The organism is Nitratireductor thuwali (genome assembly GCF_036621415.1).
Classification (GTDB): Bacteria; Pseudomonadota; Alphaproteobacteria; order Rhizobiales; family Rhizobiaceae; genus Chelativorans; species Chelativorans thuwali.
The window spans coordinates 114,556-171,221 of record NZ_CP030943.1; the positions used below are offsets into that span (position 1 = coordinate 114,556).

Here is a 56,666-nt window from a genome sequence, read left to right on the forward strand (position 1 = left end):
ACCGCCCAATCGCTCCTCTCGTCGACCACAGGGCCGGCTTATCGGCTATGCGCGCGTCTCCACGGACGAGCAGGCGACGGAAGCGCAGGAGATGGAACTGCGGTCGGCCGGATGCGACACAATCATCCAGGAGTATGGTTCCGGCGCCTCGCGAACCCGCCCTGCCCTCGCCCGGCTTGTGCGCGAGATCGGCGCCGGCGACACCCTCGTTGTGGTTCGCCTCGACCGCCTGGCGCGCTCGGTGAGCCACCTGCTCAATGTCATCGAGGAGCTGACGTCTAAAGGCGCCTATTTCCGCTCGCTGAGCGATCCCATCGATACCACGACGCCGCAGGGCATGTTTTCGCTGCAGGTCCTTGGCGCCGTCGCCCAGCTGGAACGGGCTCTCAACTCGGAGCGGACGAGGGCCGGCGTCAAAGCTGCCAAGGCAAAAGGCCGGCTACCAGGCAATCCCGGGGTCAGGGAACGTCGGCCGGAGATGCTGGCCAAGATGACGGCTGCTCAGAAGGCGGCCTACGGCGCGCGCATCCAGTCCACTGCCAATCAATGGCTTCCGATCATCCGGCGACTGCGACCGGACCACACCTGGGACGACATCTCGCGCGTCCTCAAGCAACGCGGCTTCGATTGGACCCCGGAGCGCTTGCGGCGTGCGGTAAAATGGATGGTTAACGAAGGCATGGCCGACAAGTCGCTCCTGAGGAAGTCACCGCCTCGACCGCCCGAGGATCGCCTGATGACGCTTGTGGCGGGCATCCATTCCTCCAATCCGGAGCTCACCTTGCGAGAAATCGCAAACCAGCTCGAGCGCCTTCATGAGCGCACGCCGCAGGGTGGTACGAGATGGGCGCCCTCCTCCGTCAAGAATCTTCTCGACCGGGCAAAGCGCAGCGGCCTGCTCGAGGCAGCCTGAGCACGGAAGCCGGAATGACGTTGGGGCGCGAACGCGGTACAGATCGCGGGTGCCGACCGTCGCCAGCATACGCCAACAAACCCGGAGAGCGCTGCAATGGAAACGATGACCGTCAACAGCCGGGACGACTTCGCGCAATGGGCGATCGCGCGGTCCCGATCGATCCTGGAGGACCAAGGTTCGGAGCTCGCTACAGCGGTCCGGAACGAAGACGAACGACGGATCGGTGAAACCGCAAACGCTCTTGGCCAAGCGATAGTCGACGCACTGCTCGAGGCATTCGACGGGCTTGTTGACGGCGACTGAGCACAAAGTTTCTGCCAAAAGGTGGCCGGGGGAAACAAGGCAGTTCGGCTCATCGAGGTACCCTCACCTTCTCGGGCGTTCCAGCGACCGCAGCAGCGCGTCCGAGACTTCCAAACGCCCGCGTGCCTTGTTCCCGTCGCTTTGCGGTTCCGTAGGCTTTTCAGCTGAAGACCGGCTGGCGTCCAGCTTGGCGCGCAAAAGCGCCATGACCATCGGCCAGGTGGAGAATTTGCCCTCCCTCGCCTTGTCCGTCAGGCTGCGCAGGTAACCGCCAGCGCTGTTGATCTGGTCGGAGCGCTGCAGGATCGCCGCGAGCGTAATCGCGGCCTGAACCTCGCCCATGGCCTCGCAGGCTTCTCGCCAGGCGCTCGGGCTGACCCCAAGCAGTGGTCGGGCCACCTCTGCGGCCGCCAGAAAGTCCCGCCAGTGGCGTATCTCACCCCCTTGCACCAAATCCTTCACGTCCGGGCAGGCATCAAGCACGATTCCCAAAGGCAACTCCCGCTTCGGCAAGCTCTGCAGGTTGTCGTTTTCCGCGGCGTTGTCGCCCGCTTCATCTTCTTTTCGGGAGCCTTCTTCAGATTCAAATATGGAGTCTGGGTTTGAATTTTGTATGTGGCGACCAGAATGGGACTCATTGGCGTCCGGATTCTGTGTTTTTGCAAATGATTCCAACACCTCGAGGATCTCCGTGTAGAGACTGTGGAGATCGCAGCAGATGTCCTCGATGAGTTGCCTCGGGGCAGATCGCGGCAGGCGGCCGACAATAGCCTGGTAGGTCTGCTGTACCCTGCCCCAATTGCCCGGAACGTTCTCCTCGATGCCGGTCTCGATGAGCTTGACGACGTCGCGGCGCAGTAGCGTCAGGCGTTCCTTGGCAAGCCGAAAGGCATTCTTTTCGGCCCGAACCGCGTCCGCCAGTTCCTCGAACTCCTCCGCTCGGGCAACGATCGGGGCCAGATCGAACCCGTATGCCTGGTCGACCTGCCCGCCCCTGCCCTTGCGGGCGAAGCGTTTGCCGTTCGGACTATCGCGACGAATGATCAGCCCGCAGTCGACCAGGACGGCGAGGTGCCGCCGCAGCGTTGTCGCCGGCATGCCGTTTGCACGGGCCATGAGTTGCTCGTTCGACGGCCAGACAATCAGTTCACCGTCGCCCGAGAGCTCCGATTCTGGATGGAACGAGAGCAGGGCATTGAGAATGGCGAGTGCGCGGTCCGTGGCACCGATGAGATCGCGCGCTTCCCGGATCGTGTGGAACACCTTCCATTTCTGGACCTGCGCACCTTCCGGCGCGGTCTTGGCCACAGCCTGGCTTGCCATCATGCCAAGCGACATCGTTCGCCGCCCAAAGGGCGTCGTTGGGGTATGCGTCTGCATTTTTCTTCACCTATCGCTAGGCAAAAGAAACCTGCTCGCCGAATCGGCGCTCAAACCGACCTGAATGGTCTTGACTATGATTCGCGGAAGTGGGATTCTCTCAGTCGCCAAACTTAAAGAGAAGGTCTTCCGGAATGCCGTTTCGGGGCCTTTTTCTTTTGCGCTCAATCTCCGTGTGTGGTGGCTCGTTTTTCCCGACGGAAAGCCTCATACAACTCGTTGAGATTTTCCGAGAGGTAGTCACCGAACGCTGTTGCGTCGGTTCCCTTCGCCTTGAGGGCGATGGTGAATTTCTTGCCACTGGCCACCATCTCCGCGGCAACACGCCCATCAGACGGCGCCCAGGTGCGTTTGGATGGTGCCGGCGCGGCACGGCGCCGTGGCTTTGAGGCTTTCAGCTTCGCGACGATCGCATCGAACCGCGCTTCGCTTGGCATCCCTTGAAAATCGGAATTCGACGTCAGAGCCAGGGCAGCGTCGACATTGCCCGGCTTGTCGAGGAGGAGTTTGAGCTCGTACCAGCGATCACGACCGACGGCTTTGGCGCGGCCGATCGCTTCTAGCAGGTCCTTGGGTATCGACGCGACCGAGAGCATCTTCGAAAGTGTCGGCCGATCGACACCGATCGCGGCGAGGGCGGTCGCGTTGTCCTCGTCGAATTTCCGTTGAACGATGTCGGCGGCAAACAGCGCTTTCTCGATGAAGGACGTGTTCGCTCGTGCGTTGTTTTCCTGTCCCTGGGCGATCACATGGTCGCGCTCGGAGATCTCCTTGATGACAGCGCGAAGCTTGAGACCAAGCTCCTTAGCGGCGCGCCAGCGGAGGCGACCGAAGACCAGCATGTAGCGGCCGGACCGCTCGGGATGGGGGCGAAGGAGGGCCGGGGAGTTCTGACCGGAACTGCGGATCGACTCCAGCACCTGGGCGTAGTCGGCCTCGTAGTCTTCCTGATCAACGTTAAGCCGGTCGTTGGCGAAGGATTGGTCCACCAGGTCGGGGTCAACCTCGACTATCGTCTCGCCCTCGAGCAACTTGCCTGCCTGAGCCGCCATTTCGTCGATCGAGCTTATGAGCGAGCGTGACGCACCCTTGAAGGCGTAGTCTCGCGCGACCGGGCGCTCGGCGGGAGCGTTGCCGTTGTCCATAATGCTCGCAAAGGGATTTTTCCGCGCCATTTGACTAGCACCCCCTTATCTGACTTATGCGCTTGAAACCGCGTACTTTTTTGGCGGTTTTGACCGCAGTCAACATCACAGCCGCCCCCATGCCTGGTGAATCAGTCCCTGAATCTCAAAGTTCACGGCATCCATGCTGTCGATTGCACGATCGTAAGTATCCCGATTGAAGTTCGATCGCTCGACCTCATAGAGCGTCTGCTTGGTGAGGCCGGCGTCGGAAATCGCCGTGGATTTGAGCATCGGGTTCGTCAGGATTTCCTCGGCAAGCATCGACTGCATGAAGCCGACCATCTGTGCCTGGGGAATGTCCGTGGGTTCGTATCGAGTGATGAGATAGCGCAGCCAGTCCAGCTGGACCTGCGCGCCAGCATTCTTGATCGACTTCATGATGTTGCCCAGCATCAGCAGAAACTGACTCATGGACATCAGGTCCAGCATCTGCGGATGGACTGTAATTAGAACCGACGTGGCGGCCGAGAGTGCCGAGAGCGTCAGGTAGCCAAGCTGCGGAGGGCAATCGATGACCACGACGTCACAGCGGTCACTGACCGAATCCAACGCCTTGGCGACCCTCGTGAAGAACCGCTTTCCTTCTTGAGACGGAGACTGCATCGCAAGCGGCGTCTCGTACTCATATTCCTGCAGTTCAAGGTTCGCAGGGATGATGTCGAGCAACGGGAAATTCGTCTTGCGAATAACGTCTTCGACGGGCGCCGCATCCTCATATCGGATCGCATCGTAAAGCGAGGGGTTCTTGTCGAGCTCGGGCTGGAAGCCATGGAGGGCCGATAGCGAAGCCTGCGGATCGAGATCCACCGTCAGGACCCTGTGACCCGTGAGCGCAAGGTGCTGCGCCAAATGTGCCGTGGTAGTGGTCTTTCCCGACCCGCCCTTGAAATTGACGACCGCAATGACCTGCAGCTTTTCGCCCGGTTTGCGGTAAGGCACATACTTCTTGGAATCCGATCGCCCGTGCTTATCGAGATAGTCCCGCAGCTCAGTCATCTGTTCGGCCGAGTAAAAGCGCCGTCCGCCGGCAACGACGAACGGCTCGGGGCCTTTCTTTTCGAGATGGAGGCGTTTCAGATTGTTTGGACTGATCCCGAGATAATGGGCGACCTCGGCCATCGAGAACCGCCGAAGTGTCTTCTGCCCTTCGGTCGGAAACTTCTCGACCCTCAGTTGGTCGAGCTTGCGCGAGATCTCGGCCCCTTGGGCGAGGATCTTGTCGTCAAACTCAAAACTTGGGAGAAATGCCATCTCCGCTTTGTCCTCCGAACGAGAAAATAGCGCCATATTCAGCCATTCGGCCAATCTGGCGCCAGTATGAGCGATTCCCGTTCTCTGGCAAGCGATTTTAGGTTAACAGAAGGTTGCCAGAAGGGCGACCAAGAACGGCGGAAGCCGTGACCTTGGCGGCCTTTTTCCTTTTCTATCCGTCACTTAACAACTTTGCCCGATGATACCTGGAGCAAATCCTGGCCCGGCAGAATTGCCGGGGCCGAACCCGGCCGTTGGGCCCGGGCAAAGCAAATATCCTCCAATCCGCCGTCCGGAACCCGACTCACCCCGTCCGAACCCGGCAATTCTGCCGGGCTGACGGAACGCAGTTATCCATGATCGATAGACCCGTCGATCGCATTTGTAGGACGGAAACATGCCATGGAGACGAGAGCGGTGCAGAGCCGCTCGATACGAAACATCTGCGTCTAGCGAGGACCAGTTTGTGGAAGTTGCCGGATGAGCCGGGCGCGATCGCACGACCGGCTCGTGCGCAAACTCCATGACGCGCTCGGTGAATCGATCTGCGGGGCACTCGAGGATCCGCTGGTCGTCGAGATCATGCTCAATCCGGACGGCCGCCTGTTCGTTGAACGGCTGGGGCAGGGGGTCGAGCCCATTGGTGAGTTCGCGCCCCGCGCCGCCGAGATCATCATAGGCAGCGTGGGCCATGCGCTGCAGACTGAAGTGGATGCAAGCCAGCCGATCATCTCGGGCGAACTCCCGATCGACGGGCACCGCTTCGAGGGTCTGCTTCCACCGATCGTCGCTGCGCCCACGTTCACCATTCGAAGGCGGGCATCCCGGCTCATCCCGCTGGAGGAATATGCGCGCGCCGGGATCATGACCCACCGTCAAGCTACGGTGCTAAGGAGCGCCGTAGCTTCGCGCATGAACATCGTGATCAGCGGCGGCACCGGATCGGGCAAAACGACGTTGGCCAACGCCGTGATTGCGGAGATAGTCTCGCTGTCGCCGGACGATCGTCTGGTCATCCTGGAGGACACTGCGGAAATCCAGTGCGCCGCCGAGAACGCGGTTGCCCTGCACACCAGCGACACGGTGGACATGGCCCGGCTGCTGAAGAGCACGATGCGGCTGAGGCCGGACCGTATCATTGTCGGCGAGGTTCGCGATGGTGCCGCGCTCACCCTGCTCAAGGCATGGAATACCGGCCACCCGGGCGGCGTGACGACCATTCACGCCGACAGCGCCGTCTCCGCGCTCCGCCGCCTCGAGCAATTGACCGCGGAGGTCAGCCAGCAGCCCATGCGTGAGGTGATTGGCGAAGCCGTCGACCTCGTCGTTTCGATCGAACGGGCCGGCCACGGGCGGCGGGTGCGTGATGTCATGCATGTCACGGGCTTCGACGGCGCGCGCTACGCGACCGATCACCATCCCCAGATCGACGAGGAAAGTCATGCCGCATAACAGCCGCGCTCTCGCCGCCATCCCGGTTGCGGCAACGCTCCTACTTGTCGCTCTTGCAACGCCGGCGCTCGCCTCAAGTGGCGGCGGTCTGCCCTGGGAAGGCCCGCTTCAGCAGATACAGCAGTCCATCACCGGTCCGGTCGCGGGCTTCATCGCACTGGCCGCCGTTGCGGTCGCAGGCGGCATGCTGATCTTTGGCGGCGAGCTCAACGATTTCGCGCGCAGGCTGATGTATGTCGTGCTGGTCGCCGGCATCCTCCTCGGCGCCACGCAAATCGTCGGCCTATTCGGCGCGAGCGGCGCCTCGATCGGCTATCCGGCCGACGAGGCGCCGCAGGCCAGGGCAGGGGAGGGGAGCGATGGCTGAGCCTGGCGTTGCTCTCGCACGATCCCGCATCCACAGGGCGCTTTCGCGCCCGAATCATTTGATGGGGGCCGATCGGGAGCTGGTGCTGCTGACCGGTCTTGCCGCGGTGATCCTGATCTTCGTGGTTTTGACGTGGTTTTCCGTGCTGCTCGGGATCGCCATCTGGGCTGCCGTGTTGGCTGCGCTTCGTATGATGGCCAAAGCCGATCCGATGATGCGGCAGGTCTATCTGCGCCATATCGGCTATCGCGCGGGCTACCGTCCGACCGCCTCACCGTGGCGGAGGCCCTGACTGGAATGGTCGCGCTTCGTCAGTTCCGTAACACCCGACCATCCTTCTCCGACCTGCTGCCCTATGCGGGCCTGGTCGACGACGGCGTGATCCTGCTCAAGGACGGGTCGGTCATGGCCGGCTGGTATTTTGCCGGCCCGGACTCGGAGAGCTCGACCAACCTCGAGCGCAATGAGGTGTCGCGGCAGATCAACACGATCCTGTCCCGGCTCGGATCGGGCTGGATGATCCAGGTCGAGGCAGTGCGCATCCCCACGGTCGCCTATCCCGCCCGCGAGGACTGCCATTTCCCCGATCCCGTGACGCGCGCGATCGACAACGAACGCCGGGCGCATTTCGAGGCCGAGAGCGGCCATTACGAGAGCCAGCACGCCATCATTCTCACCTACCGGCCGCCCGAACGACGGCGGTCGAGCCTCGCACGCTATGTCTATTCCGATGGTGAGAGCCGCGCGGAGACCTATGCCGATGTGGTCCTGGACACCTTCCGCACGTCGATCCGCGAGTTCGAACAGTATCTGGCCAATGTGCTCTCGATCCGGCGGATGGTCACGCGCACTGTCGCCGATCCCGAATCTGGCCGCGAGATCCGGTACGACGAACTCTTCCAGTTCATCCGGTTTTGCATCGTGGGCGAAAGCCATCCGGTGCGCTTGCCGGCGATCCCCATGTATTTGGATTGGCTGGCCACGGCCGAGTTCCACCACGGCCTGTCGCCGGTAGTGGACGGACGGTATCTGGCGGTCGTCGCGATCGACGGGTTTCCGGCCGAGAGCTGGCCGGGGATCCTCAATTCGCTCGACCTGATGCCACTCACCTACCGGTGGTCAAGCCGCTTCATCTTCCTCGACGACCAGGAAGCGCGCGCAAAGCTCGAACGCACACGGAAGAAGTGGCAGCAGAAGGTGCGGCCGTTCTTCGACCAGCTTTTTCAGACCCAGAGCCGGGCAGTCGACCAGGACGCCGTGACGATGGTCGCCGAAGCCGAGGACGCCATTGCCGAGGCCTCGTCCCAGCTCGTCGCCTTTGGCTACTACACACCGGTGATCGTCCTTTTCGATACCGACGATGTCCGGTTGCGCGACCACGCCGAGGCGGTGCGCAGGCTTGTCCAGGCCGAAGGTTTCGGCGCGCGCATCGAGACGCTCAATGCGACTGAAGCGTATCTCGGCAGCCTGCCGGGCATCACCTATGCCAATGTTCGCGAACCACTCGTCAACACGGGCAATCTGGCGGACCTCATTCCGCTCAACTCGGTCTGGTCGGGCAGCACGAGCGCGCCGTGCCCGTTCTATCCGACCGGCTCGCCACCCTTGATGCAGGTCGCTTCGGGCTCGACACCCTTCCGGCTGAACCTGCATGTCGACGATGTGGGGCATACGCTCGTGTTCGGGCCGACCGGTTCGGGCAAGTCGACATTGCTCGCGCTGATCGCGGCACAGTTTCGGCGCTACGAGAACGCGCAGATCTTCGCCTTCGACAAGGGCCGATCGCTGCGCCCACTCACGATCGCCGCGGAGGGCGATCATTATGAGGTTGGGGCAGGGGAGGGATCTTCCCTGTCGTTCTGCCCGCTGGCCGAGCTGGCGACCGATGGAGACCGGGCCTGGGCAAGCGAATGGATCGACACGCTGATCGCCATGCAAGGGGTGGCGATCACACCCGATCATCGCAACGCGATCTCACGCCAGGTCGATCTCATGGCGTCGGCGCGCGGCCGCTCGCTCTCGGATTTCGTGAGCGGGGTGCAGATGCGCGAAATCAAGAACGCGCTCCACCACTACACGGTCGACGGTCCGATGGGGCAACTCCTCGACGCTGAGGAGGACGGGCTGGCGCTCGGCGCATTCCAGACCTTCGAAATCGAGGAGCTGATGAACATGGGCGAGCGCAATCTCGTGCCTGTGCTCCTCTACCTTTTCCGCAGGATCGAAAAACGCCTGACGGGAGCGCCCAGTCTCATCGTTCTCGACGAGGCCTGGCTGATGCTCGGCCATCCCACCTTCAGGGACAAGATCAGGGAGTGGCTGAAGGTCCTGCGGAAGGCGAACTGCGCCGTGCTGCTCGCCACACAGTCGATCTCTGACGCCGAACGCTCGGGCATCATCGACGTGCTCAAGGAAAGCTGTCCGACCAAGATCTGCCTGCCGAACGGTGCCGCGCGCGAACCGGGCACGCGCGACTTCTATGAGCGCATCGGCTTCAACGAGCGGCAGATCGAGATCGTCGCCACCGCGACGCCGAAGCGTGAATACTACGTCGCAAGTCCCGAGGGCAGGCGGCTATTCGACATGGCGCTTGGCCCGGTCGCGCTCGCCTTCGCAGGTGCCTCGGGCAAGGAAGACCTCAAACGCATCGATCAGCTGCACAAGGATCATGGTCCGGACTGGCCGGCTGCGTGGCTCATGGAAAGGGGTATTGGCAATGCCGAAGCCATTCTCACACGCGATTAGGATCACGGCCGCCGCGATGATGAGCGCGTGCCTGGCCTTCACGGGGCCGGCTTATGCTGGCGCGGTCACCGGGAACGCGACCGAATGGACCCAGCTCCTCAACAACGCCGAGCTGGTGGGGCTCACGGGCCAGTCGGCCGAGCAGATCCAGAACCAGATCACGCAAATCGCGCAATTATCCGAGCAAATCCAGAATCAGCTCCGCATCTACGAGAACATGCTGCAGAACACGCTGCAGCTGCCCGATCACGTCTGGGGTCAGGTCGAAAGCGACCTCATGGCGCTCCAGAACCTCGTCAACCAGGGCGCAGGCATCGCCTTTGCGATGGGCAATATCGACGACGTTCTCAAGCAACGCTTCGAGAGCTTCGCCGAGTTCGAGACGGGGCTCGCGAACGGCGAGGATTTCTCCTCGAGCTATCAGTCATGGTCGGACACCAACCGGGGGACGATTTCGGCGACGCTCCGGGCGGCCGGGCTGACGGCCGATCAGTTCGCCAGTGAAGAGGCGACGATGAGCCAACTTCGCTCGATGTCGCAGAGCTCCGTCGGACAGATGCAGGCGCTTCAGGTCGGCCATCAGATTGCCGCGCAACAGGTGGCGCAGACGCAGAAACTGCGCGGCCTCGTCTCCCAGCAGATCACGATGATGGCGACCTGGCATCAATCCGAGCAGGCCACAAAGGATCTCGCGCAGACACGTCGAGAGGACTTTTTCAACTCGAATGCGCCGTCGACATCGGGCGGCCAGGTCATGGAGCCGCGCTGGTGACAAGAACACTCATTGTCGTGGCGGCAGCCACTGTCATTGTCGGGATCGCTGTTGCGATCTGGTTCGTACCGGGCCTTCGCGAGGCGCCCGATCGGGCACGCAGAGTCCTCGACACACCGACTGAGTATGACACCACCGGCGGGCAGGAGATGCGGCCACGCTGGGGCAATGGAGAGGGGCAGGGCGATGAGGCCCCCGACAACTAAGCTCGCCTTTGCCGCCAGCCTCGGCGTCCTGCTTCTTCTCCAGCCCGCCCTTGCACAGGATGGCTCGCTTCTCACGACGCTGGAAAACGAAGTCGCAGACGCCGCGCAGGGATGGGAGACGACCGTCATGCAGGCGGCGCGCTCGCTGTTCTGGATCCTTGCCGGCATCGAGGTCGGCATTGCGGCGGCCTGGCTGGTGCTCGGTGCGGCATCGCTCGACACGTGGTTCGCCGAGCTGGTGCGGCGCATCATGTTCATCGGTCTGTTCGTCTTCATCCTCGAGCAGGGGCCGGACTTCGCACGGGCAATGGTCGACAGCCTGTTCCAGATCGGCGCCGGCGGAGGATCGGCTTCGCCGGCGAACATCTTCAACGCTGGCCTGCAGGTCGCCAGCCAGATGTCGGAGAAGGCGCAGTTCGGGCTGTTCGAGGACAATGCGCTGGCGATCGCGGCCGTGTTCGCCATGGTGATCGTCGTCATTGCCTTCAGCCTCGTGGCCGCGATCTTCGTGGCCGTGATGGCCGAGATGTATGTCGGGCTGCTCGCCGGGATGATCATGCTGGGCCTCGGCGGCTCGAGCTTCACCAAGGACTTCGCCGTCCGGTATCTCGTCTATGCGTTCTCCGTGGGCATGAAGCTGATGGCGCTTGTGATGATCGCGCGCATCGGGTCGGAAGTCCTCATCGATCTCGCCAACTCCCCTTCGGGCGCCGACGAGTTTCTCTCCACCCTTGCCATCGGCGGTATTTCCGTCGTGGTGTTCGTCATTGCCATGTATGTGCCCAACATCGTCCAGGGCGTCGTACAGGGTGTGTCGGTGACAGGTGGCATGGAGACGATCCGCCACGGCGGCCAGGCCGCGACCATGGCCGCCGGCGGCGCCGCGCTGGCCTGGGGAGGGGCGAGGGCAGGGGCCTCGGCCTATTCCGATGCACGGGCGGCCGGCAGCTCGTTCGGCGCGGCCGCGCTCAAAGGCATGACCAGCGGCGCGAGTGCTGCCGGCTCCGCGCTCGCCTCGGCCGGGCGGGACAAGGCGATTGGCGTTCCCGGCACCTGGGGGGCATCGACGCTCGGCCTTGCCAATTCCAAGCTCGACCAGAGCCAGGGCCGTCCCACCACCAGAAAATCAGCAGACGACAAGGCGTGACGTAGACCATGGCCGCAAAGAGCCCACCGGAGAATCCCTACCTTGCCGCACGCCAGGAATGGAACGAGCGCTACGGCTCGTATGTGAAAGCGGCCGCCTCCTGGCGCATCGTCGGGGTGACGGGGATGCTGATGGCGGTGATTGGCTTCTCCTATGCGCTTTATCAGAGCACTCAGGTGCAGCTGGTGCCCTACATCGTGGAAGTCGATCGGCTCGGCACGGCGGTGAGCGCCGGCTTCCCGCAACAGATCGAATACGCCGACCCGCGCGTCGTGCGTGCCACGCTCGGCAGCTTTGTCAGCAATTTCCGGTCGGTCACGCCCGATGCCGTGGTGCAGAAGCAATATATCGACCGCACATATGCGCATTTGCGCACCTCCGATCCGGCGACGGAGAAGGTCAATGCCTGGTTCCGGGGCAACTCTCCCTTCGACCGCGCCCGCACGATGACGGTGGCCATCGAAGTCACCAACATCGTGCCGCTCTCCAACCAGAGCTACCAGGTCGACTGGACGGAGTATGAGCGCGATCGGCAGGGCAGGGAACAGGACGTAAAGCGGTTTCGGGGCGTGGCCACGGTTACCCTCACCCCACCCCAGGACGAGGCGGTCATCCACCTCAACCCGATCGGCCTTTACCTCAGAGATTTCGACTGGACGGCGCAGCTGTGAGTGCCCGGAGGATCCCTTTCATGAACTTACTCAGACTCCGGAGCGCAGCATTTTGCACCGGACTTGTTTTCTCGACGATTGCGGTGCCGGCCACGGCGCAGCCCCTGAGTGTCAACGAACAGCGCGGCACGAGCATTTCCGGCCAGTGGCAGCAAGGGCAGGGGGTCGTGACGCGCGGCCCCGACGGGAAGGTCATCTTCCTCTTCGGCCAGGTTCAGCCGTCGGTGGTCTGCTCGCCGCTTCAGGTGTGCGATATCGAGCTCCAGCCGGGCGAGATCGTGCGCGACGTGCTGCTTGGCGACACTGTGCGCTGGAAGGTCGAGCCGGCGACGTCCGGAGCGCCAGGCAGCCAGGCGGTGCATCTGATCGTCAAGCCGTCGGAAACCGGCCTCGTCACCTCGATGGTGGTGACAACCTCGCGGCGAACATACCACATCCAGCTCAAGTCCCATCATTCCAATTACATGGCGCGGGTCGGGTTCGACTATCCCGAAGACGTCAATGCGCGCTTCGCCGAGATTGCCGCGCGCATGGAGGCGAGCATCGTGCCCGGCGCCGGCGTGCGGGCGGAGCAGCTAAACTTCTCGTTTCGTGTGAGCGGAAGGGCGAGATGGCGGCCGACCCGCATCTACAGCGACGGCCAGAAAACCTATATCCAGTTCCCCTCGTCGCTGTCGGGCCAGGATGCGCCGGTGCTGTTCGTGGTTTCGGGCGGCGAGAACCGGATCGTCAACTACCGCATGAACGGCACCATGATGGTGGTCGACTATTACATCGACAGCGCGATCCTCGTCTCGGGCGTTGGGCGCGACCAGGAAAAAATCACGATCAGGCGGGGAGGGTAGGTGATGCACCTTTCAATTCTCCTACCTCGCTTGTTGGCTTTCGTGCTGTCCGCGGCACTGCTGGCCGGGTGCCAGACACTGGGCGGTGCGGGTCTGGTCACGAGTTCGGCAACCGCGCAGCTCACCCCGGAGGCGGCGTCCTCGATCGCAGGGGACATGGTCGGGCGGTTTGCCGAGCAGGTCGGTCCGAGCACGACGACGATCCAGCTTGAGCCGGACGGCTCCATATTCGGCGAGGCGCTCGAAGTTTCGCTTAGGGAATGGGGCTATGCCGTGGCCACGGACCAGGCGACGGAGGGGACGAATACCATTGCCCTCGCCTATGTCGTCGACGCGTTCGAAGGCAGCATCCTGGTCCGATTGTCGACCCACGCGCTCGACCTCACGCGCATGTACCAGCTGAGCGGGGCGGGGGCGACGCCGGTCTCTCCGCTCTCGATCATGCAGCGCCAGGCGAGGGAGCCGTCATGACCGAGAGTCTCAAGCTCGGTGGCTCCGATCTCGCTGGCGGGCCCAGAATCCGGCGCCTCAATCGCCTGCCGATTGTCGTCGCGATCGTGCTGGTGGTCCTCTTCCTTGCCGCGATCTTCTATGGCCTGTCCTCGCGCGGTCTCCGCCTGGGCGATGACGACGCGGCTTTTACACCTGGCTCCCGCCCGGCCTCGACCCATGCCGACCAGCTCAAGGAGGGTGTGCCGGACGGCATTATCGGCGAGCCGGCCCGTCCGCAGCCGCTACCGATTCCCGTCGAGCCGACCGAGCCTAAGGAAAACCCGTTCATGCCAGAGCCACCGGATGCGTCCACGGCCGAACAGCAACAGACGGCGCTGGAGATATGGCGCGCGCGCCTCGAGCGAGAGCAAGAAGAACAGCTCATGCGCGAGCTCCACCGCCAGCGCATGGCGCGCTATCAAGCCAATGACGCGGCGTTTGATTCCCCGATTGCTGTATCGCTAGGCGACCTTTCGGCTGACACCAACGACGGCACGACCGCGGCGCCTGGCGAACCGCAATCGTCGACGACGCGGCCGCAGGGCGCGCTTGACCTCTACGCCGCGGCCATGGAGGCGGGCGGTGGTGGCGCCACGGACGCGAACGGGCAGGCGGCCAAGGAGCGCTTCTTCAATCAGGACATTCGCGATCTGGGTTACCTTCCCAATCCGGTCGTCGGTCAGATCTCGCCCTATGAACTCAAGCGTGGCTCGGTCATCCCGGCAACGCTCGTCACGGGCATCAACTCGGACCTTCCCGGGCGGATCACGGCTCAGGTCTCGCAGAATGTCTATGACAGCGCGACGGGCCGGCATCTCCTCATCCCGCAGGGTTCCAAACTCTTCGGCCGGTATGATTCCGAGGTCACATTCGGGCAGGACGGCGTGCTTGTGATCTGGACCGATCTCATCTTTCCGAATGGATCGACGCTGCAGATCGGCGGCATGGCGGGGACCGATGCGGCTGGTTATGGCGGGTTCCGGGACCAGGTGGACAACCACTATCTGCGCACATTCGGGTCGGCGATCCTGGTCGCTCTGATCGGAGCCGGCACGGAAATGATGCTACCGCAGGACCGCAACAGCTTCGGCACGGCCAACAGCGCCGAGGACGCCGCCAGGCGCTCTTTCGCCGAAACCTTCGGGCAGATCTCCGAGCAGACGGTCTCGCGCAACCTAAAAGTCCAGCCAACGCTGGAGATCCGTCCGGGCTACCGGTTCAACGTTCTGGTCGACCAGGACATCGTTTTCCCTGGGTCGTATCGGTAGCGATGACCCTTTCCGTTCTCAGCGCTCCGTGTGGAAGGTCAACCTTCTGTCGCGCGGCATGCCATTGGACCCGCCCGCCATTGAACGCCAACCTGCTCAATCTCATCGACAGGCTTTCGCTGCCGCTTGACGAGCGTGCGGCCCGCCGCTCCTTGCGGGATTTCGCAAACGATACCGGGTTCGACTTCTTCGCCTACCTCTATCTTCGCGGTCCCGAGTCCTTCGCCGTCTCGAACTATCCACGCGCGTGGCAGGAACTCTATGTGCAGCGGGAGTTCATTCGGGTCGATCCGGTCGTGACCAAGGCAAAGCATGGACCGCCGCTGTTTTCGTGGTCGGCCGACGAGGCGAGGCGCAACGGGCGGCGGGACGTGATCAAGTTCTTCATCGAGGCCGACCGGTTCTGCATCAGGTCGGGAATCTCGATCTCGATTCCCGTCGGCTTTAGGGACCGCATGGTGTTCACGCTCGCGAGCGGCAGGCCTGTATCGACGATGAGCGAAGACATCGATCCGGTGACAGCTGCGGTCGCGGTCGCCTTCGTACACTCCCGACTGGGAGGTGAACGCGGCGACGCCTCACTGGCGTCCGGCATTCGGCTATCGCCGCGCGAGGCTGAATGCCTGCGCTGGTTCGCCGAAGGCATGTCGATGGCCGATATCGCTCTCATGCTCAACATCTCGTATCGCTCGGTACGGTCCTATATCGACGCGGCTACAAATAAGCTTGGCGCCGCCAACAACCGGCAGGCGGGCACAATCGCTACACGAATCGGACTGATATGACCGTGGCCGAGCCGGCTAATTGATCACCGGTCGTTGCCCGTCGACCTCGGGCACAAAGCCCAGACGCTCGACCACCAGGCTCACGATTTGATGCTGAGCATGGAGGTTAAGCATGGCGATCCGGTAGTCATGCCTCAACTGCTCTAGCCGCTCATCCATCGGACCGGCGGCTTCAATCCGGCCGATCTCCTCGAACAGCTCCTGGGCTGCCTGCAGCCGGCTCCTGTTATCCCGGATGACGTCATTGGCCACATGTTCCAACTCGTCTTGCGTCAGGCCGGCCAGAAGGGTCTGTATGACACTGGATGCCGCCGCCCGGCCGGGTCCGACGTCGACGTCTGGTTTTGTTCGCATGCAATCCCTGCGGCTTGGTTTGCGGTGCGCCCCCGCAAACAATAAAGACCATGACCCCAAGCCGGGGGTTAGAAAACCGCCACAGACGGTCCCTGCGACCTTTAGCACGAGTGCCTGGACATGCGTCACAGGCCCCCGGCCGTGGCCAGAGGATCCTTGGTGTCGCGTCAGCCGACACCAGCTCTGTGGTGGGGTTTCTAAGCCCCGAGGCGGCGCGTACCGCCTCGGGGCGTTTATAGGACATGGTTGTCACGTCGACCAGAGAACCATGTGACAAAAGCGATGGTCAATCAGGCGTGGCGGGCGGCCGGGATCCCCTGCCTCTCCGCGGCCGCCAGCACCGACCCAGGAAGCCTGCCGGCTTCCCCCAATCGCTCTCGCATGGCGTCTGACATGTCGAAGACGCCGGCGTAGGTCATCGTCCTCCCGATGCGGGTCGGCGTTCCTATGACCTCGAATGCGCAGTCGATGCTGCGAAAGATCCGCGCCATTCGCGCGTCGAAGACTGACACGACGTGCTCGATGCCGGCGCGCTGGCAGACTTCGACGATGCCGCACAGAAGCTCGATCGTCATGCGATTGACAACATGATTGGCTTCCGCGCGATCGCACGCGTTAAACGCTGCAGGGTTCACCGCGAACCGGGAGCTCTCCCAGATAAGGGGACTAGCCGGGGCGCCGCCGGGGACAAGAACCGGGAAAACGTCACGCAACATGTTTGGCCCAGTGGTCGGCAGCAGCCTTGCGGCGCCCTGAAGCGCTGCGGTCCGATCGTCCAGCGAAAGCACGTAGAGGGGATCTTCGGCGTCGAATCGGTCGATCTCCCTGCCATCTGTGACGGTGACATCCCATTCGAGCCGGTCGACGAACACCGCTGCCCGCATCCGAAACATTTCATCGAACAGGGTGGGGTGACGCTCGCGCTCCGCGCCTTCGACGATGGTGATCATGGTGTTGCTCCTTGCGTTTGTTGAAAACGCTGAAGCTACTAGACCCCGGGAGAAGGGCCCTAAATCCGGTGTATCTGCCGGATTTACGGCAATTGGCTGAGCAGACTAGCCTTGCCGGCTTTGTTCACCGCATGGGTATTGTTGGCAGCACCGAGCTTATGTCTGGCGCTCTCGAGGTAGCAGCGTACCGTGTGCTCCGACAAACCCAGGATGACGGCGGTTTCCCACGCCGTCTTCCCCTCGGCGACCCACAACAAACATTCCCGCTCGCGCGGAGACAGGCTGGCGGTATCGATTCTCTGGCCCTCCAGCCGCAGGATGGCCTGATGCATATGGAGGGCTAGCAGTTGGAAGTCGCGCATGTAGTGGAGGCGCACGTGTCTCCAGTCCCGATCGCTGGCGTCGCTCGTGATCGAGACCAAGGCCCTGTCACCATGCTGGCCGTGGACGGGAAGGGATATGCCGCGGCGGCCGAGCCCGAACTCAGCGGCCTCTCCGAAGAGACGCCGCACGTTCTTGTCTCTCCGATCGAAGGTATCCCAGTCGATCGGCAGCATGCGTCGCATGCCGATCTGCACAGCAGGATCAACATCGACGAAGCGCTGGGCCTTGTAGTGATCGACCCAATCGTCCGAATAGGTCACCGCGAGGTATGGACCTTGCCCAGGCTGCGCCGTGAGCCCAGAGCCCAGATAGGCGACGGACTTCAGTCCATAAATCTCGAGCAGCCTGCACAAGAGCGCGGGAATCCGTGCCGTTTCTGCGAGCTCCTCTAGGTTTGCGAGCAGTTCGAACAGTTCCAGATCATCGTCATGTCGATCGCGCCGTCTCATGCTCAATGCTCCTTCTGCAGTGCTGTAGTGCGTACGACCGCTGATCGTCGATCAAGGAAGACCGGACCAGACGACATTCCTGCCCGGGGATGGACGAGGATTCTATGCCGGCCCCAAAGCAACTTCTGAGGCACAGCCGGGAGGAACCCAAGAAAGGAGCCATGCTCAACCATCGAATCCTCCTCGTAACCGCCGCAGCGGCGACAATCACGCGGCCAGCCGTCGTTCGGGCGCCCGATCCGCTCACGTTCTGGGGCTGCTGGCCGCGCCTCGATCGTGCTCGCCCAGGCCGTGGCGTGCGGTACGCTCGAAGCGCTCGCCCCGTTGGTCGCATTCAAGACCTGGCCTACGCCCGACGAAATGGTGCCGGAATCAGCTCCGGCTCAATGAAGGCGGTCATTGTCCCGAGCTATGTGGCCGCAAATCCCCACCTGAGGCCCTGTTTTTGCTGCGTGAGTTCGGGCGCTAAAAGATGACTTTTTTATTCATCTTTTAGATGCACAACGGCTGCGGAAAATCAAGAAGTATGCGTGATCAGATCCGAGCCTTCGCAAATGCTCTTCATGATCGGGTTGTACTTCCCCATTTCGGCTTGGTTCGCGCCATTTGATTTCCGCGAGAAGACATCGTCGCAGGTAGCGTGGTCCCCTGATGCTAACCGTACAGCCCGAAAAAAACAGAAAGTCGCAGTTCCTTGAGGCTGAGGCAATAATAGCGACACGGGGTGCGGGATAGCTCAGCGCCCATCGTCTGCTCCTCTCAGATGTTGAACGCCATGATAAGTGGAAGATCGAAGAGCCGCGCCCAGGCAATGGTTGCTGACTTCTGAATAGCGACAATGCTGGTGCCGTCTGTCCACCAGCCGTTTCCCGTCGCCACAATGATGTCGGGCGAGTAGAGTGTCGATTGCAGAACGGGCCATGCAATAAGCTGCTCGTAGCAGATCAACGGGGCAACCCGTGCGCCACCAAATTCGACGATCGGATTGGCGAAGAAGTGCGCCTGCGCGCCGCCGGACTCGGCAATCAGCGTTAGCCAGGGCTGCCACATTGAGATTGGCACCGGCATTCTCTCTCGGTAGAGGATGCGCGCTCCCTCGCCCGAGATTTCGACCATGACATTGTCATAGCCCTGCCCGTCAACCAGGATCGCTCCGGCATTGACGGTGATGTCGACTCCTCTGAGCTCATGGACCCATAGGCGTTCAACAGTCGGCGTCCAGACACCGGCAGCGCCCTCCGGCAGCACCACGACCTTGTGGCCTTGGGCCGCTGCTGCCTTTATCGCGGCGATCGTCTCATGATGCTGAAATAGCCCGGCATATTTGCCGCGCTCGCCTCCGAATTTCGTGTCGACACCGATCCAGCCCTGGGGCAGGCTGGGCTCCGTCCACGTTGCGGCGGACCAGGCAAACGCTCCTCCCAAGACGAGCGTTGCGATCGGCCAGAACTTCGTTGTCATGGCGAGGAGGCCGATCGCGGCCGCCCCGAGTCCCCACCATCCCCAGCCCGGGAACACGATGCCGGCGGCAGTGATCGGATGCGCCCATCCAACGATACCGAAAGGCGGTACGCTAATGATCACCGCCGCGGCGGCATATCGCACAGTCCGCCCCCTTCCCGACCGCGATGTCCAGAGGACAGCATGCACGGCGACGAAGGCGAGCGATGCGCCGAGCCAGAGCGCGAGGCCTTCGGCGATCCCGCTGCCAAAGTAATTGACAACGCCCTGTGGCAAACCGCGTGATGCGGCGAGAAAATATCCCGCCGACACAATGCCGGCCGCGACCCGCGAGGGAGAGTTTGCCCACAGGGCGGGGAACCCAAAGGCGAGCGGGAGAGTGATGGGATGGCCGCTCCATCCGATCACGCCGGCCGCAACGGCAAGCACCATGAGACCGACAGTCTTCACAGCGTAACGGGTGAATGGTGAGGACGGGAAGGGCCAAGCCGAGGACACCGGCGGCCGGGACCGGCCCGAAATATCTCGAGTCATAGGAACCTGCGAAATCAGAGTGGAGGAAGATGTGACCGGGCGGCACGTCGCCGCCGGCGAAGGGAAGAAGAGCCCTGCCCTCGGCATCCGCGGCGCGCAGCTCCGATTCTGCGAGCGGCATTCCGTCAACGGAAACGGAACCGGCGATCTCAACCCGCTGTCCCTCCGTTGCAGCGACGGTCTTGATCAGCGGGCTCAGCCATCCCGGGCATCGCCCCGAACGCAGATATCCCCGCTGCCGTGCGAGCGTGAATGCGGACGTTGGCGGCGGGCAGATTATGACGAGATCGCCGACGGCAACCTCGCGGTCGAGCGGCACAATCCGCCAGATCCCGAGCGGGTAGCTCGGCGTAAGATTGATGCGCAGGCCACCTACATAACCGAGGGTGAACAGGCCGATCACTGCAGCAGCGCCGATCCCGAGAATGGCGAGCGCGCGACGCCTGCGGGTCATTTGAGCACCTGGGACTGACGCTGGCTCTGATGCAGCGCCTCGGTCTCCTTGAGTGCCTTCACCGTGCGCTCATGGGCAGCGAGCTGCTGGCCGGTGCGCATGATCGGCCAGGCCGCAGCGAGCCTCTCGCGTTCGGCCGCGGGCAGGCCGAGGGCTTGCTTCCTGAACACGGCGCCGTCGGTGTCCTGCACGCCGTTGGAGAGCAATGTGCGTTCCCCGAACCGCTCGGACACGGCCTTGTTGAAGCCGTCGATTTCGGCCTTGGCCATGCGGTCGGCCAGCGCGAACCCGAGCGCTGCCGAAAGATCGTTGCGGTCGATCGCATCGCGCACCTTTTCGAGAACGACACGCGCAGCTAGTGAAAGCGCGGGAATGTCGATTGAGACGCGACGGCGCAGCGCCGTTTCATCGGCCTCGAGCCTGCGCGTAGCCGCCTCGCGCAAACGCAGGTAGCGCTCGATCTCGCGCCCGAGTGCCGGGATGTTCGCCTCGGCCTCACGCCGCGCTCCACGATCCGCCCGGCTCGCCATAATCCCATCTCGGCCGCGCAGAGCGCCGATGGAGGCGGGTTCACGCGCAAGGACTCCAAGCCGCTCTGACGCTGTTGCACGATCGGTGAGCATGGCGTCGAAGCGCATGGCGCCGAACGCCGCCTCCGGATCTGCGAAGACCAGGCGGAACCGGTCGGATACCTCCTCCCACTGTCTCGCGACCTCCTTATCCGCATGGACCTTCGCTGCTGCGACCTCCGAGATGGATTTGGAGAATGTGGTCACGCCCTTGACCATCGGCTCGGCCTCCTTCTTCGATTGGACGGCGGACAGGGTGGTGTCGAACAGGCCGATTCGGACGCCGACGGCGCGGAGCTTGCGGCCGAGATCGGCAAGGCGCCGCTTCTGGCGCAGCGTCCATTCCAGCCGGTCGCGAGCGAGTGTGCGGGCGACGCGCATGAGATGAAGTCCGCGGCTGTTGGCGAAGCTGAGCGCCTGCCGGTAGAAGCGTCCGGCGGCATAATCGAGAGTGGTTTCCTTGGCGTTACGCCTCGAAAGGAGCGTCTCGAGACCGCCCGCGATCTGGAACGATCGCGCGCCATAGAAGAGCTGGAGGTCCTCTTTGTGCCGGGTCATCGCCACATAGGTCAGGTGCCGGTCCAGCGAGAGTGAGGCGAGCACTTTCACGCGATCGACGGTCGCGCCCTGGCTTTTGTGGATCGTGGTGGCGTAGCCGAGATCGAGATTACGGTAGAAGCGCTCCTCGACCTCGACGCGGCGCCTGTCGGGGCCCTCACCGATCTCGGCGACGATCCTGCCGGGTCCGGCTTCGACCACCCTGCCGATCATCCCGTTCTTGACGCCGAGCGCGCCCTCGTTCCTGAGGAACACGATCTGGTCGCCAGCGTCAAAATGCCGTGTCCCCTCTTCCGTCCGGAACGCGTGGCCCTCTCCGACAATGCCACGCTCGACCAGCTTTTCGCGGGCGAGCCGGTTGAGTTCGCGCACGTCCCGGCGCAGATGGGCGAGGATGAGCGTGGACTTTTCGGGATCGTATTCGCGGTTCCAGGATGCGATCAGACTCTCGACCGCCTGAGCCTTCAGCTTCTCCCCGATCACCATGCCGCGGCCCCGATAGGCCGCGAGCGCCGCCGTCACATTGCCGCGCGCCAGATCGAGCGAGGCGGTGCGCATCCAGGCGTCCTTCTGGCGGTAGATCGTCTCGAGTTCGGCATAGCCGGTGCGCTCGACGATGGCGCGGAACGCGGCACCTGCCTCGATCGGCTGGAGCTGCTCGGCGTCGCCGACGAGGACGAGCTTGGCGCCGGCCTTCGAGACCGTCTCGACGAATGTCGCCATCTGCTTCGAGGCGACCATGCCGGCCTCGTCCATGACGAAGATCGTCTTGTTGTCGAGGCGGTTGCGTGCCTCGTTCCAGCGCAGTTCCCAGGACGCCAGGGTGCGGGACGGGATTCCAGCTTCCGTCTCGAGGCCCTCGGCCGCCTTGCCGGCCAGCGCGCCGCCGACCACCGTGTAGCCTGCCGCCTCCCATGCCTCGCGCGCCGCACGCATCATAGTCGTCTTGCCGGCGCCGGCGCGGCCGACCACAGTGGCAATCCGCGCGCTGGCGGTCACGTGCGCGATTGCCGTGCGCTGCTCGGCCGACAGACGATCGTGACGCGCGAACACGTCGGCGACGATCTTCTCCCGGACGCCGAACCCCTTCGCGTTCACAAGCGCGGATGCGCCGGACACCATCTCCGCCTCAAGCCGGATCAGCTCGCGCGTGGTGAGCTTGTCCGGCAAGCGCGCGCCGGTCGCGAAATCGACGGTCCCAGTTTCGAGACGAAGACAATCCGAGCTCTGAAGAATCCGCGCCAGGTGCTCCTGGAAGGCAGAGGGATCATCGACATAGCGATGCAGCACCTTGGCGATATCGCGCTCGTCGAACACGCTCTTTTCGCGGCTGACGAGATCGAGCACGATCTCCGGCCGGGCCTGAATGCGCTCGGCGTTCACCGCGCGCGCGACCGCGTGTGCTGCGAGACGATCGAGCCTGGAGTCCCTGCCCTCGCGCATTGCCCTGCGCTCGATCGCCTTTGCGCCCGTGCCAATATGGGTCGTGGGCACGAGGTCGATGCCGCGCTCCGCATAGGATCGTCCGTCGACGCGGATCTCGAGGCCGCCGAGCGCGAGGTGCTGGTTCTGGAGATCGAACCAGCGTTGCCGCTGCTCGAGGAACTCTGCCTTTTCGCCCGCCCAAAGACGATACTGGATCTTTCCGGTTTTCGTGCGGACCGCCTGGCCGTCCGCTCCGATCATGGCGACCTTCTTGCCCCCGAAGCCGCTGTCGGTGAGCGGGCGCAGCGTCGTCATCAGATGCACATGCGGATTGCCCGGATCGTCGTGATAGACCCAATCGGCTACCTGCCCGCGGCCGAGTAACTGCTCGTGGACGAACTGGCGCACCAGTGCGATGTTCTGCTCCTTCGACAGTTCCACCGGCAGGGCGATGATGAACTCCTTGGCAAACTGCGCGTCGGCGCGTTTTTCAAAGGCCTCGACCCTGTTCCAGAACGCTTCGGCGGCGCCAGCAACCGAGCGGTCGGCGATCATCTCGCGGGCCCAATTCGGTGCATCGGCCGGAAGCAGGAACTCTTCATGGGCGAGATTGCGCTTGCCCGAATAGTCGACAGTCGTAGCCTCGGCCGCATGCTCCATCTTCGCGCAGTGGCGGTAGGCCGCCGACAGGACGGCACTGCGCCCGTCAGCACGTCCAATGATCTGGGGCGTGAAATGCGTGATAGCCACGATGAAACAGAACCCGGCGGTTGGACGACATCGTTCCGCCGGCCACGCCTCCCCCGGACCGGGTGCGGGCGCGGAACGTCGCGTCAGCGACGTATTACTGCGCCCTTGGAGGCATTCCTTCGGAACGCCGGGATGATCACTCAAAGCGTCGGCTTCGCCGACCCGTCATTTGTGCCGGGTCGCGCTGCGCGCGATCCCGGCCGATCCTCACCATCGCCACAAAGCGAATGGTTCGAGAAGGAGACGACCGGAATGAAGAAGCCGTCATCGAAGATCAGGGAAGAAATCACCAGGCTGCAGGAGCAGCTCAGGCAGGCCGAAGCGCGAGAGGCCGAGCGCATCGGACGGCTCGCGCTCAAGGCCGGTCTCGGCGATATCGAGATTGAGGAGCGCGCGCTCGTGGCCGCCCTTGAGGAGGTCGCGGCGCAGTTTCGCAAAGGGAGCGGCCGGGCGGCCAGGCCCGCGTCCGCGCAGGTCGCGCCTGGCGCGGCTCAGGGGCCGTCTGGCGAGGCTTGAGCGGATGCGGCAGGCAAGCCAGTTAGAGGCGCGCAAGAAGGATACGCGCGAGAAGATCCAGCTCGGCGGGCTGATCGCCAAGGCCGGGCTCCGTTACGAGGAGCGCGCATTGTTGCTCGGCCTCCTGATTGACGGCGCGGGCCGGATAAGGACCGACGAAGCCGAGCGGGCGCGCCTGATGGCGATCGGGATGAAGGCGTTCGCCGATGACCCCGACTAAGCTCGCCTTGCTCCTTGCGCCCGTCATCATTATGACGGGCGCGTGCCTCGCCCTGACGGGGATGGAGCACTGGCTCGCAAGCTTCGCCCGCGCGCCGGACGCGCGGCTGATGCTTGGCCGGATCGGCATCGCGCTGCCCTACGCGGCCGCAGGCGGGACCGGAGTTATCTTTCTCTTTGCGGCCAAGGGTGCGATCTCGATCCGGTCCTCGGGCTGGGGGGTCGTCGCCGGCACGTTTGTGGTGATCACAATCGCGGCGGTCCGCGAGATCGGCCGGCTCGCCGCATTCGCCGCAACGGTGCCTCCTGGCACATCGATCATCGAATATACCGACCCGGCCACACTGACGGGGGCGGTCGTTGCGGCAGTCGCCGGCGTCTTCGGTTTGCGCGTCGCCATACGCGGCAATGCCGCTTTCGCGTCGGCCGCGCCCCGCCGGGTCCGGGGCAAACGGGCCATTCATGGCGAGAGCGCGTGGATGACGATCTCCGCGGCCCGGCGCCTTTTTTCCGAGGCCGGCGGCATCGTCATCGGCGAGGCTTGCCGCGTCGACAGACAAGCGGGCGGCGGGTGCGGCTTCCGCGCCGACGACCGTGAGACATGGGGTGCTGGGGGAAAATCGCCGCTGCTGTGCTTCGACGGGTCGTTCGGCTCCTCGCACGGGCTGGCCTTCGCCGGGTCGGGCGGCTTCAAGACCACCTCGGTCACCGTTCCGACGGCGCTCAAATGGGGCGGCGGTCTGGTCGTCCTCGATCCGTCAAACGAGGTCGCGCCGATGGTGATCTCTCACCGGCGCAAGGCCGGCCGATCGGTCTTCGTGCTCGACCCGAAGGAGCCGGGCACCGGCTTCAACGTGCTTGACTGGATTGGGCGATTCGGCGGGACAAAGGAAGAGGACGTGGTGGCGGTCGCCACCTGGGTCGTGACCGACACGGCCCGCCAGGCATCGATCCGCGACGACTTCTTTCGCGCGTCCGCACTTCAGCTCATCACCGTGCTGATCGCCGATGTGTGCCTGTCCGGGCATACGGAAAAAGAGAACCAGCATCTGCGGCAGATGCGAGCCAACCTCTCCGAGCCGGAGCCCAAGCTGCGCGAGCGGCTGCAGCTGATCTACGACAATTCCGAATCCGCGTTCGTCAAGGAGAACGTGGCGCCGTTCATCGCCATGACGCCCGAGACTTTCTCCGGTGTCTATGCCAATGCGGTCAAGGAGACGCATTGGCTTTCCTATCCGAACTATGCCGCTCTGGTTTCCGGCAACAGCTTCTCGACCGACGATCTGGCGGACGGCGACACCGACGTGTTCGTCAATCTCGATCTCAAGACGCTCGAAGCGCATCCCGGCCTCGCGCGCACCGTTATCGGCGCACTTGCCAATGCGATCTATAACCGGAATGGCAGGGTGAAGGGGCGCACCTTGTTCCTGCTCGATGAGGTCGCACGGCTGGGATATCTCCGTATCCTGGAAACCGCTAGAGACGCCGGGCGCAAATACGGCATCAGCCTGCTACTCCTGTTCCAGTCCATTGGCCAGATGCGTGAGACCTACGGTGGGCGGGACGCATCGAGCAAATGGTTCGAGTCGGCGTCGTGGATCTCATTTGCGGCGATCAACGACTCGGAGACCGCCGATTACATTTCGCGGCGCTGCGGCAACACGACGGTCGAGGTGGAGCAGCTCAGCCGGACATCGCGCATGTCGGGATCGTCTCGAACGCGCTCGCGACAGCTCTCCGCCCGGCCGCTGATCCTGCCCGAGGAGGTCCTGCAGATGCGTGCCGACGAACAGATCGTCTTCACGGCCGGCAATCCGCCACTCAGATGCGGCCGCGCCATCTGGTTCCGGCGAGACGATATGATCTCGGTTGTCGGACAGAACCGATTTCAGCGGACCTAGCCAGGAACGGTTCGCGAAGATCTGCCGACATCAATGGCATGAATCGATCAGCCTTGATCGATTCAGAATATGCGTTGGACGACGCTTCCGCGTCGAGCGAGACTTCCGGACATGAACGAACTCCGTCCGGTTCATCTTCGCCGCATCGACCCGTCGCAGAACATGCGGCGGTTCTACAGCCTTTCTGTTCAGCCCACATTGTTTGGAGGAGCGTCCCTCGTGCGCGATTGGGGTCGGATCGGAACGCGCGGACAGTCAATGATCGAAACCTTCGACACACCCGCTGAGGCCGGCGATGCGATGACGCGGCTCGAACGGAGGAAGCGGCGCCGGGGCTATCTCGACCCGTATGCCCCGCGGAGCGGCAGGCGGGAGTGAAGTGGACGACCGGCGTCGAATCTGGCGGCTGTCGTTCCGCCGATACAGAAATGGCCCCGCCTTTTCGGCGGGGCCATTGGGGACCTGGTCAGTCCCTGTTGCCGTTGGGGCGGGACCAGATGAGCTGCACGCCTTCCTGGCCTTCCACCTCAATCAGGGTGGCGTAGATCGGAGCCGGGAAGCTCGGGTCGTCCAGCTTGACCGAAAGGTAGTCGCGTTCGGTCTGCTTGGCCTGTTTCTGCCACGCCGCACCCAGCTCAACTGCACCCGAGAAGATGCGGAAATGCGGTCCGTTCTCGGAAGGGTTTTCGACGCGCTCGAAGCGGGCCTTGACGTTGAGTGCGAGGGTCTTGATCTGGCCGGTGAAGCCGGTCTTGGTGGTGGTGAAGGTGCCGATGTTTGCCATTGTCGTGTTCCTTTCGAAGTTCCGAGCCGCGCCCATCGCGGTCTCGATGGCTGTCGAAAAGATCGGGAACGACCGGCACGCACCTGAAAGGCCGCAATGAAATGGAGGACGGCCGGGAGGAACTTTCTTGGTTCGCGAGGAATGCGAACGTCAGTTCGCAGGGGAAGAAAGTTCCGGACGAGCGTTGCGAGATGCCGGACGAGGCGGAGCCGGTTTCCGGTCAGACATGCCCCATCGAGACCGCGCCGGGCGAGCTCCAGAACATCGAGGCGAAGGAAACACGACCACGGCGTCCTAGCCCGGAGCCATTGCTATTCCGCGACACCGGTTGGTGGGATCAATCGCGCGCTCGACGCTGGCGACCTTCACGGCAGCCGCCACGCCTGCAAACCGGATCTATTCGCTCGTTCTCGCGCGCACGACGAGCGGTGCCGTGGGCAGTCGGCCGAAGCACATAACCATCGCCCTGACCGTCCTCCGCTGGTCAGCCAGCTTCGGCAGAGTTACGCTTCTGGCATCCGCTGGAAGCCCGATGCCCGAGGATATCCCGCGACCTGACGGCATTCGAAAAGATCGAAGGCTGGCTAGACACCACACATGCCCTCGCACTCGTTCGGCCACAGGTCGAGTTGCCCATGGTCGGACAGCGTCGACAGATCGGCTTCGTCAAGGGGAACGGCGGACCGATGGAGAAAGACCTCTCCCCGAATTCCACGCAAGCCCGTCCGGATGGCTCGATCGACCTCGACCGCATCGGACCAGGCAGCGGCATCACGATCGCGCATGGTACGCCAGCGCGCATTGTCATGGAACGGACAGCCGATGCAGGCCGATTTCGGCGGTTGAGGGTAATCGTGGCGGCGCAGCCAGGCGAGGCAATCCCGCCGGCTCATCCGCATCTCGATCAACGGCCAGCGGTTGACCTGCCAGGGTTCGCGGCTCGGTTTCACGCGCATGATCTCATCGCACGAGATTCCGATCCATTGCTCGACAACGGCATGGCCGGGCGAGCGCTTGCGGGCGAGCCCCGCAAGCTCCCTGACCTTCCGGCGGATCGGCACGATCTTGAAATCCGTGGTGCATTGACGCCGGATCATTCCGATCGAAACGGTGTCGCGTGACGTGCGCCGTGTGGCGACCTGGACGAGTTCGCCGGCCGCGTCCTTGTCAAGCGCTGGCACGGCGGATCCCACCGGGGTGACGGTTTTGGCGAACGCTGGAATCGACGCCCAGCGTTTACCCTTTGCGGCTCGCATGAGCTGATCACGTATGTTGCCCGCCGAAACGACATGGACGGCAAACGGCAGGACGTTGGGCGATCGCAGCCAGTTGAGATGGTCATAGACCGCCTTGGGCTCCCAGCCAGTATCGGCAAATACTGCGCAATCGGGCATCGGGCCGATTTCGCGATGGGCGGCCATCAGCGCCAGGGTGGTCGATTGGACGCCGGCGCCGAGCGATAGCGCGCGCAGTCGGATGGCGGAGGGCTCGATGCCCTCCGCAGCAGCATTCGAAAAGGAAAACATCAGGCCGCCTCCACCTGTCCCGTGCCGGTGGCGGAGGGCTGCAGACCGTGCAGATAAGTCACTGCCCGTTGCGCATGGGCGGCGGCCTGAAAGATTGCCCGTCGGTCGTCGGAAAGGACGCCCAACCAGCTCGCCACATAGGACGCATGGTCCGGCCGTGGTTCGAGTTCGGGAACGATGCCGAGGTCGGCACAAAGCAGTGCCGAGCCAATCTCGGCGACGAGCTCTTCGCGCGCGCGCTCGGTCTTGTCCCTGGCGTAGCGGCTCAGATCGCGGCCAACCCGATCGGGCCTCGAGGTCCAGTGGAGTGTTTCGTGACTGAGCACGGCGACATAGGAGTCGGCATCCCGGAAGGCCTCGAAGGGCGGCATCTGGATGTGATCGCTTGCCGGCGCGTAGAAGGCTCGCGCCCCGCCATGCCGGATCACGGCCCCGGTATTGGCGAAGAACCGGTCGGCATGTTCGATCCGCTCGACAGGATCGACGACCTTCTCGGGCCGGTGGTAGTAGTGATCGGGCAGCCCGTCGATCTGATCGCAGTTGAAAACCGAGTAGGTCTTGAGAAATGGAATATCGCGCTCGAACTCCTCGCCCTGTGCATCGGTCTCGGTCTTCGTGAACCGGCTCGCATAGACGACCGTTGCGCCGGTTTCGCCCTTGCGGACCTGTGCGCCGATCTGTGCCGCCTGCCGATAGGTCATCCAGAGCGGCGCCACGAACCCGCGCGCCAGGCTCTCCGACCACAGCAACAGGACATTGATGCCGGTGTATGGTTCACCGGTGTGGCGCAGCGGCCGGGTGATCCGTCCGTCGGCGTGGCCGACGGTCCACGGTTTCACCCATGGCCGCACGCCCTTCTCCAGATCGGCAACGATCTTTTCCGTGATGCGCGCGTAGACATCGGTCTTCGCACCCTTTTCTTGCCTGCTCATTTCAACCTCCGTCTCTGGAGGCCGCGCTGATCGCGGCTCCGTCACGGGGCCGGTTCAGGCGGAGCTTCAGGGCGCGCCGGCACCCGCAGGGCCGGACCGAAGGGAAGGACGGCGCAAGCCGTTGCCGGCGCGGCCGGCTCTGCCCAGGCCACCAACCGGGACGGGCCGCGGGCGGTCGAATGAAGCGGGGCGGCGCCAGGCGCCGCCGCTGCGGACAGTGACCGGAAGCCAGGTTCAGTGAACAGCGTGTCCACCGGTATAGGGATCATATTCGAAGAGAATGTCGACCTCGGACTCCTCGACTTCATCGGCGGGCAGCACCCCGTATGCGTCGTCGGACTGGAAGAGGACCACCGGGGTCATCAGGGTGCGGGCGAGTCTCCAGGCGTGTTTCTGGGCAAGGGAAAGATCGTGCGACATCCGAGGGCTCCATCGTTGGAGCGGGCCAATTCCCGCTCTGATGGCGCCGTCAGTGTGCGGCAAGCGGACGCGATCACCGTGCAGGCGTCAGCCAAACGGCCGCAGCTTTGCTAGCGGACCCTTTACGGGTTGATCGTGGAAGTTCCGCGACCGCACGAGGAAAGCCATCCCTCAAGAGCGGGATTGGATCGAGCTAATGTACGAGCCGGCGTTGTCCCTTTCGTGCTGGCCACAAACGGGCGTCTCAGCCGGCACCCTGCACCGCCGATCTCGAGATCACTTTCAGGAGTGGCCTGCCGTTGCAGCGCAGAGAAGGCCACAGTCGGAATGGAAGACTTCCGGGTCCGACCCGTCGACCCGAACCAAAGCAGCCGTTGCAGCTAGCTGTCGCACCACACATGCTGAACCGCGGCAAATCGTGACAGTGGCCGGCAGGCAATCGCCACGAATAAGCGCATTCTCAGACCAGATCGAAGGTGAGATGATGTTCGAGTTCGATTCAGACGGGTTTCTCACACATCGGAGCGGCGAACTGGAAGCCGAGATAAATGCGGCCCACCACCAACTGTTTACGTGCGCTTGCCAAATCAATCACGACTGCCATGAACTTCTCTTCTCGGCCGATATCCGTAATCGCGACATCCGATCGATAATTGTCGCCACACTTTTCATGCGGCTGCTGGAGCATTACCAGGCTGTGATCGTCTTACTCAACAAAGGGGTGATCGCCGCCGCGAGAGCGGCGCTAAGAGCGCTCGTTGAGACGACCTTCAAGATGCGTGCGGTTGCCACCGATCGGGACGCGCTAAAGGCCTTCATCGCTGAGGACCTAGCGGCGCGCAAAAAGCTGATCAACAAGGCGCGGAACAATGATTACACCAATCTGGAAGAAACCCGCAGGGCTATCTCTGACGAGCTTGTTGGGGATCTGGAGCAACAGATCCAGGCGACCGGAGCCAAGTCCCCCAGGACCGAAGACTGGAGCAGGCGAGCTAGCATGCACGATTGGTACATCACCAATTATGCATTGCTGAGCAAAGCGGTTCATACCCAGGTGCGCGATTTGGAGGCGTACCTGAAAATCGGGGAGTCCGGCGAAATTGAAGAATTTCGCTATGCTCCCGGTATGAATGACATCCCTCTTTTGATTCTCACGACAGCCCATTGCCTCCTGATCGGAGCGTCGGCATTCGACGGAACATTCGAATTGGGTTTCGGGCCGAAGGGCGAACTGCACAGCAAGACGGTTGAAGGAGGTTTTCGGGCTCTCGACGAGGAAAATACCCAATTGTCAATCTGAGCGAAAATAGGGCGTCCGTGTCACGGAAACGTCGCTCCTGATATCGCGCTCGATGGGTCCGGAGCCAGGACGGCCGACACCGGCGAGACCAAAGTCTCAACGCCCTGGGCGTGAGAGCGTAGCCCGCCGCTTTTTCTCCCGTGTCTTCTTGGGATCTTCGATCGCCTCAACCGACTCGATGCATTTGGCAACATACTCCGGCGGCAGGCCGTGTTCTCTGGCACCTGCAAGGACGAAGTCCTTGTACCAGCCATAGGGCTTGAGGCTGTCGTCGACATAGTCCGAGCTGGCGAGATAGGTAAGTACCTTCCGCCTACGCCCTTTTTCGTTGATGACCGTGACCATTGCGTGCACGTAGCCGCTGCCGACACCCTCTGCCTTATCCAACTTCGCTCGCTCGGCAGGATCGAAGCTGAACAGGACTCCGATCACGCTACCGTCATCGCCACTGGGATATGCGTTGCACTTCCCGGATTTGTCCACGCTACGCTTATGAAAACGGAGCGAAAGACCCGGCAAGGTGGCGATGCCGAGCGGCTTGCAGCTCGGCATGCGTTCGCGCAGCCGGGCGGTTGACATGTTGGACCCATAGGCGAAATAGACGACTGGCTCCGGTGGCCCGGTCTCTGTGTTCTTCAGCGTCGCAATCGCGGGATCGCCCGGCTTGAGGATCGCGCGCAGCGGCACGGTCATAATGCTGCACTCGTCGGACTGTTCACCTTCGCGTGTGATGATCGACTGGCCATCCTCGAGATCGAGGATTGGAACGGGCCTGCCGGCCCATCCGCAGTCGGGGCAGCGCGGTCGTTCCCATAAGACTCCGGGTGCTGCGGTGTTTTCGCCCTGTTCCGGCTCGAGACGTGGCGAGCCGCATTTCGGACACTCGACAGGGACACCGCGAAGCTCGCGAACGAGCAATGAGGTCGCCATACCGACGGCGTGTTGGGTCAGCGAGTGTGCCATGTCGGCATCGAACCAGGTGGCCGACTTCGAGTGCGTCAGCCAGTTGGAGAAAGTCCATGCGGACTCAAGCGCACCCTTGAGGGCCCGGCGACGCTCCTTGTTGGTGTCTCCCGGCAGAAGATCATTGCAGATGATCTCCGCCCACGCCCGGAGGTTCGCGCGCTGCGGCGGTGTGTCGGTCCACGTTGCCGCGTCCTGCGCGACGCCGATCAGTTCGAGTAGCGTCTCCCGGCAGCGGACGCCGACAGCTTGATAGCCCGCGAGGTTGTGCGCCTGTGTCACGGCGGCGTCAGCTTCTTCGATCTTCTCGAAGACGGGGCCGAACTGTGAACCGGCATGCAAAAAGGACCCCGTTATCGGGGTGATCGGCGTCCAAAAGGGACCCCCCTGGTGAGGTGGTCCATCATGCTTCCGAGATTATTCGGGAGCAGATTTTGGGATGCTGGTTGTGGAGACGATTGCGAAGGTCCGGCGGGCGTATTTTCAGGACGGGAAGTCGATCAAGCAGATTTGCCGGGACCTGCGGGTTTCCAGGAAGACGGTTCGCAAGGTAATCCGCACCGGCGCCACCCAGTTCACCTATGAACGCAGCGTCCAGCCTCAGCCCAGGATCGGCCCCTGGCGTGATGAGCTCGACCGTATACTGGCGGAGAACGAGCGCCGCCCGAAGCGGGAGCGACTGACCCGTATCCGGGTCTTCGAAGAACTGCGCGCGCTCGGCTATCAGGGCGGCTACGACGCGGTCCGGCGCTATGCGGCGGCTTGGTCGAAGACGGCCATGGAAGTCAGCGCAGAAGCCTACGTCCCGCTGAGCTTCGACCCGGGCGAGGCCTACCAGTTCGACTGGAGCCATGAGATCGCAGTGATCGATGGGGTGACGACCACGATCAAGGTCGCCCATGTCCGGCTTTGCCACAGCCGGATGGTCTTCGTGCGGGCCTATCCGCGCGAGACCCAGGAGATGGTGTTCGATGCCCACGACAAGGCGTTCGCCTTCTTCGGCGGGGCGTGCGCCCGCGGCATCTATGACAACATGAAGACTGCGGTGGACACGATCTTCGTTGGCAAGGATCGGGCCTATAACCGCCGGTTCCAGCAGATGTGCGGGCACTATCTGATCGACCCCGTGGCCTGCACGCCGGCTTCGGGCTGGGAGAAGGGCCAGGTCGAGAACCAGGTCGGGGTGATCCGGCGGCGGTTCTTCATTCCCCGGCCGAAGTTCAAGAGTTATGCCGAACTCAATGCCTGGCTGATCGATCGCTGCCTCGCCCGGGCGAAGGCTCATGCTCATCCCGACATGCGCGACAAGACCGTTTGGGAGGTCTTCGAGGCGGAACGCCGGAGCCTCGTGCCTTATGCCGGTCCATTCGATGGCTTCCATGCCGTGCCGGCCTCCGTATCGAAGACCGGCCTCGTGCGGTTTGACCGGAACCGCTACTCGGTGGAGGCTCGCGCCGTCGGGCGCCCTGTGGAGATCCGCGCCTATGCCGAACGGATCGAGCTTTGGCAGGACGGCCAGGTCGTCGGTCGGCACGATCGCGTCTTCGGCCGCGATAGGGCCATCTACGATCCGCTTCACTACCTCCCCGTGCTGGCCCGCAAGCCCGGCGCTTTGAGAAACGGGGCACCGTTCAAGGGCTGGGAGCTGCCTCCCGCCATACGCCGGATCCGGAGCAAGCTGGAGCGCGTCCCGGGCGGCGATCGACAGATGGCGCAGATCCTCGCAGCGCTGCTGGCCGACGGGCTCGACGCGGTCGAGGCGGCCTGCGCCGAGGCGCTCCGCGAGGGCATTCATTCCGCCGATGTCGTTCTCAATATCCTGGCCCGGCGCCGTGAGCCCGAGGCACCGGCATCCATCGCAACCCCCGAAGCGCTGAGGCTGACCTGTGAGCCGGCCGCCGACTGCGCACGCTACGACACCCTGAGGAGAACCGACGATGGAAAGATCGCAGGTGCTGGAGGCGATGGGCCAGCTCAAGCTTTACGGCATGAAGGCCGCCTATGACGAGATCATCGCCACCGCGGTGAAGCGTCAGCACGAGCCGCAAAGGTTCGTTGGTGACCTGCTGCAGGCCGAGATCAACGAGAAGCAGGCCCGCTCGATCAAGTACCAGATGACGATCGCCAAGCTGCCACTGGCCAAGGAGATCGACGAGTTCGACTTCACCGACACCCCGGTCAACGAGACCCTGGTACGTGACCTGGCCGGCGGCGCCTTCCTGGAGCAGCAGCGTAACGTCGTACTCATCGGCGGCACCGGAACCGGCAAGACCCACCTCGCTGTCGGTATCGCCCGCGCCTGCATCCGCAACGGCGCGCGCGGCCGGTTCTTCAACGTGGTCGACCTCGTCAACAAGCTCGACGCCGAAGCACGCACCGATCGTCAGGGCCGCACGGCCGATCTGCTGTGCCGTCTCGACTTCCTGATCCTGGATGAGCTCGGCTACCTTCCGTTCGCACAGACCGGCGGACAGCTCCTGTTCCACCTGATCAGCCGCCTCTACGAACGCACCTCGATCATCGTCTCGACCAACCTGGCCTTCGGCGAATGGCCGAGTGTGTTCGGCGATGCGAAAATGACCACCGCGCTACTCGATCGCCTGACCCACCACTGCGACATCGTGGAAACCGGCAACGAAAGCTGGCGCTTCAAGACCAGAGCCTGAGCACGCAAACCCGCTGGCCCGATCCGGCTTCGCCATTTGGAAGCTACGCCGTCCCGGGCCAGCTACCGACGTGCCACCAGGGTCCCTTTTGAACGCCGATAGGGGGTCCCGATTCAATGCCGATTGACAGCCGAACGGGAGGATACGTTGATCACCTTCCTGTTGTTCTGCCGTACGCGGGATTCGGAGGCTCAGGCCAATATGGAAGGTCAGAGCAAGGTCCATATTGGGGAACTGTTCTTGAGAATAGAGGTTTGTGCCGCCCGTAATGACCCACCAGCGATCCTTGTTGGTGTGGATGTCCCACACGTCGTGGCGCGTGTTCAGAACGGCCTCCGAGTAGACCTTCTGCATGAAGGTGACTTCGAGGTCGGGCGCCTGCCATTCGAAGTATTCCCGGACTTCCTCAATCTCTTCTTCGGTAGCTTTCAGCATAATCGCCTTCGGCGATGGCTCGTCCGGGTAAGGCGGACGGATAAATGGTCAGGTCCGATTTACGGCTCTAACGGCGATCCTTCGGGCCGCCTGCTTGATGGTCGAGGCAATCTCGCGAAGGAAGGCAGCGCTAACCGATCCGATGGGTTCGGTCGAAACGAAGTCGTAGTCCTTGTCCATTTCGACACGATTGTACTCGTCGAGAATGATCCAGCACGGCGCGGCAAGACCTATGCGGCGGCATTCAGTTTCCGGCACGCTCATGGCGAGCTGGCCGGCAAGAGGTGGCTTGGATGTGAAGGGAAAGAGAAAAACGACATCCGGATTGCCCAGCGTCTTGATCACGATGCAGACGGGGCGAGGCTTCCGTCCGGATTCCTCGCCCTTTTGTGCTTCGTGGTGCCAGAGATAGTGGAACTCCGCGACGTCGCCCTGCTCAAACATCGGTCTTGGCGGGTTCAAGTATGGCGTCTATCCCTGACATGAGCTCCTCGTGGACATCGTCTGGCGCATCATGCAGCGAATAGGCCTTTGTCGGGCTCGGCTCGCCCCGCATTCGATGATAATCCCGGGCCGAGAGGACATAGAGCTTTTCCTTGCCGTGCTTAGTGAGCACGACCGGCTCGATCATCGCCGTCTCGAGGATTTCGCCCGAGGAGCGGTTCATGTCGGAGAAGGTGTACTGTTTCATCTCTTGGCTCCGGTGTTTCACGTAAAATAGGTATTTTACGTCATTCTGTCAATCCGAGCTGTCTAACCGAAATAACGGGCGGAGCCGGAGCTCCGCCCGAGCCGCTCAACCAAGGGCGGCCATCTGCATTTCGGCCGCCTTGCGATCGACGGTCTGGCCGGGGTTTTCGACATGGCGCTCAAAGGGCTTCCAGGCCTCACCGACGACCTCTTCGTAGGCGGCCACCACGCCTTCGGCGGCGCAACGTAGCGCATGGGCCTGAATGCCCATGTCGGCCGCGAATTCGCGCTTGCGCTGGGCCGCGCTGTCGAAACCGACTGGACCATCGAGGTCCGCGTCGCGGTCGTCGTTTGCGTTTCTGGCCGTGGCATCGCGGGCTTCCGAGACCGACCGAGAATAGAACTGACCGGCGCCGTGGGCTGAGCCGACATAGGAGCCGACGATCCGCTGAAGATGGATCTGCATGGCCCGTTCGCCGAGGCCTTCCTTCAAGGAGTCGGCCGTGTCGATGATGATCTTGCGATGGAGTTCGCGGATCCCGTCGCTGTCGATGACGGGGAGGCCGAAGCTTTCGGCAATGAGCGATGCCTGGGCGCTGTCGGGACAGGCGAGGCGGACCATTTCGAGGGAGGCGCCCTTGCGGAGCTGGACGACCTTGCTGGATTGGCGGCTGGAACGAGCGATTCTGGTCATATAAGAGTCCTTTCCTTCACGGTCTGGCCGAAGGCTCGAGCCGACCCCCTGCCGGCCCTCCCTTCGGGCGCGGTCCAGAAAAACCGGCGGAAGGAGGAGGCTTCAGGGTCCGTGCGGACCAAAGCCGAGCGGACCAGCCTTGCGGGCAAGCAGGGCCTTTGCCCTCGCGCCGTCCCGCTGGGCTGGTTTGCCGAGGCTGGTGCGCATGGCCGCTCCGCGGCGCGCCAGCGGCCTTGAAGGCTCCGGCCGCCGGTTTAGGACCGAAGCCAAAACCGAAGGGAGGCCGGCAGGGGGGTGGCGTTCCACCGAAGCTGACCCATGAAGGAAGTGATAATGACCCGGGACAGCACGCCTGTCATCCCGACAGGCTGGACACCCCGGCATCTTGCGGCCGAACACTGCGGTCCTCGCTTCTCTTCCTGATGATGGCGGTCGCACACGCCCGAGGAGCGAGCTCCCGTGAAACGGTATCGATCGAGTCAGTTCCTTCGACGTCTGGAAGGTATCAGCCGACAGGCGCCTTGCGTGCGGGATCGGGGCCTGGACGGGCCGATCGGGGTCGTTGTTCCGCTCTTGGCTCTCGCGCGGTGTTCCATTCGGGAAACGGTGTTGCTCCCGGCGCATAATCGGCCGGAATCACGACCGGTGCCATCGATGCGGCGAGGTCCTCGCCGGCGACGGCCCAGTCGACAATTGTGCCGGCCGCCGGAACAGCCGCTCCACACCGGTCGAACTGGTTTTCCAAAGCAGCTGCGACAGCCGACCGGGGACTGACGGCGTGCGTATCGACGAGGATGTGGACCGCGACGAGATAGGTGGTCATCGGTTGGGTCTCCGTGCTGGATGGTTGAAGCGTGGCGCGCGGATCGAGACGAGCACCGCGCGCTTCCAGGCATAGGCGCCTGCGAAGCGATGGCGATGGCGCTTGTGTTGGACGACAAGACGGGGACGTGCGCCCTCCATCCCGAACACAGCCCGCCGGCCGAAGCGGACGGCTATGGCCTTCCATGGAATGGGCATCACCGCCCCCAGGCGACAAAGCTCGAGGGTCCGTCACAGGATGCGTGGCGCGCCGGATCGACGACGAAGCCGAATCGGCCAACCTCGTACTCACTGGCCGCGACCAGAAAGCGCTGGCGCTCGAGGCCCTCACCACGGCCTCCACCGAGCGTGGCGATCACCTCAATAAAACGTTCGTGGTGCTCTGATCTGATCGCCGACACCACGACCCAGTCACCCGCATGCCGCGCCTCGAATGCCCGGCGATCCTTCTCGCGGGATTCGCGGCCGGCGCGCGCACCAGCGTGTGGCGAGAAAATACTGACCGACGCGCCCCGGCAGCATGGCAAAGACAGTGTCATCGACGCGCGCCACGGGAAACCCTTCAGCGCTGATGCCGAAACAAACGTCCGACTGGTCGGGCGTCCCGCACGACCGATGGTGCGATGACTGAGAACGGATCATGCCGCCCTCCCCTCGATCTGATCGGCCGCGGCCTCGTCGGCGGTCACCTCACGGAGCACGGCATTTGGATAGCCGTTCCGCGACAACCATTCATCGGCGGCCTGACGGTTGGCCGCGACATGGACGAGCTCGGCCTCATCGCCGGGGCGGTCGAATACGAGGACGGAGCCGATGGCGGGCCGTTCGACTACCGTGAAGGCGAGGTCGCTATCGACCGAGACGGTCTTGAAGACCCTGAGCACGATCACCGCCTTGCTGCCGAAATCCCCCTCATGAAGTGTGATCGCGGCTGGTATTGTGGTTTCGCCGACCTGCGTGCCGGTCTGTTTCCTGACGAGCCGGCCGGTGTTGTTGCGACTTTCCCAGGCCCGCAGCTTGCGCCGATGGCGCTCGGGGGGCCGCGGGGTGCCGTCGGAATAGCGGATGATCGCGCCCAGCGGCACGTGGTCAAAGATCAGTTGCGCGGACATGACGTCCTCCTGTTCTGGATGCTGAAACGAAAGCGCCGCCGGGGTGGACCGGCGGCGGATCAGGCATTCGAAAGAGAAGGGTGGTGGGGCTATTCGGCGGCCTCGCGGAACCCTTCGCTGTCGTCGTGGTCCGGGTCGACCGGTTTGGCGCCCGTGCCATCCGGCTCCTCGTCCTCCTCTGTGACCGTGTTGGACGCGAGCCACGCCGCGAGCGCGTCGCGGTCGGGTGCGAAGAACGCCGAGGGATGAACGAAAGTCTGCTCGTTGAACGCCTCGACCAGCGCCGCCCGCGTATCCTTGACCCGGGCCCGGGGCAGGACGGCGGTGCCTTCGCACGACGCCTCGAGGGCGGTGCGCGACAGGCAGGACAGGAAGTCCTCCGTGCCCATATTGGGCAGGAACCCGTCGGCGCCAACCGCCTCGCCCGCAGCGCGGGCAACGATGCCGCTATTGGTCCGGTTCTCCTGGCAGGAGAGCACCTCGATCAGCATGGAACGGACGGCAACGCGCAGCGTCTCCATGTCGAAGGAGAGCTTGCCCTCGGCGTCGAAGAGCGCCGCCGCGTGACGCGCGATCCGTTGATTGCCATAGTAGTAGTCGTCTCCACCTCCATTGGCGGAATCGACCCTGACATTCTGGCCGGCGAAGGCGAGGACCAGCAAGGCCATCAGCGTGTCGTCCTCGATCGGCGCGCGGCCGAGCGCCTCATGAAGGGCATCGGTGCGGAGGTCGCCGATCATCTCGATACCCTTGCGGGTGACATCGGGCCGCGTCTTGGGCATCACGACGGCATCCTCGCCCGAAGACCCGTTGCCCTTTGCCGGCTTCGTCTCCGGCATCCGGAAGTGAACGGACTGCACCTTGCCGTCGCGGTCGAGATACAGGGCGGTGTAGTCCGACTTCTTCGGCTTGCCGTAGACGCGCTCGGCCTTCTTGGGCAGCTCCGGCTGGCCCCAGCTATTGGCCTCGGTGATGACACCCTTCTTGGGCAGGTTGCGCGTCATCCACTCCTGCTGCGCACCGAGATAGGCTTCGACATCGGTGGTGTAGCGGCTGTCCTCGTCGGCGGGCGCGAACAGGTCCTCGACCCAGGAAATGCCGTAGGCCTGGGCCAGTTCGTCGTCGAAGCTGGCATCGCGCGCATACATTCGGGTCTTGGAAAGGCCGTTGGCCACGCTCCACCAGGAGACCTGGGGATCGCCCTTGCCGGGCTTGTGCGCCTTCCACACCTCCCTCTGCTCGTCGAGGGAGGCCGCCGCGATCGTGCGCAGCTGGCTTTCGTTGGGCATGTCGCCCCTGGCCATATGATCGAGTATGGCCGGCAGCACATTGGCGAGCAGCCGCAGCTTTCGGATCTGGCGGACCGAAAGCGCGAGGGCGACGGCGATCGCCTCCTCTGTCCAGCCGATGGCGACGAGGCGCTCGATCGCCCGCCACTGGTCGACCGGATTGAGCCCTTCATGGGCGAGCGTTTCGACGAGCGAACGCATGGCGCCGCCATCCTCGGCGGCTTCTCCGACGATGACCGCGATCTCTTCGAGACCGGCGGAGATCGCCTGCTTGACGCGGCGGTGCCCGGCCTGGATGACAAAGCCGTTGCCGCCTTCGGCCTGAGGCGCCACGACGGGCGGCTGCACGATGCCGACCGCCTTGATCGTGGCGAGCAGCAGCGCATCGGCCTGGGGATTGGATTTCGAGCGGCGGGCCTTGTCGGGATTTTCGACGAGCGCGCGCGGATCGACGAGCTTGATTTCCATCGGGATGCTCCTTTTCGGGGTTCGGGGTCCAGCACCACGCCGGTCCCTCTTCGTCTTCTTTTCAAAGACACTCCCCGGCCCGCGGAGCGGACGGGCCGGTGCAACTGCGGCCGAGCATCCCTGCCCGGCTGGGCGAGCATGGCTCGTGAGCCATCGCGACGACCGACGGGCCGGGATCGCGAGCGGCGCGGTTGACGTGAAACCGCCAGCGGACTGGCCGCTCTGCGAGGGGTTCTTCTGCCCCTGCTTTCCTCTCCGCGTTCCCGCCCTGCCCTGATCCGCTTCTTGCCCATTGGCATGCAGCGATTGGCCAGTTCGCCGATATTCTACGCAGCCCTTGATCGCCGTTCCAACTGACGCTATGTTGCGTCATAACTACCGGCAATCGATTGAGGCGACAGAATGAATCTCGCGCAATATTCAGATCACGGGATGTTCGCGCCCAGCAAGATCGCAAGTGTCTTTCGCACAACGAGCGAGGAGATCGCGCGGACGGTCGGCCTCGGCAAGGACGCGATTCAGCGCAAGGATCGGATGCGCTCGGACAAGACACAGCGCCGCCTGCGCGAGATGGTGGAGATCGTGAACAAGGTCGAACCGCGTTTCGGCTCCGCGCTGATGGCTTACGCCTGGTATCGGTCCGAGCCGCTGCCTGGATTTTCCGGCCAGACGGCTATGCAGCTGGTGCGCGATGGCCGGGCCGAAGAGGTTCTCGATTTCATCGACGCGGTCGACGCCGGCGTTCACGCCTGACCGTGGCGCTCACCTATTCCGGAAAACTGTACCGGGCGCTCAATCCTGTCTTCGCGCGCGAACCGATGTCGGGACGCGGAGCGGAACTCTATGGCGGCCGGTTCAATCCAAAGGGCGTACCGGCGCTCTATGCGTCGACATCCGTGCTGACGGCCCTAAGGGAAGCCAACCAGGTGGGCGATCTGCAACCGACAACATTGGTGTGTTACCGCGCTGAGATCGAAATGGTCTTCGACACCGGCGACGCATCGGCGCTGGGCAGGGCCGGCTTCGACGAAATCGCGCTGGCCGATTCGACCTGGCGCGATCAGATGAGGAAGACGGGCGAGGCGCGCACGCAGCGCTTCGCACGCGAACTGATAGCGGAAGGCTATAACGGCCTGCTGGTTCGCAGTTTCGCCAAGGGAGCGGGTCCGGGCGACATGAACCTCGTGCTGTGGCGATGGGGTGAAAGCGCCCCGTCTCGTCTGGAGCTGATCGATGATGAGGACCGGCTGCGGTAAGGGCGGAACCCTTCAGGCAGCCTTCTCAACTCCTGGCGCGGTGGCGATGGCGTCATCGGCCAGCTGCTTTTCGAGCTCGTACAATTGCCGGCGCTTGTCATCAAGCTCTCCGGCAAAGGCGAAGGCTTCGCACTGGCGGGCGCGGTAGGCGGCGAGCCTGCGCTCTGCGTCCGCCAGTCGCTGGCGATACCGAAGCCGCTCGTCCTCGAACCCCGACAGCGCGTGCTCAAGCCTTGAGATTGCACCAAGCGGTGTCGTGGTGACGGGAAGTTCAATCTCGTCTTCGGCGCCGGCGCGCATCAGCATGGTGGTGTAGCCAAATCCATCCCCACCGAACTGCTCGCCGGAGAATCCGACATCGAAGCCGCCGATCGAGGCGATCACGGTGTCGCCCTCCCGCTGCAGCTGGACGAGGGTGAGGATCTCCTTCATCAGCGCGCGGCCGGCGGGCTTGCGCTCGGAAAAGGACGTGCCGGCGACCGTCATTGCAAAGGCCTCGCCCGCGGTCGGAACACGCCGGTCGATGTCCTGTCCGATGTCGGAAATGCGGCGGGTCGCGGTCTCGATGTCGCGTTCGGCCTCGCGAATCTGACGGCGTACCGCATGCTGGTCGTCCGTATGGGCGGCGCGCAGACGCTCCAGCCGGGCGATATCGGCTTCGAGCCCGGCCTTTTGCATCAGGCGCGGGTCGCCCGAAGCGATCGCCTTGGCCATGGCGAACTGGTTGGCCTGGCCCTCGCCCAAATCCTCGAGCCTGCGGATCGAGGTGTCGCCGGAAAGGGCCGCGGCGATGAAACGGGCCTTGCGCTCATTGTTCTGCCACATGGTGGCGTCGAGCGAACCTTCGGTGGCATAGGCGAAGATATCGATCACGTCATGCTGATTGCCCTGCCGGCCGATGCGCCCCTCGCGCTGCTCGATCTGCGAGGGCAGCCACGGCACGTCGAGATGATGCAGGGCCTTGAGGCGCAGCTGGGCGTTGACGCCGGTGCCCACGGTTTCCGACGAGCCGATCAGGAACCGCACCTTGCCGGCATTGACGTCACCGAACAGGCGGTGCTTGGCCTGCGCGCGTCTGTAGTCCTGCATGAAGGCGATCTCCGACGCGGGCACGCCCCTGCGCACAAGCTCGTCCCGGATCCAGCGATACGCAGAGAACCCCCTGCTCTTTTCCACGCTGATCGTGCCGAGATCGGAAAAGATCATCTGGGCGGCGCCGGGCAGATCGAAGCAATCGCCATCGGGCTTGCGATAGGTGTTCCGTGAGGTTTCCGACCAGATGCGGAAGGCGTTACCGATCAGGTCGTTGAGCTTGTTGTCGGGCTCGTCTCCATTGTCGGGTTCGACTAGGCGCAGGTCGATTGCAGCGTGACGGCCGTCGGTGATCACCGACAACAGGATGTCGTCTCCGGGCTTTGCCGGTCCCTCCCGTTCCTCGATCGCCTTGATGCGGGCGTCGAGCACGGTCTGGTAGCGTTTGAAAGCGGCGGACGGCCTGGAGGTCCTGATCTGCCGCTTGCCGGTCGAGACCGCCGGCACCTGCACATACTGGCGCAAGTCCTCCGGCAGCACGACGTCCGCAAAGGAGCGGAACATGGCGATGAGCTCGGGCACGTTGACAAAGGTGGCAAAGCGCGTGACCGGCTTGTATTTGCCCGAGGGCTGAAGCTCGAGTTCGGTCGTCACATCGCCGAAGGTCGATGCCCAGGCGTCGAACTCGTGCAGACCGCGCTCCTTCAGCGCCTCAATGCCGAGGAAGCGCTGAACGGAGAACATTTCGCCAAGGGTGTTGGTGATCGGGGTGCCCGAGGCCAGCACCAGCGCACGGCCGGGGTTCATCGTCTCAACGAAGCGGGACTTGACGTAGAGGTCCCATGCCCGCTGCGAGCCCGTAGGATCGACACCTTTCAAGCTCGAGATGTTGGTGGCAAAGGAGAGCTTGCGGAACTCCTGGGCCTCGTCGACGATGATCTGATCGATGCCGAGCTCGGAAATGGTCAGCAGATCGTCCTTTCGCGTGGCGAGCGCCTCCAGCCGTTCCTTGAGCCCCTCCTTCAGCCGCTCGAGTCGCTTGCGCGACACGCGGTCGTCGCTTCCGACCGTGGTAAGCAGGTCTTCGTAGAGCTCCAACTCGTCCTGAATCATCTGCTGTTCGAAGGTGGACGGAATGGAGATGAACCTGAACGCCGAATGGGTGATGATGATCGCATCCCAATTGGCCGTGGCGGCACGGGCGAGGAAGCGATGCCGCTTGTCCTTGGTGAAGTTGGTCTCGTCGGCAACGAGGATGCGGGCGGTCGGGTAGAGCGCCAGGAACTCGCGCGCCGCCTGCGCCAGACAATGACCGGGAACGACCAGCATCGCCTTGGCAATCAGCCCGAGCCGCTTCTGCTCCATGATGGCGGCCGCCATGGTCATGGTCTTGCCGGCTCCGACGGCGTGGGCGAGATAGGTCGAGCCCGCCGAGATAATGCGCCAGATGCCGCGTTTCTGGTGCCCATAAAGAGAAAAGGCGCCTGAGGCGCCCGGAAGCTGAAGGTGATCGCCGTTGAACGTTCGCGGGGCGATGTTGTTGAACCGGTCGTTATAGTCCCGGACAAGCCGATCGGTGCGGCCGGGATCGGACCAGATCCATGTCTGGAACGCCGTCTTGATCTTTGTGAGCTTCTCCTTGGCCGCCTCGGTGTCGACCACATTGAGGACGCGCTTCTCGCTATCGCCCTCCTTCACGGTGTCGAAAATCTGCGGCACCCGGCTGTTGAGCGCATCGGCGAGAAGCTCGCCAGCGTGCCGCCGATCGGTGCCCCATTCCGAGGTGCCGGCGGCTGTGTACCCGAGCTGGCGTGCCTCGACCGTCCAGGAGGCGAGCTCCGGCATGTGGCGGATCTTGATTTCGGCGCCCATCATCTCCCTGACGAAATCGACAATGTCGGCGGCGGGAATCCAGGGGGCACCCAGACGGGCCGTGATATCGGACGGGCTGAGGTCGGCGGGCTGGACATCACGCAGCGCCCGGATATTGCGTTCAAACACCGGATCGAGGGCGGCGGAAGCGGCTTCCGCCGCCCTGAGTTTGTCGCGCACCTTCCCCGAGAGATAGGCGTCGGCGGTCTGCCAGGACCCGGTCTCGAGTTCGCGGAAAACGGCGTCGCCCAGCTCGGCGATAACGGTGTCCACGTCGGCATGCATGAGCTCGGCAATGTGATCGACATCGACATGACCGCGCTCGTTGAGCACCACGGCCAGCGCATCGGCGGCACAGGTGATGACCGGCGTCGTGGGTGGGGCGATCACCCGCTCGGTAAAGATCGGACCGGGGCGCGCCGTGTTCGTCTCGAGATCGCAATCCTCGATCGAGGCGACGAGCCAGCAATCGGGATCGTCGAGGAAGGGCTGGAGATTGGGACGACGGTGCGTTTCGCGGACTTCGCCGGTCTCAAGATCCTCCTTCACCGACACGGAGGTGGAATTGACCGGACCGAAGGCACGCACGAAGTTCGACCACGCAATCCGCAGCCTGACCTGGTGCTGCTTGAAGGGCTCGTCGCGCTCCTGAGCCTTGAGGACCTCGCGCACGGCGTCGCGGATCGGGATCAGCTTTCGGATGATTCTGGCGTGCTTTTCGGAGATGCCGTCAGCGGAGCGGCCCTTGCGCACCGTGATGGTAACCGGTTCACCGCCGCGCATCTGCATCAGCGCCTGGTTCTTCCCGACAAAGAAGCTGCCCTCGCGCATGCCCTGCCCTTCGGGCTCATCGCATTCGTGGGCATCGCCGGCATCGGTCTCCGGGTCGACGGCTTCCGGCTCGCCGTCATAGATCGCTTCCGGAAGAAGATGGATGGCGGCGCCAAGCGCCTGCTCCAGATCGACATGAGGCTGCGGAAGGCAGGTATAGGTTTCGCCGCAAGGTCCGGACGTCGTGGCATGTGTTCCCAACACGTGATCCGGATGCTGCGCGAACCAGCGATTGATGCGGATGGGGCCCTCGTCCTCGGTTGCAGGCCGGACCTCTTCTGTTTCCAGCCAGGACATGTCGCCATCGGCGTCGTCTGGCCTGCGCTTCCGGAAATAGAGGATGTCGACCACCACGTTCGTGCCGGCTTCGGCCCGGAAACTGCCCTCCGGCAGGCGGACGGCGGCGACAAGATCGGCCTGTCTGGCGATCGTCTCCCGGGCGGCTGCATCGGCCTTGTCCATGGTGCCGCTGGAGGTGACGAAAGCCGCAAGTCCGCCGGGCTTCAGCCGGTCGATGGCCTTGACGATGAAATAGTCATGCAGCCGCAGACCGAGGCCGCGATACGCCCGGTCCGAACGCACCGTGCGATCGGAAAAGGGCGGGTTGCCGATCGCCAGGTCGAAATGCGCGGGCAGGTCCGTACGGGCGAAATCGCCGTTGACGATGCGGGCGCGGGGCTGGAGCAGGCGGGCGATGCGCGCGGTAACCGGGTCGAGCTCGATGCCGGTGACATGGGTGACCGGGCACAGGTCCCCGGGCATCGGGGCGGGAAACAGCCCCGTGCCGATACCGGGTTCGAGCACCCGACCGCCGCGCCAGCCGAGCCGCAGCAGGCCCGCCCAGATGGCACGGACGATGAACGCCGGCGTAAAATGCGCATACTGCGTGCAACGGGCGAGCGAAGCGTATTCCTGCTCCGAGGTAACATCCTGTAGGTCGGCGCCGATCTCCTGCCAGTCCTTGCGAAACGCCTCCTCGCCCGGGCGCCGGAACACCGAATTGGCCAGTTCCGAGGCCCCGAACCCGGTGAACTTGATGAGAGCCGCCTGTTCCTCGACCGTCGCCGGACGGGCCTCGGTTTCGATCGTCTGGGCGAGCGCGATGGCGGCGATGTTGTCCTTGGCGCGCTGCCTCCAGCCACGGGCCAGACCGCGATCGCCGACGAGATGAAAGTTCTCGCCACGTTCGTTGTCGGCGGTCTTGCCGGGGCGTTGTGAGGCTGCGGACACCGGCTCTTCCGGCGTATTTTCGTGATCCTCCGGCCGTTCGATCGTCGTGCCGAATACGGTGACGCCAAGACCGATGCCGGATGAAAGGGTGTTGCCGAAGAGATCAAGTGTGAAGGGGTCGTCATTGGGCATGGGTTGTTCTCCATGTGTTGGGACGCACGCCCGCCCGTCACCGGATTGGCCGGTGGCGCGACGCACGCGACAGGTTCGGGATGGGGTCAGCGGGTGATCAGCGAGAACGAGATGTCGTGCTCGGTGAGCTGCACCCTCAGATGGGTGGCGCCAAAATTCCGATTGGAGCTCGGGATCAGCAGGTCGGCATCAATGAATTCGACGCCGTCATCGCCCCCGAAAATGGCGGCGCTTGTAGTCCCACCAGTCCGGATTGCCCTTAGGGTGGCATTCGGCGGAATAGACGACGAGCGGCTTTTGTCCGTCGGCGAGTTTGCCGTTTGAGATGATGTAGACCCCCCTCGTCGCCAACGAGCCACAGGCCGGGCTTTTCGCCCTGGCCGGGTTTCAAGCCGTAGTAGGGATTGCGGAAGCCGCCATTGGCGGCCGCGTCCAATGCCCCGTGCGCGATGACTTGCGCACGGCCATGATCGGGAACGTGAACATGGCGGCCTCACGCGGCCTCGGCGAGCGGCAGGTGGCGCAGATGAACCGGGAGCTTTTCCGAGATTTGCGCGTCGGTCAGATGATCCAGTAGCGCGAGGCTGCTTTCATGCCTGCCATAGACGATGACGGTGCGCTTGCCGCGATGCTCGGGTCGGAAGCTCGCGTCAGCATAGCCGCGATACCGGTCCTCGGTGGCGCTCCAGATGTGCTCGATGCGCTCCTCGCGGGTCATCGCCTTGACCGGGCGGCGCTCCCGCTCGATGATGGCGTCGCGCATCTCGACCGGCGAACCGGGCCGGGCGAGATCGCAATAGGCATGGAAGTAGCGGTCCACCCCATTGATGCGCGGCGTATAGAACACGCTGGTGATGCTGCCGGTCAGGAATTCGCCGAGGGCGAACATCTCTCCGCGCATCCAGAGCGGCGGCAGGATATCGAGCATGTAATCGTGTTCGGGTCGGGCGATCTCGAACCATTCGCCCGCGAACAGGGCGCCGTCGTCGTTCTGCCAGCGGTTGGGGCGCTGGGCGTGGCGATCGAACAGGCGGAACATCTGCCGGCGATCGGCTACGCCGAAAAAGATCTTGCGGATGGGAGAGAGGGTCATGGGTGGCTCCTTGGCCTCCGGGGCTGGAGCGCGGCTCATCCTCTCGACGTCGCCGTCCTCTTCAGCCCTTCCGGACCCCTCTCGAGCGGCCGCCTCTCCGTCCGGCCGGGTCAAGGGCCGGCGTCAGCCGGGCGAAGCGTCACCCTTGAGGCGGCCGGCGGGCATGCGGCAGCCGTCCTCCTTCGGCTTCTCCCTCCCTCTAGATTCCTGGTTCCTTCCCAATTCCGCGTTCCAGTCTTCCGCCGGCGGACAGCTCCGCTCGAACCCGCATCCTGCTTCGGCCGCAAGGTCTCGCAGACGGCGAGCATAGATCTCGCCCTGCGCGTTGTTGTCGGTGGCCGCCACGAGATGGGCGCCCGGCCGGTGGGCGTATGTTCGAAGGGCTTCGGCCGTGGCGGGTGCCCAGCCGCCGCCGGTGCTGAGATAGAGGGTATCCGCTCGGATGTCCTCGATCGCGGCCCGGCTCATGGCGTCGATCGCCGCCTCGGTGACACAGAGTCGAGGCGCATCGGGCCGGCCGAGACGGAACAGCACCTTGGCGCCTCCGGTCGCGAAGCCGCGCCAATCGGGACCGCGCTCCTCCCAGCCGGTAACCTCACCGGCGGAATCGGTGTGGGAGGCCCACATGCTGCCCTTCGGGCCTTCGCGCAGGAGGTTCGCGGCAACGGCTTTGCGGATCACTGCCTCGGGAATGTGGCGCGTGTCGTGGAGATAACGCCATGTCGCCGAGGCGGGCCAGGGTTTGCGCCGGACCCGCCAGCGTTCGGTGATCGTCAGGTCGGGCGCACGGTCCCTGGCCTCGCGTGTCCAGACCGGTTCGGTCGGGACAAAGCCGACCAGTTCGGCAACGACATAGAGCGCGGCGGCAAAAGGAAAGCCGTCGAGATGTTCCACCAGGGTGAAGACGTCGCCCTTTGCATCCGACAAGGGATCGAACCAGCCGTTGCCGTCATGGATGACGATGATGATCTCGGCGGCGCGGCGATACTTCATCGCCTTTCGGCTGCTCTCCTTGAGATCGAGCGCGAACCCCGCGTCTTCCAGCACGGCGCTGCAGGGGACCTTCCCTCTCAACTCTTCCAGGTCTGCTTTTTCCATATCTCGCCTGCGCCTTCGCGCGCTCCTCTTATCCGATTCCCGCTCCCGGTCTTGGCGGGACGAGGATCGGCAGGCCGCGAAGAGCAAGCCGGGCAAGGGCGCGGCTGGCAACCCGGCAGTTTTGCGGGACCGGTTGATTCCGCCCGCCGCGGCGAAGCCTCCCTTGCCGGGCGCAGCGCGCAAGCGGCACGCACATCCGCACGTCGACCGCTGCGTCGCTCTTCCTCGGCGACGATCGCGGTCACCATCTCGATGTCCATTTCCGCTTGCGGGGAGATGCGGGCAATCTCGGCGGCGACCTTAGCCCAGTTATAGAACTCGACCCGATTGCCTGGGGCACGGGCGCACGCAGCCATCCGTGCCGTTCATCGACGATGAGATTGTCGGACCGTTCAACGAGCCGTGATCAGAGGAAGTGTTCTGTTTATTCGAGTGGCAGGCCAGGGGCGGTAAGAATTCGGTCGCTGAAAGACGGCGCGGTACTGGGCGCAAAATTTACTATCCATGAAATGACTGCAAGAAGACTTGGCGGGGCAAGTGCGCCTCCAGACCTCAACTGCTCGCGGCGGTGATCGGCAAGCGCGCACCGTATGCCCGCCGGATCATCTTCTAGACGGGGCCGCTGTCGGGGTGGTACTACCATGCGCCGACAGCACAGGGCTTCCGGCGATCTGCATCGACGCGCGGCATGCCAAGGCTGCGCTCGACGCGGCCGCGTACGGTTGTGTGCGTCAAGTTCAGCAAGTTGGGTCGGCCATAAAATTGGTCACGCGGCAGCATTGAGAATGAGTTTCTCGTGTTCCTTGAGGTCGCCGCTGCTGATGCAGCGGTGTGCTTCGAGCCGGTTCTCATAGGTTTCGACAGCCATACTGCGCGCTGTGGCGACAAACGGTTGCGCCGACAGCCATACGATACGGCTGAGGTCATGCTGAACAGCTCGACGGATTCCAGCATCCTGCGAACTTGGGCGTGGAGCTGAAAGAACGGCTCGGCCTCAGGCGCGCGGCCGTGACCGCCCCAATCAGCGAATTTGCAGAACTATCGACACTACCCGGGAAGCCAATGAGGCGAGATTGCGACGGACAGGAGTTCTCGGTATCGGCTCGATACGTTTAAGTTTGCCACAATTGCGGTTGCGGACGAAAAGTCAGGTTACAGAGCATGAAATTCGGGATGAAAAACAAATCGGAAGCATCATCCGGTCTGGAGGAACTTAGAGGTTCCAGTTCCGATTCTGCGCCCCTGTGGGAAATCCGGCTCGCCTGGGTGCTGCGCATTCCAATATTGGCGACGGCGGCACTTCACCTCTACCAGGGCACCTCCTTTGCCTCGCCACACTGGCGCTGATGGTTGTGCCGCGAAAAGACACGCCGTCCCTACCGGAAATCTTTACTTTCGGAGCCGCACACCCGGTCCGCATCCGTCTTCGCTGATAAACTCCGCGCCGCTTGATTCCAAGACCTGTTGCAGAGCCTCTACCACTTCGTCCGGGCAGGCGACGTTGCCGTTCTCGAAGCGGGTAACCGTAAGTCCAGAGACTTTTGCCTGTTTTGCGAGCTCACGGACGGAAAGTCCCAGCCCCGCTCTGGCCATCCGGCACTGAGACGGAGAAAGACGGCCATTTTGGTTGTGCTCCATCGTGCATTCCCGGTCGTGGCCAGGACTCTCCTCCGCCGGCTGATCAATTCTGTTCGCCGGGTACGCGCCTGCCGCCAGCTCCGCCAGATTCCCACGCATTCGCGAAAGCGTATCTCGGGACTGTTTCGCCACTTCGTCGTCCAGTCCGTTGCAAGTGGCAACGCAGAGTTCGGTGAAGACTTTCTTGATCCTTCTGACGAGCGGAATCGCCGCGGGCCGCAATAGAACCCGCTTCGCTCGGCGGTCGTTTTCGTCGGGCTCCCGCTTGACCAGGCCCGCAGCCTGCAAGCGATCGAGCGCGCCGACGAGGGTCATCGCCTCGCAGGAAAGCAATTGGGCCAACTGCGTCTGGCGGAGGCCTTCATTTTGCGCCACGGTCAGGAGCACGCGGGCCTCGGCAGGCGTCACTGCAAGCCCCGCGGCCTCGAATTCGAACGAAAGCTGTCGGTGGAACGACTTGGCAAAGGCGAGCGCTTCAAGGGCAAGGGCGACCTCTCCCGGCAAGCAAACACGGACTTGATCGATTTGGACAGCGACTTGGTTGCTCGGGACTCTGTCGGGCATGGATTGTCAAAGAGCCTTTGATCGGACCTTCGGCCTGTCGGAGTGCGGGTTGGACATCTCCATCCGCCCGATCAGCAGGCTGCAGGCCAGATGGTCGGCGAGATATGTGGCCACCGAACCTGACCACCACCTTGCCAAGGTTCCATGCTGGCGGTGTCCGACGACAACGAGATCGGCATCGATCTCCCTTGCGACGGCGCAAATCTCCGGTCCGGGGTCACCCATATTGAGGCGGGCTTCGGGTCGGAGGCCCATGTCTTGCAACCGCCGCTCGCCTTCGGCGAGAATGTTCCGGTAGACCTCGCTCTGGTCGCCGACAATTCCCGGATGCACGCCCTCCGCAAGCACGATGCCCGCGGAAATCTGCACCACCGCCAGCAGGCAAACCTGCGCTCCGCATAGCTGCGCGAGTCGCGCTCCCTCGCGAAGGGCAAGACGCCCGTCGACAGACCCATCATATGCCAACAGCACCTTGCGGTACATATCCGTACCTTGCTTCATGATCGAGGCTAAGCTATTCAGTAGCACACTATCAATAAGAAAGCTAAGACTTTGGATCCGAGCAAAGAGTTTGCCGTGGAACTTGGCCGGGTCGGGCGCCGTTGGCGAACGCTCCTCGACGCGCGCGTGAAGCATCTGGGGCTGACGCAGGCGCGGTGGATTGCACTTCTGCATCTGCGACACTCAGGCTGTCTTGCGCAAAGGGACCTTGCCGACAAGATCGGCGTGGAAGGGCCGACCTTGGTGCGTCTGCTGGACGCGCTCCAGGAGCGGGGACTGATCGAGCGCCTCGAGACCGGCGATGACAGACGCGTCAAGAAAATCCACCTCACCGAGAGCGCCACACCGCTCATCGACGAGATAGACCGCATTGCGGATGCTTTCAGGAAAGAAGTGATGGAAGGCATTCACCCGGACGATCTGGCGACCGCGCATCGCGTGCTGCGTCTCATCGGCAGCCGACTTGAAGGATTTTAGGATGAACATGGAAGCAAAGCCCTCGCAGTACGCGAAGGTGAGGGAGTTGGACGTCGCCGAAGCCGAGCCTTCGGGGGACACCGTCGAAACAACCGCCTCACGAGGGCGGCGCGACGGAAGAGTCCGCCGCCTCGTCCGAACGGTGGTGATTCTGGCGGCGCTTGGTGTTGCAGCCTATTTCACATATCCGTGGCTGGCGGCGCGCTGGACCCATGTCTTCCTGGACGATGCCCGCATCGCCGGCAATCTGGTCGCCGTCAGCAGCGAGGTCTCCGGCAGGATCGAGACGCTTTCCGTCATTGCGGGAGACAGAGTCGCAAGGGGCCAGGTTCTTGCGACGCTGGATTCGGCCTCCGTCACACAAGAGCTGAAAGGCTTGGAGGCTCAGGTATCCGGCGTAAAGTCACAGCAGAACCAGTTGCGCGCGCAGCAGGACTTGATACGAACCCAGGTCGCCGCCAAGCTCGACGCGGCCCGCGCCCAAATTGCCGCTGCGGAAGCCGCGCACGCATCTGCCGAGGCGACGCTCGAAAACGCGCAATCCCAGTTCGACCGCGTTGCGGCTCTTGCGGGGCGAAATGTTCTGTCAATCCAGCAGCTCGAGGATGCAGAAGCCCAACTCGCGGCCGCTACGCAACAGGAGCGTTTGACCGCGGCCGGCATTGAGACCGCCAAGGCAAATCTGCAGGTGGTCGAGGCGGAGGAGGCTCAGATCGGCGTTCTTGAACGGCAGATCGCCACGCTTGACGCACAGATCGAAGCATTGACCGCGCAGATCGAACAAAAGCGCATCGACCTGACGAAGCGCGAAATCCGAGCGGAGTTCGACGGCGTGATCGACAGCACCTTTGTTGACGCCGGTGAGTACGTATCGCCCGGTGCCAGGCTGCTCATCTATCACGATCCCGAGAACGTATGGGTCGATGCGAACGTAAAGGAGACGGATTTCCGGAATGTTCAAATTGGCGCACCCGCTCGGATCACCGTCGACGCCTATCCCGGACGGGAATTCCACGGCGAGGTCGTGCGTCTCGGCGCGGCGGCTACAAGCCAGTTCGCCCTGCTGCCCAGCCCCAATCCGAGCGGCAACTTCACCAAGGTGACCCAACGCCTGCCGGTGCGGATTTCCATCGGAAAGCAGGACGGTCTGCTGCGTCCGGGAATGATGGTGGAAGTCAGCATCGATGTCGTCGATCGATAATCTCTTCGACCGTTATGGTCCGGCCTACCGTTGGCTGGCGACGGGAACCGTGATGATCGCCGCGATTGCGGTCGTGCTCTCGACCACGATCGTCAATGTCGCAATTCCCGGGGTCATGGGGACGTTCGGCATCAGCCAGGTCGAGGCGCAATGGATTTCGACCGGATTCCTCGCTGCGATGACCGCGACGATGCTGCTGGCCGACTGGGCCAACAGGGCCTTCGGCCAACGGCTGAGCATGATCACCGCGCTCATGCTGTTCGCGGCGGGATCGGTGCTGGGCGGGCTTGCTCCCAACGAAACCGTGCTGACCATTGCGCGGGTGATCCAGGGCGCGGCCGCCGGAATCGTACAACCACTTGCAATGGTTCTGCTCTTCCAGGTCTTTCCTGCGAACCAGCGCGGCGCCGCCATGGGGATATTCGGCATTGGCGTCGTGCTCGCACCGGCGCTCGGCCCGTGGATCGGCGGGATCCTGATCGATGCATTCAACTGGCGGTATGTCTTTTACCTCGGTCTTCCCTTTGCCGCGCTAGCCATTGTCCTGTCGAACCTTTTTTTGCCGTCGCGGGCCGAAAGAGGGCCGCGCCCGGGATTCGACTGGACCGGCATGATCCTTCTTTGCGTCTTTCTCGGTTTTCTGTTGAACGCACTGACCAACGCCCAGCGCGAGGGCTGGACCTCGGATCCGATCCTGGCACAGTTCGCGATTGCCGCGCTCGCGGCGTCGGGATTCGTTCTTTGGGAGATCAGGACCGAAAAGCCCATGCTCGACATGCGGCTTTTCGCGCAGTTGCCCTTCGCCTCCGCCTGTCTGGTCGGCTTCATCATGGGCGCGGGCCTCTTCGGCTCGACCTATCTGGTCCCGCTGTTCGTGCAGACGATCCAGGGGTTGACGCCGACACAGGCGGGCCTGCTGCTGATGCCCTCGGGCTTTGTTCTGGTGCTCGTGTTCCCCATCGCCGGGCGCTTGTCCGATCGCCTCCCGTCAGGCTGGCTGATCGGCTCCGGTCTCGCGATCTTCGCCTATTCCTCCTATCTCACGTCGGACATCGACATCAACACGAGCTTTTGGACGCTCGCCTGGCTCACCGTGCTGTCGCGGGTTGGTCTGGGCCTCATTTTCCCGTCGCTAACGGCCAGTTCGCTAAAGGTGCTGCCCGCAATGCTGGTCGCCCAGGGGTCGGGAGCGATCAATTTCATACGACAGCTCGGCGGTGCCTTCGGCGTCAACCTGCTTGCCGTCTTCCTCGAGCGACGGACCGTGATGCACGCCGACGCGTTCGCCGCGACCCAGACCAGCGACAACACCGCGACAATTTCGCTGCTGAACCAGGTTGCCGGAATGGTCAAGGCGGCCGGCATACCGGATTTCCAGCAACTGCCGGCGGCGATGTCCTTTCTCGCGCAAAGCATCGCAATTCAGGCGAATACGGCCGCGTTCCGCGATGGCTTCATTGTTGTGGCGATCGTCTTTGCGATTGCGCTGTTGCCGACATGGCTGCTGTATCGCGCCGAAACCCGTCACAGGCTCGACGCGCACAGCGCCCCTGTCGGCGCGACCGACTGACGATGTCGGGCACGGCCCTCTTCGGCCGGGCGGTCAGCCGCATCAACGCGGCCGCATCAAGCCGTGCCTCGCACGAAATCGGGGCGCCAGTGACTTGGAAACGAACCCATGCAAACCCCACCCCCTCACGCCGACTCTTCCGACCAGACCCGGCAGGCGTTGATCCGCGCCGCTCTTGAGCTAATCGGCGGCAAGGGTTTTGACGGTACCTCGACCCGTGAAATCGCCGCCAAAGCGAAAGCCAATGTCGCCAGCATCGGCTATCATTTCGGCGGCAAGGAAGGCCTCCGGAATGCCTGCGCGGACTTCATCGTCGAGACGATCCGAGGCGCTGCCGCATGCGCGTTCCCCTTCGACCGTCATGATCCGGTCACTGCCGCTGACCCGGACAGTGCAGCTGAGGAATTGCGCGTGGCGCTGGAAACCATGGCCTTTTGCGTAATGAGTCGCCCGGAAATGTCGTCGATTGTCCAGTTCATACTCCGCGAGATGGCGCATCCGACCTCCGCGCTGGACCGAATCTATACAGGCGTCGTAGAACCCGTTCACCGCCACCTGTGCCAGTTGTGGGAAGCGGCGACGGGCGAGCCCGCCGAGGAAGAGACGACACGCATCACCGTCTTCACTCTGATAGGCCAGGTGCTCTATTTTCGTATCGGTCGCGAGGTGGTGATGCAGCGGATGAACTGGCAGGCGGTCGGTCCCCGAGAGTCAGCCATGATCGCATCTTCCCATTCGGAGTGGCCGAAATAACCATGGTATCCGTCGATCCAGAGATCCTGCGTGGCGACGGCCTCTTCGTTTGGGGCCCCTTTCTGGAGGGCAGCCGCGCTGCCCACCGAAAGCGGCGCCGACGAACCGGGAGACCGATTCATGACCCGGCATAACCTGGTTCGGGCATCAGCCGCAGGCACCCCGTCTCCGGCAACGGCTCCACACGCGTCCACGGTGACTATCGCCGCCGACAGCGGCGCTAAGAGCCTTGTGCCGGGCCGGCTATACCGCGCACAGGCCCACCGAAGCGGCCTGTCCACATCAATCCCTGCGCCTCTCAGAAGCGGTCGCGCCAACGCCGACATCGGCCGCAGTCCGAAATCCCCATAGTCATCGGCTGCAGCCCGCGGGTTCCTGCATGAGAGGCTTGCGTACGCCTGCCGGCACCCGAAACCCTTCACCGTTTCGGACATTAACGGCTTAAGTCTCAAACGCTGAATGCGGACGTTCCACGTTCTTTCGACGACCGCTGATCTCGGACACCTAATGATTAAGGTGACCCCATAGCCGGCACGGCGAACAGGCGGGAAATATCGTTAAGACTGAAACGACGTCCTTAATGGCGAAGGCGGTACCGTAGTCGAATACGAGACCTGCTGGGCGATGCCGAAGAGGCTCGGGAACTCCTGAGTCGCTTCTCCGCGATTGTCCGATTCGTTTGGGTTTAATGTCAGTGATCCGTGCGTTTTGGTATCAGAAGAGGCTAACCAGGAGTTCATTCGCCGAACCGGGACGTTCCGTTCATCGCACCATGAACAGCGCAATCTGCGGGAAAACGGCCATCAGGGCGATGAATGCGAGCATGCCCGCGACGAAGGGAAGGCAGCCAAGGAATATCTTGGTCAGAGGCACATCGGGCGCTACGGTTTTTATGACATAGACGTTGACGCCAAGAGGCGGTGTTACCAGGCCGATCTCGGCGACGATTATGATGTAGATGCCGAACCAGACGGGATCGATGCCAAGCGACGTCGCGATCGGGAAC

54 protein-coding genes and 4 pseudogenes (2 of these 58 only partly in view) are annotated in these 56,666 nt (G+C 63.3%); 29 read left to right on the forward strand and 29 right to left on the reverse strand.

Annotated elements, in window-relative coordinates; all coding sequences use genetic code 11:
• Together NTH_RS22590 and NTH_RS22595 are read left to right on the forward strand one after the other, a co-directional pair.
• Positions 1-913, forward strand: partial view of a recombinase family protein gene (locus NTH_RS22590; protein WP_338532249.1) — the 3' portion only. Its footprint begins 11 nt before the window's first position; only the last 913 of its 924 coding nucleotides appear in the window; the start codon falls outside the window, past its left edge; the stop codon is at positions 911-913.
• A gap of 96 nt (positions 914-1,009) precedes the next feature.
• The gene (locus tag NTH_RS22595) at positions 1,010-1,219 is read left to right on the forward strand and encodes a hypothetical protein (RefSeq protein ID WP_338532250.1); all 210 of its coding nucleotides are present in this window, start codon (positions 1,010-1,012) and stop codon (positions 1,217-1,219) included.
• Positions 1,220-1,282: 63 nt separating this feature from the next.
• Here NTH_RS22595 and repC read toward each other — a convergent pair whose 3' ends face one another.
• The 3 genes from repC to repA all read right to left on the reverse strand — a co-directional run bounded on the left by repC (position 1,283) and on the right by repA (position 5,037).
• Positions 1,283-2,599 (reverse strand): plasmid replication protein RepC, encoded by a 1,317-nt coding sequence (gene repC, locus NTH_RS22600; protein ID WP_338532251.1) that lies wholly within the window; start codon positions 2,597-2,599, stop codon positions 1,283-1,285.
• Between the two features lie 164 nt (positions 2,600-2,763).
• The gene (repB, locus tag NTH_RS22605; RefSeq protein ID WP_338532252.1) at positions 2,764-3,774 is read right to left on the reverse strand and encodes a plasmid partitioning protein RepB; all 1,011 of its coding nucleotides are present in this window, start codon (positions 3,772-3,774) and stop codon (positions 2,764-2,766) included.
• Positions 3,775-3,849: 75 nt separating this feature from the next.
• The gene (gene repA / locus NTH_RS22610; RefSeq protein WP_338532408.1) at positions 3,850-5,037 is read right to left on the reverse strand and encodes a plasmid partitioning protein RepA; all 1,188 of its coding nucleotides are present in this window, start codon (positions 5,035-5,037) and stop codon (positions 3,850-3,852) included.
• Positions 5,038-5,517: 480 nt separating this feature from the next.
• On the opposite strand from repA, the gene trbB reads away from it, so the two are divergent.
• The 12 genes from trbB to NTH_RS22670 all read left to right on the forward strand — a co-directional run bounded on the left by trbB (position 5,518) and on the right by NTH_RS22670 (position 15,787).
• Complete coding sequence (gene trbB, locus NTH_RS22615; protein WP_338532253.1) at positions 5,518-6,489, forward strand: P-type conjugative transfer ATPase TrbB; 972 nt, start codon at positions 5,518-5,520, stop codon at positions 6,487-6,489.
• On the forward strand, positions 6,479-6,856 hold the full coding sequence (locus NTH_RS22620) for a TrbC/VirB2 family protein (RefSeq protein WP_338532254.1): 378 nt from the start codon (positions 6,479-6,481) through the stop codon (positions 6,854-6,856). The genes trbB and NTH_RS22620 overlap by 11 nt, the downstream gene beginning before the upstream one ends.
• On the forward strand, positions 6,849-7,148 hold the full coding sequence (locus NTH_RS22625; RefSeq protein ID WP_119396913.1) for a conjugal transfer protein TrbD: 300 nt from the start codon (positions 6,849-6,851) through the stop codon (positions 7,146-7,148). Before NTH_RS22620 ends, NTH_RS22625 begins: the two co-directional genes overlap by 8 nt.
• Positions 7,149-7,153: 5 nt before the next feature.
• Positions 7,154-9,601, forward strand: a complete 2,448-nt coding sequence (locus NTH_RS22630) for a conjugal transfer protein TrbE (protein WP_338532255.1) — start codon at positions 7,154-7,156, stop codon at positions 9,599-9,601.
• Positions 9,573-10,373 carry a P-type conjugative transfer protein TrbJ gene (gene trbJ, locus NTH_RS22635; protein ID WP_338532256.1) on the forward strand — a complete coding sequence of 267 codons (801 nt, stop codon included), beginning with the start codon at positions 9,573-9,575 and terminating at the stop codon, positions 10,371-10,373. Before NTH_RS22630 ends, trbJ begins: the two co-directional genes overlap by 29 nt.
• Positions 10,370-10,579: an entry exclusion protein TrbK gene (gene trbK, locus NTH_RS22640; protein ID WP_338532257.1), complete on the forward strand. Its 210-nt coding sequence runs from the start codon at positions 10,370-10,372 to the stop codon at positions 10,577-10,579. The genes trbJ and trbK overlap by 4 nt, the downstream gene beginning before the upstream one ends.
• A complete protein-coding gene (gene trbL / locus NTH_RS22645) occupies positions 10,560-11,726 on the forward strand; it encodes a P-type conjugative transfer protein TrbL (protein ID WP_338532258.1) in 1,167 nt (388 codons plus the stop codon). Before trbK ends, trbL begins: the two co-directional genes overlap by 20 nt.
• Positions 11,727-11,734: 8 nt before the next feature.
• Positions 11,735-12,397: a conjugal transfer protein TrbF gene (locus tag NTH_RS22650; protein ID WP_338532259.1), complete on the forward strand. Its 663-nt coding sequence runs from the start codon at positions 11,735-11,737 to the stop codon at positions 12,395-12,397.
• A gap of 20 nt (positions 12,398-12,417) precedes the next feature.
• Positions 12,418-13,242: a P-type conjugative transfer protein TrbG gene (gene trbG, locus NTH_RS22655; protein WP_338532260.1), complete on the forward strand. Its 825-nt coding sequence runs from the start codon at positions 12,418-12,420 to the stop codon at positions 13,240-13,242.
• A 3-nt stretch (positions 13,243-13,245) separates the two neighbouring features.
• Entirely contained in the window at positions 13,246-13,713 is a 468-nt protein-coding gene (gene trbH / locus NTH_RS22660) for a conjugal transfer protein TrbH (RefSeq protein WP_338532261.1), read from the forward strand.
• A complete protein-coding gene (trbI, locus tag NTH_RS22665; RefSeq protein WP_338532262.1) occupies positions 13,710-15,002 on the forward strand; it encodes an IncP-type conjugal transfer protein TrbI in 1,293 nt (430 codons plus the stop codon). Before trbH ends, trbI begins: the two co-directional genes overlap by 4 nt.
• 80 nt (positions 15,003-15,082) lie before the next feature.
• Positions 15,083-15,787, forward strand: a complete 705-nt coding sequence (locus NTH_RS22670; RefSeq protein ID WP_338532263.1) for an autoinducer binding domain-containing protein — start codon at positions 15,083-15,085, stop codon at positions 15,785-15,787.
• Between the two features lie 15 nt (positions 15,788-15,802).
• Here the strand turns inward: NTH_RS22670 and NTH_RS22675 are convergent, their stop codons facing one another.
• The 6 genes and pseudogenes from NTH_RS22675 to traA all read right to left on the reverse strand — a co-directional run bounded on the left by NTH_RS22675 (position 15,803) and on the right by traA (position 23,675).
• Entirely contained in the window at positions 15,803-16,141 is a 339-nt protein-coding gene (locus NTH_RS22675) for a transcriptional repressor TraM (RefSeq protein ID WP_338532264.1), read from the reverse strand.
• 290 nt (positions 16,142-16,431) lie between these two features.
• On the reverse strand, positions 16,432-17,091 hold the full coding sequence (locus NTH_RS22680) for an acyl-homoserine-lactone synthase (protein ID WP_338532265.1): 660 nt from the start codon (positions 17,089-17,091) through the stop codon (positions 16,432-16,434).
• An 83-nt stretch (positions 17,092-17,174) separates the two neighbouring features.
• Positions 17,175-17,924, reverse strand: coding sequence for a LuxR family transcriptional regulator (locus NTH_RS22685; RefSeq protein ID WP_338532266.1), 750 nt, complete (start codon positions 17,922-17,924; stop codon positions 17,175-17,177).
• Positions 17,925-18,683: 759 nt separating this feature from the next.
• Complete coding sequence (locus NTH_RS22690; RefSeq protein WP_338532267.1) at positions 18,684-19,919, reverse strand: conjugal transfer protein TraB; 1,236 nt, start codon at positions 19,917-19,919, stop codon at positions 18,684-18,686.
• Positions 19,843-20,373 (reverse strand): annotated as a pseudogene (gene traF, locus NTH_RS22695) (conjugative transfer signal peptidase TraF); the annotation flags it as partial. The pseudogene traF and the gene NTH_RS22690, both read right to left, overlap by 77 nt.
• Positions 20,370-23,675, reverse strand: coding sequence for a Ti-type conjugative transfer relaxase TraA (traA, locus tag NTH_RS22700; RefSeq protein ID WP_338532268.1), 3,306 nt, complete (start codon positions 23,673-23,675; stop codon positions 20,370-20,372). The pseudogene traF and the gene traA, both read right to left, overlap by 4 nt.
• A gap of 252 nt (positions 23,676-23,927) precedes the next feature.
• On the opposite strand from traA, the gene NTH_RS22705 reads away from it, so the two are divergent.
• From NTH_RS22705 to NTH_RS22720, 4 genes are all read left to right on the forward strand, one after another.
• Entirely contained in the window at positions 23,928-24,191 is a 264-nt protein-coding gene (locus NTH_RS22705; protein ID WP_338532269.1) for a TraC family protein, read from the forward strand.
• 4 nt (positions 24,192-24,195) lie between these two features.
• Entirely contained in the window at positions 24,196-24,411 is a 216-nt protein-coding gene (gene traD / locus NTH_RS22710; RefSeq protein WP_338532270.1) for a conjugal transfer protein TraD, read from the forward strand.
• Positions 24,398-26,311 carry a Ti-type conjugative transfer system protein TraG gene (gene traG / locus NTH_RS22715; protein WP_338532271.1) on the forward strand — a complete coding sequence of 638 codons (1,914 nt, stop codon included), beginning with the start codon at positions 24,398-24,400 and terminating at the stop codon, positions 26,309-26,311. The genes traD and traG overlap by 14 nt, the downstream gene beginning before the upstream one ends.
• Before the next feature lie 111 nt (positions 26,312-26,422).
• The gene (locus NTH_RS22720) at positions 26,423-26,689 is read left to right on the forward strand and encodes a WGR domain-containing protein (RefSeq protein WP_338532272.1); all 267 of its coding nucleotides are present in this window, start codon (positions 26,423-26,425) and stop codon (positions 26,687-26,689) included.
• Between the two features lie 88 nt (positions 26,690-26,777).
• On the opposite strand, the gene NTH_RS22725 is transcribed toward NTH_RS22720, so the two are convergent.
• The 4 genes from NTH_RS22725 to NTH_RS22740 all read right to left on the reverse strand — a co-directional run bounded on the left by NTH_RS22725 (position 26,778) and on the right by NTH_RS22740 (position 29,973).
• Positions 26,778-27,095, reverse strand: coding sequence for a DUF736 domain-containing protein (locus tag NTH_RS22725; protein ID WP_338532273.1), 318 nt, complete (start codon positions 27,093-27,095; stop codon positions 26,778-26,780).
• 584 nt (positions 27,096-27,679) lie between these two features.
• Positions 27,680-28,621, reverse strand: coding sequence for a hypothetical protein (locus tag NTH_RS22730; protein WP_338532274.1), 942 nt, complete (start codon positions 28,619-28,621; stop codon positions 27,680-27,682).
• Positions 28,621-29,553 carry an ArdC family protein gene (locus NTH_RS22735; RefSeq protein ID WP_338532275.1) on the reverse strand — a complete coding sequence of 311 codons (933 nt, stop codon included), beginning with the start codon at positions 29,551-29,553 and terminating at the stop codon, positions 28,621-28,623. The genes NTH_RS22730 and NTH_RS22735 overlap by 1 nt, the downstream gene beginning before the upstream one ends.
• Positions 29,554-29,787: 234 nt before the next feature.
• Entirely contained in the window at positions 29,788-29,973 is a 186-nt protein-coding gene (locus tag NTH_RS22740) for a hypothetical protein (protein ID WP_252928180.1), read from the reverse strand.
• A 484-nt stretch (positions 29,974-30,457) separates the two neighbouring features.
• On the opposite strand from NTH_RS22740, the gene NTH_RS22745 reads away from it, so the two are divergent.
• Complete coding sequence (locus NTH_RS22745) at positions 30,458-31,273, forward strand: DUF5677 domain-containing protein (protein ID WP_338532276.1); 816 nt, start codon at positions 30,458-30,460, stop codon at positions 31,271-31,273.
• Between the two features lie 96 nt (positions 31,274-31,369).
• Here the strand turns inward: NTH_RS22745 and NTH_RS22750 are convergent, their stop codons facing one another.
• The gene (locus tag NTH_RS22750) at positions 31,370-32,578 is read right to left on the reverse strand and encodes a gamma-glutamylcyclotransferase family protein (RefSeq protein ID WP_338532277.1); all 1,209 of its coding nucleotides are present in this window, start codon (positions 32,576-32,578) and stop codon (positions 31,370-31,372) included.
• 97 nt (positions 32,579-32,675) lie between these two features.
• Between NTH_RS22750 and istA the strand changes: the two genes are divergently transcribed.
• Positions 32,676-34,241 carry an IS21 family transposase gene (gene istA, locus NTH_RS22755; RefSeq protein ID WP_338532278.1) on the forward strand — a complete coding sequence of 522 codons (1,566 nt, stop codon included), beginning with the start codon at positions 32,676-32,678 and terminating at the stop codon, positions 34,239-34,241.
• Positions 34,174-34,902 carry an IS21-like element helper ATPase IstB gene (istB, locus tag NTH_RS22760; protein ID WP_338532279.1) on the forward strand — a complete coding sequence of 243 codons (729 nt, stop codon included), beginning with the start codon at positions 34,174-34,176 and terminating at the stop codon, positions 34,900-34,902. Before istA ends, istB begins: the two co-directional genes overlap by 68 nt.
• Here the strand turns inward: istB and NTH_RS22765 are convergent.
• From NTH_RS22765 to NTH_RS22800, 8 genes and pseudogenes are all read right to left on the reverse strand, one after another.
• Entirely contained in the window at positions 34,825-35,337 is a 513-nt protein-coding gene (locus NTH_RS22765) for a hypothetical protein (RefSeq protein WP_338532280.1), read from the reverse strand. The two genes, istB and NTH_RS22765, sit on opposite strands and share 78 nt — an antisense overlap.
• Before the next feature lie 48 nt (positions 35,338-35,385).
• Positions 35,386-35,799, reverse strand: coding sequence for a type II toxin-antitoxin system PemK/MazF family toxin (locus NTH_RS22770; protein ID WP_338532281.1), 414 nt, complete (start codon positions 35,797-35,799; stop codon positions 35,386-35,388).
• On the reverse strand, positions 35,774-36,028 hold the full coding sequence (locus NTH_RS22775) for a type II toxin-antitoxin system prevent-host-death family antitoxin (RefSeq protein WP_065818563.1): 255 nt from the start codon (positions 36,026-36,028) through the stop codon (positions 35,774-35,776). Before NTH_RS22775 ends, NTH_RS22770 begins: the two co-directional genes overlap by 26 nt.
• 105 nt (positions 36,029-36,133) lie before the next feature.
• Positions 36,134-36,721 carry a hypothetical protein gene (locus NTH_RS22780; protein ID WP_338532282.1) on the reverse strand — a complete coding sequence of 196 codons (588 nt, stop codon included), beginning with the start codon at positions 36,719-36,721 and terminating at the stop codon, positions 36,134-36,136.
• Between the two features lie 505 nt (positions 36,722-37,226).
• Positions 37,227-37,544: a hypothetical protein gene (locus NTH_RS22785; RefSeq protein ID WP_338532283.1), complete on the reverse strand. Its 318-nt coding sequence runs from the start codon at positions 37,542-37,544 to the stop codon at positions 37,227-37,229.
• Between the two features lie 196 nt (positions 37,545-37,740).
• A pseudogene (locus tag NTH_RS22790) lies at positions 37,741-38,004 on the reverse strand (hypothetical protein); the annotation flags it as partial.
• Positions 38,005-38,181: 177 nt separating this feature from the next.
• Positions 38,182-38,655, reverse strand: coding sequence for a hypothetical protein (locus NTH_RS22795; RefSeq protein ID WP_338532284.1), 474 nt, complete (start codon positions 38,653-38,655; stop codon positions 38,182-38,184).
• Positions 38,656-38,744: 89 nt separating this feature from the next.
• Positions 38,745-40,412: a ParB N-terminal domain-containing protein gene (locus NTH_RS22800; protein WP_338532285.1), complete on the reverse strand. Its 1,668-nt coding sequence runs from the start codon at positions 40,410-40,412 to the stop codon at positions 38,745-38,747.
• A 402-nt stretch (positions 40,413-40,814) separates the two neighbouring features.
• On the opposite strand from NTH_RS22800, the gene NTH_RS22805 reads away from it, so the two are divergent.
• Both NTH_RS22805 and NTH_RS22810 read left to right on the forward strand, forming a co-directional pair.
• Complete coding sequence (locus tag NTH_RS22805) at positions 40,815-41,165, forward strand: MbcA/ParS/Xre antitoxin family protein (RefSeq protein WP_338532286.1); 351 nt, start codon at positions 40,815-40,817, stop codon at positions 41,163-41,165.
• Between the two features lie 2 nt (positions 41,166-41,167).
• Positions 41,168-41,668 (forward strand): RES family NAD+ phosphorylase, encoded by a 501-nt coding sequence (locus NTH_RS22810; protein ID WP_338532287.1) that lies wholly within the window; start codon positions 41,168-41,170, stop codon positions 41,666-41,668.
• Positions 41,669-41,680: 12 nt separating this feature from the next.
• On the opposite strand, the gene NTH_RS22815 is transcribed toward NTH_RS22810, so the two are convergent.
• The 4 genes and pseudogenes from NTH_RS22815 to NTH_RS22830 form a co-directional block, all read right to left on the reverse strand.
• Positions 41,681-46,765 (reverse strand): DEAD/DEAH box helicase family protein, encoded by a 5,085-nt coding sequence (locus NTH_RS22815; protein ID WP_338532288.1) that lies wholly within the window; start codon positions 46,763-46,765, stop codon positions 41,681-41,683.
• Between the two features lie 86 nt (positions 46,766-46,851).
• Positions 46,852-47,251 (reverse strand): annotated as a pseudogene (locus tag NTH_RS22820) (DUF3085 domain-containing protein).
• Positions 47,252-47,258: 7 nt separating this feature from the next.
• The gene (locus NTH_RS22825; RefSeq protein WP_338532289.1) at positions 47,259-47,858 is read right to left on the reverse strand and encodes a DUF1419 domain-containing protein; all 600 of its coding nucleotides are present in this window, start codon (positions 47,856-47,858) and stop codon (positions 47,259-47,261) included.
• Between the two features lie 123 nt (positions 47,859-47,981).
• On the reverse strand, positions 47,982-48,956 hold the full coding sequence (locus tag NTH_RS22830) for a DUF3991 and toprim domain-containing protein (RefSeq protein WP_338532290.1): 975 nt from the start codon (positions 48,954-48,956) through the stop codon (positions 47,982-47,984).
• A 511-nt stretch (positions 48,957-49,467) separates the two neighbouring features.
• On the opposite strand from NTH_RS22830, the pseudogene NTH_RS22835 reads away from it, so the two are divergent.
• Positions 49,468-49,673: pseudogene (locus tag NTH_RS22835) on the forward strand (IS110 family transposase); the annotation flags it as partial.
• 444 nt (positions 49,674-50,117) lie between these two features.
• Entirely contained in the window at positions 50,118-50,303 is a 186-nt protein-coding gene (locus NTH_RS22840; protein ID WP_338532291.1) for a hypothetical protein, read from the forward strand.
• A gap of 42 nt (positions 50,304-50,345) precedes the next feature.
• Here the strand turns inward: NTH_RS22840 and NTH_RS22845 are convergent, their stop codons facing one another.
• Positions 50,346-51,158: a MarR family transcriptional regulator gene (locus NTH_RS22845; protein WP_338532292.1), complete on the reverse strand. Its 813-nt coding sequence runs from the start codon at positions 51,156-51,158 to the stop codon at positions 50,346-50,348.
• A gap of 6 nt (positions 51,159-51,164) precedes the next feature.
• Positions 51,165-51,794 (reverse strand): universal stress protein, encoded by a 630-nt coding sequence (locus NTH_RS22850; protein WP_338532293.1) that lies wholly within the window; start codon positions 51,792-51,794, stop codon positions 51,165-51,167.
• Here NTH_RS22850 and NTH_RS22855 point away from each other — a divergent pair.
• The 4 genes from NTH_RS22855 (at position 51,786) to NTH_RS22870 (ending at position 55,660) form a co-directional block, all read left to right on the forward strand.
• Positions 51,786-52,136 (forward strand): MarR family transcriptional regulator, encoded by a 351-nt coding sequence (locus NTH_RS22855; protein ID WP_338532294.1) that lies wholly within the window; start codon positions 51,786-51,788, stop codon positions 52,134-52,136. The genes NTH_RS22850 and NTH_RS22855 overlap by 9 nt on opposite strands.
• Before the next feature lies 1 nt (position 52,137).
• Positions 52,138-53,337 (forward strand): HlyD family secretion protein, encoded by a 1,200-nt coding sequence (locus NTH_RS22860; RefSeq protein ID WP_338532295.1) that lies wholly within the window; start codon positions 52,138-52,140, stop codon positions 53,335-53,337.
• A complete protein-coding gene (locus NTH_RS22865) occupies positions 53,321-54,907 on the forward strand; it encodes a DHA2 family efflux MFS transporter permease subunit (protein ID WP_338532296.1) in 1,587 nt (528 codons plus the stop codon). The genes NTH_RS22860 and NTH_RS22865 overlap by 17 nt, the downstream gene beginning before the upstream one ends.
• 108 nt (positions 54,908-55,015) lie before the next feature.
• Positions 55,016-55,660: a CerR family C-terminal domain-containing protein gene (locus NTH_RS22870; protein WP_338532297.1), complete on the forward strand. Its 645-nt coding sequence runs from the start codon at positions 55,016-55,018 to the stop codon at positions 55,658-55,660.
• A gap of 762 nt (positions 55,661-56,422) precedes the next feature.
• Here NTH_RS22870 and NTH_RS22875 read toward each other — a convergent pair.
• Positions 56,423-56,666, reverse strand: partial view of a TRAP transporter large permease gene (locus tag NTH_RS22875; RefSeq protein WP_338532298.1) — the 3' end only. It continues 1,046 nt past the right edge of the window; 244 of the gene's 1,290 nt are visible here — the last part of the coding sequence; the start codon falls outside the window, past its right edge — the gene reads right to left on this strand; the stop codon is at positions 56,423-56,425.

Coding starts and splice junctions, on each gene's coding strand:
- NTH_RS22595 (WP_338532250.1), top strand. CDS start 1,010: ATGGAAACGATGACCGTCAACAGCCGGGACGACTTCGCGCAATGGGCG.
- repC (WP_338532251.1), bottom strand. CDS start 2,599: ATGCAGACGCATACCCCAACGACGCCCTTTGGGCGGCGAACGATGTCG.
- repB (WP_338532252.1), bottom strand. CDS start 3,774: ATGGCGCGGAAAAATCCCTTTGCGAGCATTATGGACAACGGCAACGCT.
- repA (WP_338532408.1), bottom strand. CDS start 5,037: ATGGCATTTCTCCCAAGTTTTGAGTTTGACGACAAGATCCTCGCCCAA.
- trbB (WP_338532253.1), top strand. CDS start 5,518: ATGAGCCGGGCGCGATCGCACGACCGGCTCGTGCGCAAACTCCATGAC.
- NTH_RS22620 (WP_338532254.1), top strand. CDS start 6,479: ATGCCGCATAACAGCCGCGCTCTCGCCGCCATCCCGGTTGCGGCAACG.
- NTH_RS22625 (WP_119396913.1), top strand. CDS start 6,849: ATGGCTGAGCCTGGCGTTGCTCTCGCACGATCCCGCATCCACAGGGCG.
- NTH_RS22630 (WP_338532255.1), top strand. CDS start 7,154: ATGGTCGCGCTTCGTCAGTTCCGTAACACCCGACCATCCTTCTCCGAC.
- trbJ (WP_338532256.1), top strand. CDS start 9,573: ATGCCGAAGCCATTCTCACACGCGATTAGGATCACGGCCGCCGCGATG.
- trbL (WP_338532258.1), top strand. CDS start 10,560: ATGAGGCCCCCGACAACTAAGCTCGCCTTTGCCGCCAGCCTCGGCGTC.
- NTH_RS22650 (WP_338532259.1), top strand. CDS start 11,735: ATGGCCGCAAAGAGCCCACCGGAGAATCCCTACCTTGCCGCACGCCAG.
- trbG (WP_338532260.1), top strand. CDS start 12,418: ATGAACTTACTCAGACTCCGGAGCGCAGCATTTTGCACCGGACTTGTT.
- trbH (WP_338532261.1), top strand. CDS start 13,246: ATGCACCTTTCAATTCTCCTACCTCGCTTGTTGGCTTTCGTGCTGTCC.
- trbI (WP_338532262.1), top strand. CDS start 13,710: ATGACCGAGAGTCTCAAGCTCGGTGGCTCCGATCTCGCTGGCGGGCCC.
- NTH_RS22675 (WP_338532264.1), bottom strand. CDS start 16,141: ATGCGAACAAAACCAGACGTCGACGTCGGACCCGGCCGGGCGGCGGCA.
- NTH_RS22680 (WP_338532265.1), bottom strand. CDS start 17,091: ATGATCACCATCGTCGAAGGCGCGGAGCGCGAGCGTCACCCCACCCTG.
- NTH_RS22685 (WP_338532266.1), bottom strand. CDS start 17,924: ATGAGACGGCGCGATCGACATGACGATGATCTGGAACTGTTCGAACTG.
- NTH_RS22690 (WP_338532267.1), bottom strand. CDS start 19,919: ATGACTCGAGATATTTCGGGCCGGTCCCGGCCGCCGGTGTCCTCGGCT.
- NTH_RS22705 (WP_338532269.1), top strand. CDS start 23,928: ATGAAGAAGCCGTCATCGAAGATCAGGGAAGAAATCACCAGGCTGCAG.
- traD (WP_338532270.1), top strand. CDS start 24,196: ATGCGGCAGGCAAGCCAGTTAGAGGCGCGCAAGAAGGATACGCGCGAG.
- traG (WP_338532271.1), top strand. CDS start 24,398: ATGACCCCGACTAAGCTCGCCTTGCTCCTTGCGCCCGTCATCATTATG.
- NTH_RS22720 (WP_338532272.1), top strand. CDS start 26,423: ATGAACGAACTCCGTCCGGTTCATCTTCGCCGCATCGACCCGTCGCAG.
- NTH_RS22725 (WP_338532273.1), bottom strand. CDS start 27,095: ATGGCAAACATCGGCACCTTCACCACCACCAAGACCGGCTTCACCGGC.
- NTH_RS22730 (WP_338532274.1), bottom strand. CDS start 28,621: ATGTTTTCCTTTTCGAATGCTGCTGCGGAGGGCATCGAGCCCTCCGCC.
- NTH_RS22735 (WP_338532275.1), bottom strand. CDS start 29,553: ATGAGCAGGCAAGAAAAGGGTGCGAAGACCGATGTCTACGCGCGCATC.
- NTH_RS22740 (WP_252928180.1), bottom strand. CDS start 29,973: ATGTCGCACGATCTTTCCCTTGCCCAGAAACACGCCTGGAGACTCGCC.
- NTH_RS22745 (WP_338532276.1), top strand. CDS start 30,458: ATGTTCGAGTTCGATTCAGACGGGTTTCTCACACATCGGAGCGGCGAA.
- istA (WP_338532278.1), top strand. CDS start 32,676: ATGCTGGTTGTGGAGACGATTGCGAAGGTCCGGCGGGCGTATTTTCAG.
- istB (WP_338532279.1), top strand. CDS start 34,174: ATGGAAAGATCGCAGGTGCTGGAGGCGATGGGCCAGCTCAAGCTTTAC.
- NTH_RS22765 (WP_338532280.1), bottom strand. CDS start 35,337: ATGCTGAAAGCTACCGAAGAAGAGATTGAGGAAGTCCGGGAATACTTC.
- NTH_RS22775 (WP_065818563.1), bottom strand. CDS start 36,028: ATGAAACAGTACACCTTCTCCGACATGAACCGCTCCTCGGGCGAAATC.
- NTH_RS22780 (WP_338532282.1), bottom strand. CDS start 36,721: ATGACCAGAATCGCTCGTTCCAGCCGCCAATCCAGCAAGGTCGTCCAG.
- NTH_RS22785 (WP_338532283.1), bottom strand. CDS start 37,544: ATGACCACCTATCTCGTCGCGGTCCACATCCTCGTCGATACGCACGCC.
- NTH_RS22795 (WP_338532284.1), bottom strand. CDS start 38,655: ATGTCCGCGCAACTGATCTTTGACCACGTGCCGCTGGGCGCGATCATC.
- NTH_RS22800 (WP_338532285.1), bottom strand. CDS start 40,412: ATGGAAATCAAGCTCGTCGATCCGCGCGCGCTCGTCGAAAATCCCGAC.
- NTH_RS22805 (WP_338532286.1), top strand. CDS start 40,815: ATGAATCTCGCGCAATATTCAGATCACGGGATGTTCGCGCCCAGCAAG.
- NTH_RS22815 (WP_338532288.1), bottom strand. CDS start 46,765: ATGCCCAATGACGACCCCTTCACACTTGATCTCTTCGGCAACACCCTT.
- NTH_RS22825 (WP_338532289.1), bottom strand. CDS start 47,858: ATGACCCTCTCTCCCATCCGCAAGATCTTTTTCGGCGTAGCCGATCGC.
- NTH_RS22830 (WP_338532290.1), bottom strand. CDS start 48,956: ATGGAAAAAGCAGACCTGGAAGAGTTGAGAGGGAAGGTCCCCTGCAGC.
- NTH_RS22840 (WP_338532291.1), top strand. CDS start 50,118: ATGAAATTCGGGATGAAAAACAAATCGGAAGCATCATCCGGTCTGGAG.
- NTH_RS22845 (WP_338532292.1), bottom strand. CDS start 51,158: ATGCCCGACAGAGTCCCGAGCAACCAAGTCGCTGTCCAAATCGATCAA.
- NTH_RS22850 (WP_338532293.1), bottom strand. CDS start 51,794: ATGCTTCACGCGCGCGTCGAGGAGCGTTCGCCAACGGCGCCCGACCCG.
- NTH_RS22860 (WP_338532295.1), top strand. CDS start 52,138: ATGAACATGGAAGCAAAGCCCTCGCAGTACGCGAAGGTGAGGGAGTTG.
- NTH_RS22865 (WP_338532296.1), top strand. CDS start 53,321: ATGTCGTCGATCGATAATCTCTTCGACCGTTATGGTCCGGCCTACCGT.
- NTH_RS22870 (WP_338532297.1), top strand. CDS start 55,016: ATGCAAACCCCACCCCCTCACGCCGACTCTTCCGACCAGACCCGGCAG.